At 69.7% G+C, this 47,868-nt stretch carries 15 protein-coding genes and 1 pseudogene (1 of these 16 cut by a window edge); 5 read left to right on the forward strand and 11 right to left on the reverse strand.

Annotated features, from left to right (window positions below):
- Positions 1-583 carry the end of a TonB-dependent siderophore receptor gene (locus SM757_RS12375; RefSeq protein ID WP_322465688.1) on the forward strand. Its footprint begins 1,637 nt before the window's first position, so only the last 583 of its 2,220 coding nucleotides appear in the window; its start codon lies beyond the left edge, outside the window; its stop codon occupies positions 581-583.
- Positions 584-800: 217 nt separating this feature from the next.
- Here the strand turns inward: SM757_RS12375 and SM757_RS12380 are convergent, their stop codons facing one another.
- From SM757_RS12380 to SM757_RS12405, 6 genes are all read right to left on the reverse strand, one after another.
- Positions 801-14,666, reverse strand: coding sequence for a non-ribosomal peptide synthetase (locus SM757_RS12380; RefSeq protein WP_322465689.1), 13,866 nt, complete (start codon positions 14,664-14,666; stop codon positions 801-803).
- On the reverse strand, positions 14,666-27,604 hold the full coding sequence (locus tag SM757_RS12385) for a non-ribosomal peptide synthetase (RefSeq protein WP_322465690.1): 12,939 nt from the start codon (positions 27,602-27,604) through the stop codon (positions 14,666-14,668). The genes SM757_RS12380 and SM757_RS12385 overlap by 1 nt, the downstream gene beginning before the upstream one ends.
- 82 nt (positions 27,605-27,686) lie before the next feature.
- Positions 27,687-32,237, reverse strand: a complete 4,551-nt coding sequence (locus tag SM757_RS12390; RefSeq protein WP_407655752.1) for a type I polyketide synthase — start codon at positions 32,235-32,237, stop codon at positions 27,687-27,689.
- The gene (locus SM757_RS12395) at positions 32,237-37,543 is read right to left on the reverse strand and encodes a non-ribosomal peptide synthetase (protein WP_322465692.1); all 5,307 of its coding nucleotides are present in this window, start codon (positions 37,541-37,543) and stop codon (positions 32,237-32,239) included. Before SM757_RS12395 ends, SM757_RS12390 begins: the two co-directional genes overlap by 1 nt.
- A 172-nt stretch (positions 37,544-37,715) precedes the next feature.
- Positions 37,716-38,456: a thioesterase II family protein gene (locus SM757_RS12400; RefSeq protein ID WP_322465693.1), complete on the reverse strand. Its 741-nt coding sequence runs from the start codon at positions 38,454-38,456 to the stop codon at positions 37,716-37,718.
- A gap of 8 nt (positions 38,457-38,464) precedes the next feature.
- Positions 38,465-38,737 carry an MbtH family protein gene (locus tag SM757_RS12405; RefSeq protein ID WP_322465694.1) on the reverse strand — a complete coding sequence of 91 codons (273 nt, stop codon included), beginning with the start codon at positions 38,735-38,737 and terminating at the stop codon, positions 38,465-38,467.
- Positions 38,738-39,473: 736 nt separating this feature from the next.
- Here SM757_RS12405 and SM757_RS12410 point away from each other — a divergent pair.
- Positions 39,474-40,058 carry a sigma-70 family RNA polymerase sigma factor gene (locus SM757_RS12410; RefSeq protein WP_322465695.1) on the forward strand — a complete coding sequence of 195 codons (585 nt, stop codon included), beginning with the start codon at positions 39,474-39,476 and terminating at the stop codon, positions 40,056-40,058.
- A 155-nt stretch (positions 40,059-40,213) separates the two neighbouring features.
- Here the strand turns inward: SM757_RS12410 and SM757_RS12415 are convergent, their stop codons facing one another.
- Positions 40,214-40,798 carry an RES family NAD+ phosphorylase gene (locus tag SM757_RS12415; protein ID WP_322465696.1) on the reverse strand — a complete coding sequence of 195 codons (585 nt, stop codon included), beginning with the start codon at positions 40,796-40,798 and terminating at the stop codon, positions 40,214-40,216.
- Entirely contained in the window at positions 40,785-41,156 is a 372-nt protein-coding gene (locus SM757_RS12420; RefSeq protein ID WP_322465697.1) for a hypothetical protein, read from the reverse strand. Before SM757_RS12420 ends, SM757_RS12415 begins: the two co-directional genes overlap by 14 nt.
- Before the next feature lie 792 nt (positions 41,157-41,948).
- Here SM757_RS12420 and SM757_RS12425 point away from each other — a divergent pair.
- Complete coding sequence (locus SM757_RS12425) at positions 41,949-42,194, forward strand: VF530 family protein (protein WP_066341977.1); 246 nt, start codon at positions 41,949-41,951, stop codon at positions 42,192-42,194.
- Positions 42,195-42,568: 374 nt separating this feature from the next.
- Positions 42,569-42,866: pseudogene (locus SM757_RS12430) on the forward strand (hypothetical protein).
- A gap of 472 nt (positions 42,867-43,338) precedes the next feature.
- Here the strand turns inward: SM757_RS12430 and SM757_RS12435 are convergent.
- Both SM757_RS12435 and SM757_RS12440 read right to left on the reverse strand, forming a co-directional pair.
- Positions 43,339-44,364 carry a ParB/RepB/Spo0J family partition protein gene (locus SM757_RS12435; RefSeq protein ID WP_322465698.1) on the reverse strand — a complete coding sequence of 342 codons (1,026 nt, stop codon included), beginning with the start codon at positions 44,362-44,364 and terminating at the stop codon, positions 43,339-43,341.
- Positions 44,361-45,557, reverse strand: coding sequence for an AAA family ATPase (locus SM757_RS12440; protein ID WP_322465699.1), 1,197 nt, complete (start codon positions 45,555-45,557; stop codon positions 44,361-44,363). The genes SM757_RS12435 and SM757_RS12440 overlap by 4 nt, the downstream gene beginning before the upstream one ends.
- A gap of 538 nt (positions 45,558-46,095) precedes the next feature.
- Between SM757_RS12440 and SM757_RS12445 the strand changes: the two genes are divergently transcribed.
- Positions 46,096-47,385 carry a replication initiation protein gene (locus SM757_RS12445; RefSeq protein ID WP_322465700.1) on the forward strand — a complete coding sequence of 430 codons (1,290 nt, stop codon included), beginning with the start codon at positions 46,096-46,098 and terminating at the stop codon, positions 47,383-47,385.
- 53 nt (positions 47,386-47,438) lie between these two features.
- Here SM757_RS12445 and SM757_RS12450 read toward each other — a convergent pair.
- The coding region (locus SM757_RS12450; protein WP_322465701.1) for a helix-turn-helix domain-containing protein at positions 47,439-47,868 on the reverse strand (430 nt) is incomplete at its 5' end.

Here is a 47,868-nt window from a genome sequence, read left to right on the forward strand (position 1 = left end):
GCAGTACGAGATGGGCGTGAAGCACGCGTCCAGAGGCGTCGACTACACCGCGGCACTGTTCCGCGTGGAACGCGTCAACCAGATGGAGCAGTTGCGCGACGGCCTGCGCTATCTCACGCAGGACGGGATGACGGTCTACAACGGGATCGAGCTGTCTGGTGCCTGGCAGGCAACGCGCTCGCTCAACCTGGGCCTCGGCACGGTCTTCCTCGATGCCAGCATCGACAAGGTCTCGGAAGACAACGCTGCGCTGCGCGGCAACACGCCGTCGAATGCGGCGCGCTGGCAAACGGTGGCCAACGCGCAATACCGCGTGCCGGCCGTGCCGGGGCTCAAGCTGCACGGGAACGTGCGCTACTACGGCGGCATCTTCGCCAATGATGCCAACACGCTGAAAGTGCCCGCGTACACGCTGGTCAACGCCGGCTTCACGCACGAATTCACTTTCCAGGGCCGTGAGCTGACGCTGATCGGCAACGTCAACAACCTGTTCAACCGCAAGTACTGGGCGGGCGGCGGCTGGTCCAACCTCAACGTCGGCGAGGCGCGCAACGTTTCGCTGAACCTGAAGATGCAGTTCTGAGCCTGGCTTCGGCCATGGGGCGGCACCGCAAGCCGCCTCGTGCCGGCGGCGGACCACGCCGTGCGGCACCCCTTGCGCAAGCGGCCTGCCATTCCTGGCAGGCCGCTTGCGCTTGTCGCGGCGAATGCACGATGCAGGTTCGTACACCCGCAGCCGTGCGAAACGGGCTTGAAGCGGCCGCCGGACCACCCCTTTTGCCCGGCTTCCTTCAGCGGCATCAGCCCGCACGGCACAGCGGCAGCAGTGCAAGCCGCGCGTCCAGATCCGCCAGCAGCACCTCGCTGGCCACGATGCCGATGTGATCGGCGTCGACCGACACGTGTGACACCCGTTCGGCCCCCAACTGCGCCGCCAGGCCCTGCACCAGCGCGGGCGCGCGGTCGCGCACCCACCAGCAGTTCACGTCCGCGTCGACACGCGAAACCGGCCCGCGCGAGCGCAAGGTCACCTCGCTGAGGCCGCGGCTCACGACGAACAGGCGCACGAGCTCGCCGGCGCCCAGGTCGCCATGGCGATGATCCATTTGCAGCCCCCCCGCCGCGAGGGCCTGCTCGACCCAGTCCCGCAGCGGCGCCTCGTCTTGCATCGGGTCGGCGAGCGTCTCGGGCAACCGCAGCGCCGGCGCCAGGCGGATATCGAACGACGCCAGGAATTCGGCAAACCCCGTGCGCCAATCCTCCAGCGTGTAGGGCGCATCGTCGAGCGCAACGAAGGAGTCCACCAGGCCCAGGAAGCCGACCGCCTGGCCTTCGGCCTCTAGCCGCGCAGCCATCCGCGCGGCCAGGGTGCCGCCGAGCGACCAACCCAGCAGGTGGTAGGGCCCCGCCGGCTGAATCCCGCGGATCATGGCCACGTAGTCGTCGGCCATTCGGTCGAGCGACTCGTCGCGGTACGAGGGGTCCGTCAACGTCCGGCAGGCCACGCCGTACACCGCGCGCCGCCCATTGAGGTGCTGGGCCATCGGCAGGTAGCCCAGCACGGTGCCCAGCCCGGAATGGATGCAGAACAGCGGCGCAACGGTATCGACGGCCTGGTTCAGCCGCGTCAGCGTCGACGCTGACGCACCGCCGGGCCGCGAGGCCTCGACGAGGCCCGCAAGGGTCGGATGCATCATCAACGTCTGCAGGCTCAACGCCAGCCCAGGCAGCTCGCGCAAGCGTGCATGGGTCGTCACCCGCAGCGCCAGCAGCGAGTGCCCGCCGAGCTCGAAGAAGTTGTCGTGCCGGCCGACCCTGGCAACCCCCAGCACCTCGGCCCAGACCTCGGCCAGCGCCGCCTCCAGCGCGCCTTGCGGCGCCTCGTAGGCCCGCTCGCTCGTGAACGCCGCCTGCGGCAGCGCCTTGCGGTCCACCTTGCCGTTGGCGTTCAGCGGCAGCGCCTGCAGCACCACCAGCGCCCCGGGCACCATGTAGTCGGGCAACGCCGCACCCAGCCGCTCGCGCAGCGCCGCGCCATCTATGGTTTGATCCGGCTGCGCCGACACGTAGCCCACCAGCCTCGTGCCGCCCGCGCCCTCGCTGGCCACCACCACCGCCTCCCTCACCTCAGGTTGCGCCAGCAACTGCGCCTCGATTTCCCCCAGCTCTATGCGCAGCCCCCGCACCTTCACCTGGTGGTCGATGCGCCCCAGGTACTCCAGCTGCCCTTCGGCACTCCAGCGCACCAGGTCGCCCGTGCGGTACAGCCGCTGCCCGCCCGCCGTGGCCACGAAGCGTTCCGCCGTCAGCCCCGGACGGTGCAGGTAGCCCCGCGCCAGGTTCACCCCGCCCAGGTACAGCTCACCGGCCACGCCCATCGGCACCTCGTTCAGTCGCCCATCCAGCACCCGCGTTTGCGTCTCGCTGATGGGCCGCCCAATCGGCACCTGGCTGCGCCCGTCGTCCCCGCAGGTCCACTGCGTGACGTCGATGGCCGCCTCGGTCGGGCCATAGAGGTTGTACAGGCCCACACCGGGCAGCCGCCTGAACACATCGTTTTGCATCTGGGCCGCCAGCGCCTCCCCGCTGCACACGATGCGCCGCAGGCTCGTGCAGGCCTCGATGCCCTCGTGCGCCAGGAACGCCTGCAGCATCGACGGCACGAAGTGCAGCGTGCTCACCCGCTGCTGCACGATCAGCGCCAGCAGCCGTGCCGGGTCGCGGTGGTCTCCCGGCCGGGCCACCACCAGGCGCGCGCCGGCCATCAGCGGCCACAGGAATTCCCACACCGACACGTCGAAGCTGAACGGGGTCTTCTGCAGCACCGTGTCTTCGACACCCAGTGCATAAGCCTGCTGCATCCATGCCAGGCGGTTGTGCAGCGCGCGGTGGCGGTTGGCGGCGCCCTTGGGCCGCCCGGTGGAGCCGGAGGTGTAGATCACGTAGGCCAGCTGCTCGCCGTGCACCGGCACCTGCGGGTCCGTGACCGGCTCGGCCGCGGTGTCCAGGGTGTCCAGCGCCAGTACGGCCAGCGCCTCGGTACCCGGCACCTGCAGGTGGCTTTGCGTCAGCAACAACCTGATGCCGCTGTCGGCCACCATGTAGGCCAGGCGGTCGGCCGGATACTCCGGGTCCAGCGGCACGTAGGCGCCGCCGGCCTTGAGGATCGCCAGGATGCCCACCACCATCTCGATGGAGCGCTCCACCGCGATGCCCACCCGCTCCTCGGCCCGCACGCCCAGGCCAATGAGCCGGTGCGCCAGCCGGTTCGCCCGCGCGTTCAGCTCGCCGTAGCTCAGCGTCGCCTCGCCGAAGCTCAGTGCCGGTGCGCCCGGGTCGCGTCGCACCTGCTGCTCGATCAACCGGTGCACGGCTTGCGCGTCGGCGTGGCGCTGCGCGTTCCAGCCCCACGCCGCCAGGTCGGCCAGCTCCTGTGCGGGCAACGACGCCACCTCGCACACCGGCTGTGTCCCCGCCCCGGCCAGCGCCCGCACGATGCCCTCCAGCGCCGCCTGCATGAACCCGCAAACGCGCCGCGCCGCCACCGCCTCGTGGACCTGCGCCACCAGCTCGAAGCCCTCCCCCTGGTCGTCCACCGACAGCGTCACCGGGTAGTTCGTGCGCTCCGCGCCGCCCAGCACCTGCAGCCCCGCCCAGGCCGACGGCTTGTCTTCGTCCGCGGTCTCCTGCGGCCGCTGGGTGTAGCGGTAGTTCAGCAAGGCCGAGAACAGCGGCACGCCGCCCGGCAGCGCACTGCAGCGCTGCGCCAGCGACAGGTTGGCATGCTCGTGGTGCAGCAGTTGCGTCAGCGCCGCATGGGTCTGTGCCAGGCATTGCGCCACACCGCGTGCGCCAAGGCGCACCCGCAGCGGCAGCGTGTTGATGAACAGGCCCAGCGCCCGCCCGGCGCCCTCGCCGGCCTGCATGCGGCCGAACAGCACCGTGCCGAACACCACGTCGTCCCGGCCCGTCGCCTGGCCCAGCGCCAGCGCCCAGGCCAGGTGGAACAGGCTCGCCGCGCTCACGCCATGGCGCTGCGCCTGCTGGCGGATCTGCGCCGCCAGCGCCGCCTGCAGCGGCAGGCGTGCCTCCTCGATGCGGGTGCCGTCGCCCTGCACGTCCAGCAGGCCGAACGGCGCCGTCGGCTCGTCCACGTCGCCCAGCATCTGGCGGAAGAACGCCTCGTGCTCGGCCTGGCTCATCCCCAGCCGCGCCTGTGCCACGTAGCGGCGGAACGGCACCGGCGCGGGCAGCTCGCTGTCTCGGCCCTGCTGAATCAGGGCAATCTCCTCGACCAGCAACGCCAGCGTGGTGTGGTCCAGCACCATGTGGTGGTTGGGCAACTGCAGCAGCCAGCGCCCGCGGCGCGCGTCATGGGCCGCCAGCGCGCGCACCATGGGCGCCTGGCGGACGTCGATGCGGAAGCGGGCCGGATCGACCTGCGCATTCAGGTGCTGCTCGACATCCTCCTGCGCGTCCACCTGCAGCCATTGCAGCGGCAGCGCCGCGTGGCGCTGCACCACCTGCACCGGCTCCGGCAACCCTTCCCACAGCACCGCGGTGCGCAGGATGTCGTGGCGCTCGATGACCTTGTTGAAGCTGTCAATGAAGCGCTCCAGCCGCTCGCGGCTGTCGAAGCCCAGCAACTGCGGGGTGACGTATGCATCGCCCTCGCGCTGCAGCAGGTGGTGGAACAGCATGCCCTCCTGCAGCGGGGCCAGCGGATAGATGTCCTGGATGTTGGCCGCCCCGCCCGGCACCGCCGCCTCGATGCGCGCGATCTGCGCCGCATCCAGCTCGACCAGCGTAAGCATCCGCGGCTTTATCGCGCCGCAGCCGGCCGGGATCAGGTTCGGCGGCACCACCACTTCGCGCTGCCCGTCCGTGCGCTGCTGCGCCAGCGCCTGCGCGAACGCGGCCAACTGCGGGTGCTCGAACAGCGTGCGCACCTGCGCCGGCCAGCCCAGCGCGCGCACCGCTTCGAGCAGCTTGAGCGCCAGCAGCGAGTGCCCCCCCAGCTCGAAGAAGTTGTCCTGCCGGCCCACGCGCGCCACCCCCAGCACCTCGGCCCAAATCGCCGCGAGCCGCTGCTCCACTTCCCCTTCAGGCGCCTCGTAGGCCCGCTCGCTCGTGAATTCCGCCTGCGGCAGCGCCTTGCGGTCCACCTTGCCGTTGGCGTTCAGCGGCAGCGCCTGCAGCACCACCAGCGCCCCGGGCACCATGTAGTCGGGCAACGCCGCGCCCAGCCGCTCGCGCAGCGCAGCGCCGTCAACAGCCTGGCCCGGCTGCGCCGACACGTAGCCCACCAGCCTCGTGCCGCCAGGGCCCTCGCTGGCCACCACCACCGCCTCCCGCAGCTCGGGCTGCGCCAGCAACTGCGCCTCGATCTCCCCCAGCTCGATGCGGAAGCCCCGCACCTTCACCTGGTGGTCGATGCGCCCCAGGTACTCCAGCTGTCCCTCGCCACTCCAGCGCACCAGGTCGCCCGTGCGGTACAGCCGTTCCCCGCCCTCAGTAGCGATGAAGCGCTCCGCCGTCAGCCCCGGACGGTGCAGGTAGCCCCGCGCCAGCCCTGCGCCGGACACGTGCAGCTCCCCGGCCACGCCTATGGGCACCGGGTTCAATTGCGCATCCAGGACCTGCAGCCCCAGGTCCGGGATCGCCACGCCGACGGGGCTGCGCCGCTGCGGCCCCAGGTCCTCCCACCGGATGCGCCGGTGCGTCACGTGCACCGTCGTTTCCGTGATGCCGTACATGTTGACCAACTGCGGCCGCTCGTCCCCGAACCGCTCCAGCCAGGGTCGCAGGGTGCCCGGCTCCAGCGCCTCGCCGCCGAAGATCACCGTGCGCAGCGCCAGGTCCTCCACCCCGGCCAGCCCGGGCGTGTGGACCAGCTGGCCGAAAGCCGATGGCGTCTGGTTCAACACCGTCACCCGCTGCGTGCGCAGGAGCTGCAGGAAGTCCTCCGGCGAGCGGCTGACCCAGAACGGCACCACCACCAGGCGCCCGCCGGTGCACAGCGCACCGAACAGCTCCCACACCGAGAAGTCGAAGGCATACGAGTGGAACAGCGTCCACACGTCCTGCGGTCCGAACGCGAACCACGGCTCGGTCGCCTCCAGCAGCCGAGTCACGTTGCGGTGGCACAGTTGTGCCCCCTTGGGCCGCCCGGTGGAGCCGGAGGTGTAGATCACGTAGGCCAGCTGCTCACCATGCACCGGCATCTGCGGGTCCGTGGCCGGCTCGGCCGCGGTGTCCAGGGTGTCCAGCGCCAGCACGGCCAGTGCCTCGGTACCCGGCACCTGCAGGTGGCTTTGCGTCAGCATCAACCTGATGCCGCTGTCAGCCACCATGTAGGCCAGGCGGTCGGCCGGGTAGGCCGGGTCCAGCGGCACGTAGGCGCCGCCGGCCTTCAGGATCGCCAGGATGCCCACCACCATCTCGATGGAGCGCTCCACCGCGATGCCCACCCGCACCTCGGGCCGCACCCCCAGGCCGATGAGGCGGTGCGCCAGCCGGTTCGCCCGCACGTTCAGCTCGCCGTAGCTCAGCGTCGCCTCGCCGAAGCTCAGTGCCGGTGCGCCCGGGTCGCGCCGCACCTGCTGCTCGATCAGCCGGTGCACCGGCACCGTGGTGTCGAAGCAGGCCCGGCGCGCTCCCCACGCCTGCAACGCCTGACGTTCGGCCGGGCCCAGCAGGCCGAGCTCGCAGACGGGCTGTGCAGGCTGCGTGTCCAGTGCCTCGGCCAGACCCGCAAGCGCGGCCAGCATCAGCCCGCAGATGCGCTGGGCGTCCACCGACTCGTGGATCTGCGCCACCAGCTCGAAGCCCTCGCCCAGGTCATCCACCGACAAGCCGAACGGGTAGTTGGTGCGCTCCTCGCCGCCCAGCGATTCCATGCCTGCCCAGGCCGCGGCCGCCGCGGTGTCTTCCGGCGCGTCGGCCGCGGGGCTGTAGCGGTAGTTCAGCAAGGCCGAGAACAGCGGTACGCCGCCGGGCTGCGCACTGCAGCGCTGGGCCAGCGACAGCTTCGCATGCTCGTGGTGCAGCAGGCCCGTCAGGGCCGCCTGGGTGTCGCGCACGCAGGCGGCTACGCTGCGCCCGCCCAGGCGCACCCGCAGCGGCAGCGTGTTGATGAACAGGCCCAGCGCCCGCCCGGCCTCCTCGCCGCCTTGCATGCGGCCGAACAGCACCGTGCCGAACACAACGTCGTCCTTGCCGGTCGTCTTGCCGAGCACCAGCGCCCAGGCCAAATGGAACAGGCTCGCCGCACTCACGCCATGGCGTTGCGCCTGCCGGCGCAGCCGCTGTGCCAGCGGCAGGTTCAGCCGCCGGCGTGCTTCCTGCACGCGCGTGCCGTTGCCCTGCACGTCCAGCAGGCCGAACGGCGCCGTCGGCTCGTCCACGTCGCCCAGCATCCGGCGGAAGAACGCCTCGTGTTCGGCCTGGCTCACACCCAGCCGGGCCTGGGCCACGTAGCGGCGGAACGGCACCGGGGCGGGCAGCTCGGCTTGGCGCCCCTGCTGGATCAGCGTGATCTCCTCGATCAGCAACGCCAGCGTGGTGTGGTCCAGCACCAGGTGGTGGCTCGGCAGTTGCAGCAGCCAGCGCTGCCGCGCCGCGTCATGCACCGCCACCGCGCGGATCAGCGGCGCCCGGCGAAGGTCGATGCGGTAATGCGCCGGGTCCACGGCAGCAGCCAGGCGGGCCGCCAGGTCCGGCGTGGACGTGTCGCCGGCACCGGTCTCGTACAGCCACTCCAGCGCCAGCACGGCCTGGCGCTGCACCACCTGCACCGGCTCCGGCAGCCCTTCCCACAGCACCGCGGTGCGCAGGATGTCGTGGCGTGCGATCACTTGGTTGAAGCTGTCGACGAAGCGCTCCAGCCGCTCGCGGCTGTCGAAGCCCAGGGCGTGCGAGGTGATGTACGCATCGCCCTCGCGCTGCAACAGGTGGTGGAACAGCATGCCCTCCTGCAGCGGGGCCAGCGGATAGATGTCCTGGATGTTGGCCGCCCCGCCCGGCACCGCCGCCTCGATGCGCGCGATCTGCGCCGCATCCAGCTCGACCAGCGTGAGCATCCGCGGCTCTATCGCGCCGCAGCCGGCCGGGATCAGGTTCGGCGGCACCGCCACGTCGCGCTGCCCGTCCGTGCGCTGCTGCGCCAGCGCCTGTGCGAACGCGGCCAACTGCGGGTGCTCGAACAGCGTGCGCACCTGCGCCGGCCAGCCCAGCGCGCGCACCGCTTCGAGCAGCTTGAGCGCCAGCAGCGAGTGCCCCCCCAGCTCGAAGAAATTGTCCTGCCGGCCCACGCGCGCCACGCCCAACACTTCAGCCCAGATCGCCGCGAGCCGCTGCTCCACCTCCCCTTCAGGCGCCTCGTAGGTCCGCTCGCTCGTGAATTCCGCCTGCGGCAGCGCCTTGCGGTCCACCTTGCCGTTGGCGTTCAGCGGCAGCGCCTGCAGCACCACCAACGCCCCGGGCACCATGTAGTCGGGCAACGCCGCGCCCAGCCGCTCGCGCAGCGCCGCACTGTCGATGACCTGGCCCGGCTGCGCCGACACGTGGCCCACCAGCCTCGTGCCGCCAGGGCCCTCGCTGGCCACCACCACCGCCTCCCGCACTTCGGGTTGCGCCAGCAACTGCGCCTCGATCTCTCCCAACTCGATGCGCAGGCCCCGCACCTTCACCTGGTGGTCGATGCGCCCCAGGTACTCCAACTGACCCTCAGCACTCCAGCGCACCAGGTCGCCCGTGCGGTACAGCCGCTGCCCGCCCTCCGTGGCCACGAAGCGCTCCGCCGTCAGCCCTGGACGGTGCAGGTAGCCCCGCGCAAGCTGTATCCCGCCCAGGTACAGCTCGCCCGCCACGCCCAGCGGCACCGCGTTGAGCTGCGCGTCCAGCACCCACGCGCTCGTGTCGCTGATGGGCCGCCCAATGGGCACCTGGCTGCTGCCGTCGTCGCGGCAGCTCCACTGCGTGACGTGGATCGTCGCCTCGGTGGGCCCGTACAGGTTCTGCAGCGACGCGCCTTCGAGCCGCCGCAGCGCCTCGCGCTGCGTGGCTGCGGGCATCGCCTCCCCGCCGCAGATGATGTAGCGCAGCCGCGTGCGCCCCTCTATCCCTTCGTGCGCCAGGAACGCCTGCAGCATCGAGGGCACGAAGTTCAGCGTCGTGACCTCGTGGCGCTGGATCAGCTGCACCAGCCGCTCGGGGTCGCGCTGGTCGCCGGGCTGCGCCATCACGAGCTTCACCCCCGTCGTCAGCGGCCAGAACATCTCCCACACCGACACGTCGAAGCCGAACGGCGCCTTGTGCAGCACCGTGTCGGCTTCGGTCAGCCCGTAGCGCTCCTGCATCCACGCCATGCAGCTCGACAGCGCCGCGTGGCGCACCGCCGCCCCCTTGGGCCGCCCCGTGGAGCCCGAGGTGTAGATCACGTAGGCCAACTGCTCGCCGTGCACCGGCATGTCCGGGTCGCGGGCCGGCTGCGCACTGACGTCCTCGGTGTCGAGCTCCAGCACGGGCAGCCCCGGCGCCACGGGCACGCGCTCGCGCAGGGCGCTGTCCACCAGCAGCAGCGCGATGCCGCTGTCCTGCACCATGTAGCCCAGCCGCTCGGCCGGGTACTCCGGGTCCAGCGGCACGTACGCGCCCCCGGCCTTGAGCACCGCCAGGATGCCCACCAGCATCTCCACCGAGCGCTGTGCCGCGATGCCCACGCGCTGCTCAGGCCTCACGCCCAGCGCGATGAGCCGGTGCGCCAGCCGGTTGGCCCGCGCGTTGAGCTCGCCGTAGCCCAGCGTCGCCTCGCCGAAGACCAGCGCCGGCGCCGCGGGCGCGCGCCGCGCATGGCCCTCGATCTGCCGGTGCACCGCCGCCGCCCCGGCATGGCGCCGCGTGTTGGCGCTCCATGACGAGATGCGCACTTGCTCCTCCCCCGGCAAGACGTCGAGCTCGGACACCATCCGGCCCGCATCGTTGGCGAGCGCATCCACCACGCCGCGCACAGCCGCCACCAGGTAGCCGCACACGCGCGCCGCCTCGATGCGCTCGTCGACCTGCGCCACCAGCTCGAAGCCCTCGCCCAGGTCGTCCACCGACATGCCCAGCGGATAGTTGGTCCGCTCCTCGCCGCCCAGCACCTCCATGCCCTCCCAGGTCACGTCGGCGCCGTCCGGCGCCGCCTGCGGGCTGTAGCGGTAGTTGAACAGCGCCGAGAACAGCGGCGTGCCGCCCGGCAGCGCGCTGCAGCGCTGTGCCAGCGACAGGCTGGCGTGCTCGTGGTGCAGCAGCCCGGCCAGGGCGGCATGCGTCTCGCGCACGCACTGCACCACGCCGCGGGCGCCCAGCCGCACGCGCAGCGGCAGCGTGTTGATGAACAGGCCCAGCGCCCGCTCACCGCCTTCACCGCCGTCCATGCGTCCGAACAGCACCGTGCCGAACACCACGTCGTCCTTGCCGGTCGTCTTGCCCAGCACCAGCGCCCATGCCAAATGGAACAGCGTCGCGGCCGTCACGCCGTGGCGCTGCGCCTGCCGGCGGATCTGCGCGGACAAGGGCGCGTCCAGCACCTGGCGGCCCTCGACCACGCGGGTGCCGTCGCCTTGCACGTCGAGCAGTCCGAACGGGGCGGTCGGCTCGTCCACGCCTGCGAGCATGCGGGTGAAGTAAGCCTCGTGCTCGGCGCGGCTCACGCCCAGGCGCGTCTGCGCCACGTAGCGCCGGAACGGCGCCTGCTCGGCCAGCTCGTGCAGCCGCCCCTGCTGCACCAGCGCGATCTCCTCGACCAGCAGGTCCAGCGTGGCATGGTCCAGCACGAGGTGGTGGCTGGGCAGTTGCAGCAGCCAGCGCCGGCCGGCGCGGTCGTGCGCGGCGAGGGCCTGGATCATCGGTGCGCGGCGCACGTCGATGCGGTAGCGGCCCGGGTCCACGAGCGCGTCCAGTTGCTGCGCCACCGGGGGCGCGCCGGCCGCCTCGTCCACCGCCACCCATTGCAGTTGCACGCTCGCGTGCCGCTGCACCACCTGCACCGCCTCGGGCAGGCCTTCCCACAGCACCGCGGTGCGCAGAATGTCGTGGCGCTCGATCACGCGATTGAAGCTGTCGATGAAGCGCTCCAGCCGCTCCCGGCTGTCGAAGCTCAGCGCCAGCGGGGTGACGTAGGTGTCGCCCCGGGTCTGGAGCAGGTGGTGGAAGAGCATGCCTTCCTGCAGCGGCGCCAGCGGGTAGATGTCCTGGATGTTGGCCGCACCGCCCGGCACCGCCGCCTCGACGCGCGCGATCTGCCCGGCATCGAGCGAGACCAGCGTGAGCATCGCCGGCTCGATCGCCGTGCATCCCGCGGGAATGAGGTTGGGCGGCACGGCGATGCCGCGGCGCCCCTCCTCCTGCAGCAGCGCCTGCGCGAAGCCGGCGAGCTGCGGCTGCTGGAACAGCGTGCGCACCTGCACCGGCCAGCCCTGGCTGCGCACGCGCTCCAGCAGGCGCAGCGCCAGCAGCGAGTGGCCGCCAAGCTCGAAGAAGTTGTCGTTGCGGCCTACCCGCGCCACGCCCAGCACCTCGGCCCAGATCGCGGCAAGCCGCCGTTCCGTCTCGCCGGCGGGCGCCTCGTAGCGCTTCTCGTCGACGAATGCCGGCGCCGGCAAGGCCTTGCGGTCGATCTTGCCGTTGGCGTTCAGCGGCAGAGCTTCGAGCACCACCAGCGCCGCGGGCACCATGTAGTCCGGCAGCACGTCGCCAAGCGACCGCCGAAGCTGCGCGGTATCGATCTCCTGCCCCGAGACGTAGCCCACCAGTTGCAGGCCCGCGGGGCTCTCGTTGGCCACGACGACGGCCTCGCGCACCGCCGGATGCGCCAGCAGGCTGGCCTCGATTTCGGCCAGCTCGACGCGGAAGCCGCGGATCTTCACCTGGTGGTCCATGCGGCCCAGGTATTCGAGCTCGCCCTGCGTGTTCCAGCGCACGAGGTCGCCGGTGCGGTAGAGCCGGCCGCCCGGGACGCCACCGAAGGGGTCCGCCACGAAGCGCTCGGCGCTCAGGCCGCCGCGGCCAAGGTAGCCGCGCGCCAGCAGCGCGCCGCCGATGCACAGCTCGCCCGCCACGCCTTGCGGCACCAGGCTGAAGTCCGGACCGACCACGTGCAGCGCCCGCCCGGCCAGCGGCACGCCGATGGGCATGCGCGGCGGCAGCTCGCGCGCCTGCTGGAGGTACGGCGAGCAGTCCAGCACCGAGGCTGTGACGGTCGCCTCGGTGGGGCCGTAGGTGTTGAGCAGCCGGACATGTCCGAGCCCCGCTTCGCGCCAGGCGTTGAGCCCCTCGGGCGGCATCGCCTCCCCACCCGCATGCACCTGCCGCAAGGCGCCGTAGCTGCGCCGGCCCCGGCGCGCGAAGTCCTGCGCGAGCAGCAGCCAGTAGGCGGTCGTAAGGTCGGCCACCGTGATGCGCTGGCCGATGAGCTCGCGGTAGAAGGTCTCGCTGTCCCACAGCACCGGCCCGCGCAGCACCATGGCCGCACCCGCCACCAGCGGCGCGAAGGTCTGCTCGATGAAGCCGTCGAAGTTCAGCGTCGAGAACTGCAGCATGCGGTCTGCCGGCGTCAGGCCGAAGAACCGGACGGATTCCTGCGCGTGCTGCACCAGGGCGCGGTGCGAGATGCCCACGCCCTTGGGCCGGCCGGTGGAGCCGGAGGTGTAGATCAGGTAGGCCAGGCTGTCGGGGTGCACCGCGATCCGCGGATCGGTGTCGGGTTCGCCGCCGGCATCGAGCGTGTCCAGCGCCAGCAGCTTCAGCGCGCCGATGCCGGGCACGCTCAGGTGGCTCTGCGTCAGCGCCAGCGCGATGCCGCTGTCGGCCACCATGTACGCAAGCCGCTCCGCCGGATAGCCGGGGTCCAGCGGCACATAGGCGCCACCGGCCTTCAGGATGGCCAGGATGCCCACCACCATGTCGATGGAACGCTCCACCGCAATGCCCACCCGCGTCTCCGGGCCCACGCCCAGCGCCATCAGGCGGTGCGCCAGCCGGTTGGCGCGCGCGTTGAGCTCGCCATAGCTCAGCGCAACGGCCTCGAACACCAGCGCGGTCGCCGCGGGCGTGCCGCGAGCCCGGCGTTCGAACCAGCGGTGCACGGGCTGCGCGTCCTCGTAGCGCTGCGGGTTCACGCCCCACGCCGCCAGTTGCGCACGCTCGGCGTCGCCCGGCAGCGCCACGTCGCCCACAGCCTGCCACGGTCGTTCGGCCAGCGCCTTCAGCACCGACAGGTAATGCCCCGCCATGCGCTCCATCGTCTGCGGCTCGAACAGCTCCGCCGCATAGCTCAGCGTCGCCTGCACCCGCCCGTCCGCGCCTTCATGGGTGTCCAGCGTCAGCTCGAACTGCGCGGCCTGGACGCCCAGCTCATGCTCCGTCAGCGCCAGTGCGGGCAGGTTCTCCAGCGCGCGGAAGTCGGCGCGCTGGTGGTTGAACATGACCTGGAACAACGGGCTGGCGCTCAGGCTGCGCGCGGGCTGCAGGGCTTCCACCAGTTGCTCGAACGGAAGGTCCTGGTGCGCCTGCGCGCCCAGGGCCGCGTCGCGCGCCTGCCGCAACGCCTGCGACAGGCTGGTGCGCCCGTCCACCACGTTGCGCAGCACCTGCGTGTTCACGAAGAAGCCGATGACGCCCTCGGTTTCCACGCGGTGGCGGTTGGCAATCGGCACGCCGACGCGTATGTCCCGCTGGCCGGTGTAGCCGCTCAGCAGCACCTGGAAGCCCGCCAGGAGCGCCATGAACAGCGTCGCGCCCTCGCCCTGCGCACGCTGGTGGAGACCCGCCACCAGCTCGCGCGGCAGCTCGAAGTGCTTCAGCGCCGCGCGGTAGCTGCCGTCGGCCCGGCGCGCATGGTCGGCCGGCAACTGCAGCACCGGGCAGTCGTCCCCCAGCTGCTGCGTCCAGTAGGCGAGCTGGCTGCGCTTTTCCCCGGCTTCGAGCCAGTTGCGCTGCCACACGGCGTAGTCGGCGTACTGGATGGGCAGCGGCTGCAGGTCGCAGGCCTCGGCGCGGGCATGCGAGCGGTACTGGGTCACGAACTCATCGACCACCAGTTGCATCGACCAGCCGTCCGACACGATGTGGTGCATGACCACCACCAGCAGGTGCTCGTCGGCCGCCATGCGGATCAGGCCCACGCGCAGCAGCGGGCCGGTGCCCAGATCGAACGGCACGTCGTTCAGGCGGCGGGCGGCCGCATCGGCCTGCGCCTGGCGCTGCGGCGCCTCCACGTCGCCAAGGTCCACCAGGCGCAGCTCGAAGCCGCCGTCCTCCAAGATCACCTGCTCGGCCAGGCCCTGCGCATCGGCGCGGAACACCGTGCGCAGCGATTCGTGGCGCGCCACGATGGCCGCGAAGCTCGCCCGCACGGCCTGCGCGTCCAGCGCGCCCCGCAGATGCAGCGCACCGCTGATGTGGTACGCCGTGCTCTGCGGATCGAGCTGCCAGAGGAACCACTGGCGCGCCTGCGCATAGGAGAGGTGGCAGCGTCCGCGGGCCGAGGCCTCCCGGGCCAGGATGGGGAACTGGCCTATCGTCAGGCCCTCGGCGCGGATCTTGTCGTAGACGGCGCAACGCTGCGCCGAGGTCAGTCGAGAAAAGCGTTCCGCGATGCGGCGCGTCGACGTGCTTTCCATCAAACTGTCTCCATGCTGTCGATGAACGAGTCGATGTCCAGAAGCGACTCGTCGGTGGGTTTGCTCCGGCCGGCTTGCTTGATCAGCGCAGCCATGCCGGACAGGGTCGGGTTGGGGAAGATGTCCTGGATGCGCAGATCGGACTGCAGCGTCGCCTGCACGCGCGACACGATCTGCACGGCCAGCAGCGAATGGCCGCCCAGCTCGAAGAAGTTGTCGCTGCGGCCCACGCGCGGCGCGCCGAGCAGCTCGCACCAGATGGCGGCCAGGGCCTCTTCCACGGCGCCGGCGGGTGCCTCGAAGGGCTTGTCGCTCGCGGCCTGTGCTGCGGGCAGCGCCTTGCGGTCCACCTTGCCGCTGCCGTTGAGCGGCAGCCGCTCCAGCACCACGATGACCGCCGGCACCATGTAGTCGGGCAGCTTCGCCGCAACGCGTGCGCGCAGCGCGGCGGTGTCCACCGGCTGGTCGCCCTGCGGCGCGACGTAGGCGACGAGCCGCGCGCCACCGGCGCCCTCGCTCGCCACGACCACCGCCTCGCGCACCTGCGGCTGCGCCAGCAACTGCGCCTCGATCTCGCCAAGCTCGATGCGGTAGCCCCGCACCTTCACCTGGTGGTCGAGACGGCCCAGGTAGTCGAGCTGGCCCTGCGCGTTCCAGCGCACCAGGTCGCCGGTGCGGTAGAGCCGGCTGCCATCGGCCGCGGCCACGAAGCGCTCGGCGGTCAGTCCCGCGCGGCCGTTGTAGCCGCGCGCCAGGCCGACACCCCCCAGGAACAGTTCGCCGGCCACGCCCGCGGGTACCGGGTTCAGCGCGGCATCCAGCACCAGCATCTGCGTCGCCGCAATCGGTCCGCCGACACGCGGCGGGCCCTCGACCCGCACGGCCGCCGACCAGACCGTGGTCTCGGTGGGACCGTACAGGTTCCACAGCTCGACACCGTGCGCCCGCAACTGCTCCGCAAGGTCCGCCTGCATTGCCTCGCCGCCGCACAGGCCCTTGAAGCCCGGCTGCGGGCGGCCTCTCCAGCCGGCGGCCAGCAGCAGCCGCCAGCCCGCGGGCGTGGACTGCAGCACCGAGGCCCCGCTGCGCTCCACCAGCTCGGCCAGCGCGCTGCCGCTTCTCGCCACCTCCCGCGGCGCCAGGACGAGCCGGGCGCCGCACAGCAGCGGCAGGTACAGCTCCAGCGCCGCGATGTCGAAGGACAGCGAGGTCACGGACACCAGCACGTCGTCCGCCGCCATGCCCGGCGCATCCTTCATGCCCAGCAGGAAGTGGGCGAGCGCGCGGTGCCGCACCATCACGCCCTTGGGCCAGCCGGTGGAGCCGGAGGTGTAGATGACGTAGGCGAGGTGCTCGCCGTTCACGGCCACCTGCGGGTCGGTGTCGGCCTCGCCCGCCAGGTCCAGCATGTCCAGCGCCAGCCGCCTCGGTGCGTCCGCAACGCCCAGACGGCTCTGCGTGAGCAGCAGCGCGATGCCGCTGTCCTGCACCATGTAGGCCAGGCGGTCCGCCGGGTAATCCGGGTCCAGCGGCACGTAGGCGCCGCCGGCCTTCAGGATGGCCAGGACCCCGACCACCATCTCGATGGAGCGCTCCACCGCGAGGCCGACCCTCGTCTCCGGGCGCACGCCCAGCGCGATCAGGCGGTGCGCCAGGCGATTGGCCCTCGCATTGAGATCGCCATAGCTCAGCGCCTCCTGGCCGAACACCAGTGCCGTCGCCCGCGGCGTGAGGCGCACCTGCCGCTCCATCAACCGGTGCACCGGCAACGCATCGTCGTGGCAGCGGGCATTCATGCCCCAAGCCGCCACTTCGTCGCGCTCGGCGGCGGGCAGCCGCGCCAGCTCGCAAAGCCGCTGCGCGGGAGCCCCGGCGTCCTGCGCCAGTGCGGCCACGATCCCTTCCAGCGCCGACAGCACGTAGCCGCACACCCGCTGCGCGCTGACCGCCTCGTGGATCTGCGCCGCCATCTCGAAGCCCTCGCCCAGGTCGTCCACCGACAGCGTCACCGGGTAGTTCGTGCGCTCCTGGCTCGCGAGCACCTGCACGCCGTCCCAGACCTGGACGTCCCGCACATCGGCCTTCGGCGCGTAGCGGTAGTTCAGCATCGCCGAGAACAGCGGCGTGCCGCCCGGCAACCCACTGCAGCGCTGCGCCAGCGACAGCCTGGCGTGCTCGTGGTGCAGCAACTGCGTGAGCAGCCCGTGCATCCGGGCCAGGCCCTCGCGCGCATCCAGCCCGCCGAGCTTCATCCGCACGGGCAGCGTGTTGACGAACAGGCCCAGCGCGCGGTGCGCGTCCTCGCCGCCCTGCATGCGGCCGAACAGCACCGTGCCGAACACCACGTCGTCCTTGCCCGTGGCCTGGCCCAGCACCAGCGCCCACGCCAGGTGGAACAGCGTGGCCGGGCTCACGCCGTGGCGCTGCGCCTGCTGGCGGATGCGGCGGGCCAGCTGCTCGTCCAGCGCCTGGCGCGCCTCGGCGATGCGCGTGCCGTCGCCCTGCACGTCCAGCAGGCCGAACGGCGCCGTGGGCTCGTCCACGTCGCCCAGCAACCGGCGGAAGAAGGCCTCATGCTCGGCCTGGCTCATGCCCAGGCGGGCCTGCGCCACGTAGCGGCGGAAAGGCACCGGCGCGGGCAGCTCGGCCTGGCGGCCCTGCTGGAGCAGCGCGATCTCGCGCACCAGCAGCTCCAGGGTGGTGTGGTCCACCACCATGTGATGGCACGGCAACTGCAGCAGCCAGCGCGCCCGCGCGGGATCGTGCGCCGCGACGGCGCGGATCATCGGTGCTTGGCGCACGTCGATGCGGTAACGCGCGGGGTTCACGTGCGCGGCCAGGCGCTGCTCGACGTCCGCAGCGGCCTCGGCATCGCCCTGAACCTGGCCCTGCTCCTCGTGCAGCCACTGCAGCCGCAGCGGGGCCTCGCGCAGCACGACCTGCACCGCCTCCGCCAGCCCCTCCCACAGCACCACGGTGCGCAGGATGTCGTGGCGTGCGATCACCTGGTTGAAGCTGGCGACGAACTGCTCCAGGCGGCCTCGGCTGTCGAAGCTCAGCAGGTGCGGCGTGACATAGGCGTCGCCCTCGGCCTGCAGCAGGTGGTGGAACAGGATGCCCTCCTGCAGCGGGGCGAGCGGATAGATGTCCTGGATATTGGCCGCGCCTCCCGCCACCGCCGCCTCTATGGTGCAGATCTGCTCGCGGTCCAGATCGGCCAGCGTGAGCATGTGCGGCTCGATGGCCCGGCACCCTTCGGGAATGCCGTTGACCGGCACGGCCACCTCGGCGCGGGCCGCGTCCTGCGACTGCACCAGCGCCCGGGCAAAGGCCTGCAGTTGCGGATGCTCGAACAGCGTGCGCACCTGCACCGACCAGCCCTGGCCGCGCAGCCGCTCCAGCAGGTTCAGCGCCAGCAGCGAGTGGCCGCCGAGCTCGAAGAAGTTGTCGTGGCGGCCGACGCGCTCCACGCCGAGCAGCTCGGACCACAGGGCCGCCACCTGCTGCGCCACCTCGCCCTCGGGGGCTTCATGGGCCCGGTCGCCCAAGGGCGCCGGTGCGGGCAGCGCGTCGCGGTCCACCTTGCCGTTGCCATTGAGCGGCAGCGCGTCCAGCACCATGAACGCACCGGGCACCATGTAGTCCGGCAGCGAGGCGCCCAAGCGCTCGCGCAGGGCGGCGGCGTCCATCGAATGGCCCGCGTGCGCGCTGACGTAAGCCACCAGCCGCGTGCCGGTGCCGCCCTCCCTGGCGACCACCACCGCTTCCCGGACCTCGGGTTGCGCCAGCAGCTTTGCCTCGATCTCGCCCAGCTCGATGCGGAAGCCCCGCACCTTCACCTGGTGGTCGATGCGCCCCAGGTATTCCAGCTGGCCTTCACGGTTCCAGCGCACGAGGTCCCCGGTGCGGTACAGCCGCTGGCCCTTGTCCGCGGCGACGAAGCGCTCCGCCGTCAGCCCCGCGCGGTCGAGGTAGCCGCGCGCCAGGCCCATGCCGCCCAGGTACAGCTCTCCGGGCACGCCCACCGGCACGGCGTTGAGCGCCGCATCCAGCACCAGCGCGCAACGGTCGCCGGCCGGGCGGCCAATCGGCGCGTAATGGCTGCGGCTGTGCGTGACCCGCCATGTCGTGGGGCCGACCACCGCTTCCGTCGGCCCATAGGCGTTCACCAGGATCTGGGCGCGCAGCCGCTCGCGGGCGAGGGCGATGGTCTCCCTGGGCCACCCTTCGCCGCCGACCATGCACAGGCGAAGCGCCAGGCTCTCGTTCGTGGCCGCCAGGCTCTGCACGACGGCGCCCATGTAGGCCGTCGGCATGATGACGGAGCTGACCCGCTGCGCCCGCATCTCCTGCAGCACCTCGGCCACGGTCCTGCGGCTGGCATCGCACAGCACCATGGCGGCACCCGTGGCCAGCGGCGCCAGGAAGCGCTCCTGGGCCGCATCGAAGGCGATCGAGAACAGCGCCATCTCGCGGTCGCTGGCGTCCATCGCGGTGGCCTCGGTGACGGCGCGGATCTGCATGGCAATCGGTCCGTGCGCCACCGCCACGCCCTTGGGCTGGCCGGTGGAGCCCGACGTGTAGATCACGTAGGCGATGTTCCCCGCGTGCAGCGCGGGCTGGGGATCGTGCGCCGGCCCGGCGTCAAGCGGCAGCGTGTCCAGCGCCATCACCCGCAGCGGCCCGCCGGCCGGCAGCGCCGACGCCAGGTGGCTTTGCGTCAGCAGCAGCTCGATGCCGCTGTCGCGCAGCATGTGGGCCAGCCGCTGCGCCGGGTAGTCCGGGTCCATCGGTACGTAGGCACCGCCGGCCTTGAGCACGCCCAGCAGTGCCACCACCACGTCCACGGAGCGCTCCATCGCGATCCCGACGCGCTTCTCCGGGCCCACGCCCAGCTTCGCGAGGCGGTGCGCCAGGCGGTTGGCCCGGCGGTTGAGCTCGCCATAGCTCAGCGTGCTATCGCCCGCGATCACCGCGGGCGCGGCGGGCCGCGCCCGCGCGTGGTGCTCGAACCGCCGGTGGACGAAGTCCTGTGCGCCCGGGTCCCACGGCGTATTCACGCCCCAGTGGGCCAGTTGCTGCGCTTCCTGCTCGCTCAGCAGCCCAACCTCGTCGATATGCCGTGCAGGCGCTTCGGCCAGCGCCCGCAGCACGGCGACGTAGTGGCCGGCCATCCGCTCGATGGTCTGCGCATCGAACAGCTCCTGCGCATAGACGAACGCCACGCCGAGCCGGCCCTGCGCATCTTCCGTCGTGTGCAGCGTCAGCTCGAACTGCGCCGCCTGGCCGCCGAGCGGGAAATCCTCCAGCGTCAGCCCCGGCAACCGCGCCAGCGGCTCGGTGCTGCTGCGCAGGTGGTTCATGAGCACCTGGAACAGCGGCGCATGGCGCAGGCTGCGCTCCGGCTGCAGCGCTTCCACCAGTTGCTCGAAAGGCAAGTCCTGGTGCGCCTGCGCCTGCAGCGCGGCCTCGCGCGCTTGGTCGAGCACAGCGCCCAGGGTTTGGCGGCCCTGGAGCCGGCCGCGCAGCACTTGGGTGTTCACGAAGAAGCCGACCAGCCCCGCCGTCTCGGCCCGGTCGCGGTTGGCCACCGGCACGCCCACGCGGATGTCCTCCTGCCCCGTGTAGCGGTGCAGCAGCACCTGGAAGCCCGCGAGCAGCGCCATGAACAGCGTGCAGCCCCGCGCCTGCGCGCAGCGCCGCAGGGCCTGGGCCAGTTGCGGTTCGAGCACGGCGGCATGGCGTGCCGTGGTGTAGGCGGGCACGGCCGGGCGCGGGTGGTCCGTGGACAGTTGCAGCACCGGGTGCTGGTCGCCGAGCTGGCCCTTCCAGTAGGCCAGTTGGCGCTCCCGTTCGCCGGCTTCGAGCCAGCGGCGCTGCCAGGCGGCGTAGTCGGCGTACTGGACGGGAAGCGGCGGCATGCGGCGGGATTCGCCGAGCGTGTGCTGGCGGTAGTGCGCCACGAACTCGTCGATGAGGACCTTCATCGACCAGTCGTCGGAAACGATGTGGTGCATGACGAGCACGAGCACGTGCACCTGCGGCTCGTGCTCCCCGCTCAGGCGGATCAGGCCCACGCGCAACAGGGGGCCGGCCGCCAGGTCGAAGGGCGCCTGCACGAGCTCGCGCGCGATGGCCTGGGCCGCCTGCTCGCGAAGGGCCGGTGCTGTCGTGCCAAGGTCGAACAGGGGCATGTCCAGCGCCATGCGGAGCAGGACGTGCTGCTCGCCCTGTCCGGCGGCATGGCCTCGGAACACGGTGCGCAGGGATTCGTGGCGTTCCACGAGCGCCTCGAAGCTTGCGTGCACGGCCGCGCCGTCGAGCGCGCCATGCAGGCGCAGCGCACCGGGCACGTGATGGGCGGAGCTGCCGGGGTCGAGCTGCCACAGGAACCACAGGCGCTGCTGGGCGTGCGACAGCGGGAAGACGGAAGCGGCGGTGCCGGCCTCGCGCGGCAGGGCCGCCATGGGCGCCTGCTGCTGCCCGGCAAGCCGTGCAGGGTCGGCCGCATGGGCCGCCAGGGCCTGCAGCGTCTGGTGCTGGAACAGCTCCCTGGGGCTGAAATGCAGTCCGGCCCGGCCCGCCTGTGCCACCACTTTCAGGCTCAGGATGGAGTCCCCGCCAAGCTCGAAGAAGTTGTCGTTGCGCCCCACGCGCGCCACGTCGAGCACCTCGGCCCAAACGGCTGCCAGTTGCCGCTCGGCCTCGCCCGCGGGCGCCTCGTAGGCCCGCTCGCTCGTGAATTCCGCCTGCGGCAGCGCCTTGCGGTCCACCTTGCCGTTGGCGTTCAGCGGCAGCGCCTCCAGCACCACCAGCACGCCGGGCACCATGTAGTCGGGCAAGGCCGCGCCCAGCCGCTCGCGCAGCGCAGCGCCGTCGATGGCCCGGCCCGGCTGGGGCGACACGTAGCCCACCAGCCGCGTGCCGCCCGGCCCCTCGCCGGCCACCACCACCGCCTCCCGCAACTCGGGCTGCGACAGCAACTGCGCCTCGATCTCCCCCAGCTCGATACGGAAACCCCGCACCTTCACCTGGTGGTCGATGCGCCCCAGGTATTCCAACTGCCCTTCAGCACTCCAGCGCACCAGGTCGCCCGTGCGGTACAGCCGCTCCCCGCCCGCCGTGGCAATGAATCGTTCGGCCGTCAGGCCCGCGCGGCGGAGGTAGCCCCGCGCCAGCCCCTGCCCCGCGACGTACAGCTCCCCGGCCACGCCAATGGGCACCGGGCTCAACCGCGCATCGAGCACCTGCAGCCCCAGGTCCGGGATGGCCACGCCCACCGGGCTGCGCTGCTGCGCCAGGTCCGCCGCGGTGATGCGCCGGTAGGTCACGTGCACCGTGGTCTCGGTGATGCCGTACATGTTGACCAGTTGCGGACACGCCTCGCCGTGGTGCTCGATCCAGCGGCGCAGCCGCTGCGGCTCCAGCGCCTCGCCGCCGAAGATCACCAGGCGCAGCGCCAGCGGCTCGGCGGCGTCGTCGTACGCCTGCTCCAGGCTGGCGAGCTGTCCGAAGGCCGAGGGGGTCTGGTTGAGCACCGTCACCCGTTGCTCTCGCAGCAGCTGCAGGAAATCCGCGGGCGAGCGGCTCACCCAGAACGGCACGATCACCAGCCGGCCCCCGGTGCACAGCGCCCCGAAGATCTCCCACACCGAGAAGTCGAAGGCGTAGGAATGGAAAAGGGTCCACGTGTCCTGCGCGCCGAAGCCGAACCACGGCTCGGTCGCCTCCAGCAGCCGGGTGACGTTGCGGTGGCACAGCTGCGCGCCCTTGGGCAGGCCCGTGGAGCCGGAGGTGTAGATCACGTAGGCCAGATGCTCGGCATGCACCGGCACGCGGGGGTCGGCGTCGGGCTCGCTCGCCAGGTCCAGGGCGTCGAGCTCCAGCACCTGCAGCGGCGCCACCACCGGCACCTGCGCCCGCACCGGGCGCTGCGTCAGCAGCAGCGAGATGCCACTGTCGGCCACCATGTAGGCCAGGCGGTCGGCCGGGTAGGCCGGGTCCAGCGGCACATAGGCGCCACCGGCCTTCAGGATCGCCAGGATGCCCACCACCATCTCGATGGAGCGCTCCACGGCGAGGCCCACCTTCGTTTCCGGGCGCACGCCCAGCGCGATCAGGCGGTGCGCCAGCCGGTTGGCTCGCGCGTTGAGCTCGCCGTAGCGCAGGCACTGGTCGCCGAAGACCAGCGCCACGGCATCCGGGTTCGCGCCCGCATGCCGCTCGACCAGCGCGTGCACCGGCGCCTCGCCGCGGGCCATCGGCCGGCATCGGCTCCATGCCGCCAGTTGCGCCCGCTCGGCCTCGCCCGGCAGCACCACGTCGCCCACCGCCTGCGCGGGCTGCTCCGCCAGCGCGCGCAGCACCGCCACGTAATGCCCGGCCATGCGCGCAATGGTCGAGGCGTCGAACAGCTCCGCCGCGTAGGCGAAGCTGCACGCCAGCCGCCCGTCCAGGCTTTCGCTCGTGTCCAGCGTCAGCTCGAACTGCGCCGCCTGCGCGCCGAGGTCGACCTCGCGCAGCGTCAGGCCGGGCAGTTGCTCCAGCGCCTTCAGGTCGCCACGCTGGTGGTTGAACGCGACCTGGAACAACGGATGGGTGCCCAGGCTGCGCGCGGGCTGCAGGGCGTCGACGAGCTGTTCGAACGGCAAGTCCTGGTACGCCTGCGCATCACGCGCCGCGTCCTGCGTGCGCCGCAGCACCTGCTCCAGGGTGTCGCTGTTGCCCACCACGGCGCGAAGCACCTGCGTGTTCACGAAGAAGCCCACCACGCCCTCGGTTTCCACGCGATGGCGGTTGGCGATGGGCACGCCCACGCGGATGTCCTGCTGCCCCGTGTACCGGCCCAGCAGCACCTGGAAGCCGGCGAGCAATGCCGTGAACAGCGTGGCGCCCTGGCCCTGCACCCGGCGGCGCAGGCGCCCGGCCAGCTCGGCCGGCAGCTCGAAGCCATGCCGCGCGGCGCTGTAGCGCCCGTCGGCACGCCTGGCATGGTCGGTGGGCAGTTGCAGCACCGGGTGCTCGGCGCCCAGGTGCGCCGTCCAGTACGCGAGCTGCCGCTGCGCCTCCCCGGCCTCCAACCAGCGGCGCTGCCACACCGCATAGTCCGCGTACTGGACCGGCAGCGGCTGCAACGGCGCGGCCTCGCCCCGTCCATGCGCCCGGTACTGCGCCACGAACTCCTGCACGAGGATCTGCATCGACCACCCGTCCGAGACGATGTGGTGCATCACCACCACCAGCAGGTGCTCCCGCGGCGACAGCCGGATCAGCCCCACGCGCAGCAGCGGACCTTCGCCCAGGTCGAACGCCGTGCCGCTCACGCCCTGCGCCGCTTCCCGCGCCCGCAATTCGCGCTCGCCCGCGGCGAAGCGCTCCAGGTCGACCAGGCGGAAGTCGAGGTCGGCGCTCTCGCGAATGACCTGCCGGGCCAACCCGTCCGCGTCGGCACGGAACACCGTGCGCAGCGACTCGTGGCGCCGCACCAGCGCCACGAAGCCGGCCTGCACGGCCGCCACGTCCAGCTCGCCGTGCAGCATGAGAGCGCCGCTGATGTGGTACGCCGTGCTCTGCGGGTCCATCTGCCACAGGAACCACTGGCGCAACTGGGCATGCGAAAGGGCCAGCCCGCCCGCGCGCTGTGCGGGCGTGAGCACGGAGATGGCCGGCGCCTGCGGCGCGTCGCCCAACGTCACGGCCCGCGCCAACCGGGAGAGGGTCTGGTATTCCAGCATCTGGCGGGCGCTGGCGCGCAAGCCTGCCTTGTGGGCGCGCGCCACCACCTTCAGGCTCAGGATGGAGTCGCCGCCCAGCTCGAAGAAGTTGTCCTGCCGGCCCACGCGCGCCACGCCCAGCACCTCGACCCAGATCGCCGCAAGCCGCTGCTCCACTTCCCCTTCAGGCGCCTCGTAGGCCCGCTCGCTCGTGAACGCCGCCTGCGGCAGCGCCTTGCGGTCCACCTTGCCGTTGGCGTTCAGCGGCAGCGCCTCCAGCACCACCAGCGCCCCGGGCACCATGTAGTCGGGCAACGTCGCGCCCAGCCGCTCGCGCAGCGCCGCACTGTCGATGACCTGGCCCGGCTGCGCCGACACGTGGCCCACCAGCCTCGTGCCGCCAGGGCCCTCGCTGGCCACCACCACCGCCTCCCTCACCTCGGGTTGCGCCAGCAACTGCGCCTCGATCTCCCCCAACTCGATGCGCAGGCCCCGCACCTTCACCTGGTGGTCGATGCGCCCCAGGTACTCCAACTGACCCTCAGCACTCCAGCGCACCAGGTCGCCCGTGCGGTACAGCCGCTGCCCGCCCGCCGTGGCCACGAAGCGCTCTGCCGTCAGCCCTGGACGGTGCAGGTAGCCCCGCGCCAGCTGTATCCCGCCCAGGTACAGCTCGCCCGCCACGCCCAGCGGCACCGCGTTGAGCTGCGCGTCCAGCACCCACGCGCTCGTGTCGCTGATGGGCCGCCCAATGGGCACCTGGCTGCTGCCGTCGTCGCGGCAGCTCCACTGCGTGACGTGGATCGTCGCCTCGGTGGGCCCGTACAGGTTCTGCAGCGACGCGCCTTCGAGCCGCCGCAGCGCCTCGCGCTGCGTGGCTGCGGGCATCGCCTCCCCGCCGCAGATGATGTAGCGCAGCCGCGTGCGCCCCTCTATCCCCTCGTGCGCCAGGAACGCCTGCAGCATCGAGGGCACGAAGTTCAGCGTCGTGACCTCGTGGCGCTGGATCAGCTGCACCAGCCGCTCGGGGTCGCGCTGGTCGCCGGGCTGCGCCATCACGAGCTTCACCCCCGTCGTCAGCGGCCAGAACATCTCCCACACCGACACGTCGAAGCCGAACGGCGCCTTGTGCAGCACCGTGTCGGCTTCGGTCAGCCCGTAGCGCTCCTGCATCCACGCCATGCAGCTCGACAGCGCCGCGTGGCGCACCGCCGCCCCCTTGGGCCGCCCCGTGGAGCCCGAGGTGTAGATCACGTAGGCCAACTGCTCGCCGTGCACCGGCACGTCCGGGTCGCGGGCCGGCTGCGCACTGACGTCCTCGGTGTCGAGCTCCAGCACGGGCAGCCCCGGCGCCACGGGCACGCGCTCGCGCAGGGCGCTGTCCACCAGCAGCAGCGCGATGCCGCTGTCCTGCACCATGTAGCCCAGCCGCTCGCGCGGGTACTCCGGGTCCAGCGGCACGTAGGCGCCCCCGGCCTTGAGCACCGCCAGGATGCCCACCAGCATCTCCACCGAGCGCTGCGCCGCGATGCCCACGCGCTGCTCAGGCCTCACGCCCAGCGCCATGAGCCGGTGCGCCAGCCGGTTGGCCCGCGCGTTGAGCTCGCCGTAGCCCAGCGTCGCCTCGCCGAAGACCAGCGCCGGCGCCGCGGGCGTGCGCCGCGCATGGCCCTCGATCTGCCGGTGCACCGCCGCCGCCCCGGCATGGCGCCGCGTGTTGGCGCTCAACGCGGCCAGCCGCGCGCGCTCGTCGGCGCCGATCAGCTCGATGTCGCCGACCGCCTGGCCGGGCTGGTCCGCCAGGGCCCGCAGCACCGCCACGTAATGCCCCGCCATGCGCTCGATGGCTTGCGCATCGAACAGCTCCACCGCATGCAGCAGCGTGGCCTGGACGCTGCCGTCTTCCATCTCCAGCGTCTGCAGCGTCATCTCGAATTGCGCGTCGTCCTCCTGGAAGTCCAGGCGCTCGACCGCCACGCCCGGCCACTGGGCAAGCGAGCGGTGGTCGCGCCGCACGTGGTTGAACATCACCTGGAACAGCGGCGTGGCGCTCAGGCTGCGCTCAGGCCGCAGGGCGCTCACGAGCCGCTCGAACGGCAAGTCCTGGTGCGTCTGCGCGTCGATGGCGGTGTCCCGTGTCCGCTCCAGCAGTTCGCCCAAGGTCATGCGCGCATCGATCCGCGTGCGCAGCACCTGCGTGTTGACGAAGAAGCCGACGATGCCCACGGTTTCCGCGCGGTGGCGGTTGGCGATGGGCACGCCCACGCGCAGATCCGTCTGCGCCGAGTGGCGGAACAGCAGCGCGTTGAAGGCGGCCAGCAGCGCCATGAACAGGGTCGCCCCGCCGGCTTGCGCCTGCTGGCGCAGCCGCCGCACCACGTCGCCCGGCAACATGAAGGCGTGATGCCCGGCGCGATAGCGCCCGCTGGCACTGCGGGGATGATCCGTCTGCAGCGCGACCACGGGGTGCTCGGTGCCGAGTTGCGCGCACCACCATTCGAGCTGGCGCCGGCCCTCGCCGTCCTCGTCGAGCCAGCGGTTCTGCCAGAGCGCGTAGTCCGCATACTGGACCGGCAGCTCGGGATGGGCCGGCAACAGCCCCCTGACGCGTGCCGCGTATTGCAGCGCGAGCTCGTCGAGGATGAGCTGCACCGACCACCCGTCCGACACGATGTGGTGCATCACCACCAGCAGCAGGTGCTGCTGCTCGCCGGTGCGCAGCAGCACCATGCGCATCAGCGGACCACGCAGCAGGTCGAAGGGCTCGGTGCGCAGCTTCAGCACCTGCGCCCGCACGGCCTCGTCGCGCGCCGCCTGGTCGAGGCGGCCCAGATCGACAACGGGCAGGGCGAACTCGCCGGCCGCCATCACGAGCTGCTGGACCTCGCCGTCACCTTCCTCGCGAAAGACCGTGCGCAGCGCTTCATGCCGTTCGACCAGCGCCTGCACGCCGGCGCGCAGCGCCTTGGTGTCGAGCTGACCGGTGAGCGTGAGGCCGCCGCTCAGGTGGTAGGCGGTGCGCGACGGATCGAGTTTCCACAGGAACCACTGCCGCTGCTGCGCGGACGACAGCGGAGCCCGATCGCTCGCGGGCCGTGGCGCCATCGCACCTTGGGCCGGTGCCTGGCGCGTGGCCGGCGCGCCGCGCAGGCGTGCCTTCAGCGCCGCGCGCTGCTCCTGCGTGAGGTTGGCACGGCGCGCGGAGAGGTCTTGGAGGTTGGACATGCTTTTCGGACAGTGGCGTGCAGGGGAGCGCCGCAGCGGGCGCGCCGCAATGCGGAAGCGGAGGCGGACGGAGTGGCTGGGCCTAGGCGGCGTTCTCGATCTCTTCGATCAGCCGCGTCTCCACCAGCAGCGCGAGGCCGCGGAGGGTGGGCGCCTTGAAGAAGGCGGCCGGATGCAGCTCGACCTCGTATGCCTTGCGGGCGCGGGCGAGGATCTGGATGGCGAGCAGCGAATCGCCGCCGAGCTCGAACAGGTTGTCGTCGACGCCCACGGTGGCGATGCCGAGCATGTCCTGCCAGAGGTCGGCCAGCCCGCTTTCCAGGTCGCCCGCGGGCGCGACGTAGGCGCTCGACAGCGCGGGCCGCGGATGGTTGCGGCGCTTGCCCTGGACGGACGGGCCGCCGGTTTCGACCAGGGCCAGCATGCCGTTGTCGAGCTCGCCCAGGCGCTGCTCCAGGTCGGTGGTCGAGATCACGACCTGCGCGAACGCCGGCCCGTTGACGATGCGCTCCAGTGCGCGCGCGCCTTGCGGGCCGTCCATGCCTATGCCCTCGGGCAGCACCCGGCCGGCGGCCATGCCCAGATCGCGCCAGGCGTCCCAGTTGACCGACATGACGGGATACCGCGCGCTGCGTTGCCAGAGCGCGGCCACCACATCGAGATAGGCATTGGCAGCGGCGTAGTCGCTCATGCCCAGGCCGCCGGCCATGCTGGAGATGGACGAGCACAGCAGCACGAAATCGAGCGGCTCGTCGCGCAGCACGTCGAGCAGGACCCGCGTGCCTTGCAGCTTGGGCGCGAACACCGCGTCGACCATGGCGCGGGTGCGCTGACCGATCATGCCGCTGTGGGCGTGGCCGGCCGCATGGATCACGCCCTGCACCGCACCGAAGCGCGCACGCGCCTGCGCGGCCACGGCATGCATTTGCGCCGCATCGGCCACGTCGGCCGACAGCGCCAGCACCTCGCCGCCCAGGGTTTCGATTTCGAGCAACTGCTGCAGCTTGCGGCGCAGCGCCTGCGGCTGGTGCGCATCGGCGGCCAGGCGTTCCCAGTCGCTGCGTGCGGGCAGCGCCGAGCGGCCGAGCAGCACCAACCGGGCTTGCCACGCTTGGGCCAGATGGCGCGCGACCGCCAACCCCACGCCGCCGAGGCCGCCGGTGATGAGGTAGACGCCCTGCCGGCGAAGCCGCTGCCGCGCGCCGTTCGCCCCGGCACCGGATGCGGCCAGCGCTTCGTAGCCGCGCGTCCAGCGATGCGGGCCGCGGTAGGCGATGCGCATTTCGCCGCGGCCGCCAGGCATGCCCGCAGCCAGTTGCTCCAGCAACCACGACTGTGCATCATCACCGGCGGCGGGCAGCACCACGTCGGCCATGCGGCAATCGAGGTGCGGATATTCCTGGCCGATGACCTTGCACAGGCTGAACACCGTGGCCTTCTCGGGACACAGCGCCTCGGTGCCGCAAACGTCCTCCGCCTGGTTGACCACCACCTGCATCGGCAGCTTGCGCTCGCCGCCCAGCCCGGTGGCTTCCAGCGCCTGCGCCAGCGCCAGCAGGCTGAAGAAGCTGCGCTCCAGCACGGCGTCCCGGTCAGCCGGCAGCTCGGCATCGACGCCGCCGAGATGGTGGATGCCGGCAATGGGTCCGAAGTCGGCCTGCACCTGGCGCAGCACCGCTTCATGGTCGGCACGCGCCCCGGCCTGTACCGCGTAATGGCAAGGGCCGAGCTGCGCGAAGGCCTGGGCAAGATCGACGCGCACCACCGGATGGCGGGGCCACTGCCGCTGCAGGTGGTCGGCCAGCGCGATGGCGAAATCGTCCGCGTTGCCTATCACCAGCGTGCAGCCGCTTGCGGGCGCAATGGCCCCTACCGTCTCGACCGGACAGGCGCGCTTCCACACGGGCACGTAGAACGGGCCGTCCGCCCCGCCGGTGCCTGGCGCAGGCACGGCGTCCTTCCAATAGGACTGGCGCTGGAAGGGGTAGCTCGGCAGCGGCACGCGGCGCGCCTTGCGGCCGAGGTGGCAGGCGTCCCAGTCCACCGCCACGCCCGCGCACCACAGTGCGCCCAGCGTGGCGGCCATGTGGCGCTCGTTGTGCATGCGCTGCTGTGGATGCGCCTGGCTCGACAAGATGCCCACGGCGGATGCGGCCAGCGGGTGCTGGCGCGCCAGGCCGGCCAGCGTCTCGCCCGGCCCCACTTCGAGCAGCACGCGGCCCGCCGTGTCCAGCAGATGGGCGAGGCCGTCCGCAAAGCGCACCGTGCCGCGAAGGTGGCGGCCCCAGTAGGCCGGATCGGTGGCCTCCTGCGCGGTGATCGGCCGCCCGGTCACGTTGGAGATGAACGGCATCCGCGGCGCCTGGCGCGGCACGCTCGCCACCACCTTCTGCAGCTCGGCGACGATCTCGTCGGTCATGGCCGAGTGCGAAGCTATCGACACCAGCAGCCTGCGCGGCAGAAGCCCCTGGTCGCCCAGTTGCCGCTCGGCGGCCTCGATGGCGGCCGTCGGCCCAGCCAGCACGCACAGCCGCTCGCCGTTGACGGCGGCGATGTCGCAGCCCGTGGTGGCCAGCAGGGGCTGCAGCTCGGTTTCGGACAGCGTGACCGCGGTCATGGCGCCGGACTGCATCGATTGCATCAGGCGGCCACGCTCGGCCACGATGCGCAGCGCGTCCTCAAGACGGAATACGCCCGCGAGGCAGGCCGCGACGTACTCGCCCAGGCTGTGGCCCAGCATCATCGCGGGCCGGATGCCGCGCGACATCCACAGCCGCGCCATCGCGTATTCGACGATGAACAGCAGGGGCTGCGTGTACTCGATGCGCGCCAGCCGCGCGTCGGCCTCGGCCTCCCCTTGCGACGCGGGATACAGCAGCGCGCGCAGGTCCATGCCCATGGTGCCGGCCAGTGCCTCGCAGCAGCGGTCGACTTCCTCGCGGAAGACGGGATGGTCGCGGTACAGCGCCAGGCCCATGTTGGCGTGCTGCGTGCCGCCGCCCGGAAACAGGAAGGCGACCTCTGGTGCGCTGGCCGGCACGCGCAGCGCCGCGCCGAAGCCGCTGCCGTGCGCGCGCAGCGCCTGCACGGCCAGTGCCACGTCGTCGGCCACCACCACGCCGCGCACCGGAAACGCGCGCCGCCCGTTCTGCAGGGTCTGCGCGACGTCGGCCAGCGCGGCGTCGGTCCCGGCTTCGAGGTGATCGGCCAACTGCGCCGCGGCCTGCTGCAGCGCGCAGGCGTTCTGCGCCGAAAGGGGCAGCACCTGCCATCCCCTGCCGCCCTCGCCGCGGCGTGCCGCCGGCGCCTCTTCGAGCACGACGTGCACGTTGGTACCACCTATGCCGAACGAGCTCACGCCCGCACGGCGCGGCACCGCATCAGCGGGCCAGGGCTTGGACACGGTGTTGACGTAGAAGGGACTGCCCGCGAAATCGATCTGCGGGTTGGGCCGGCGGAAATGCAGGCTCGCGGGCAGCACGCGATGCTTGAGCGCCATGGCGGCCTTGATCAGGCCGGCCACGCCGGCCGCGGCATCGAGGTGGCCGACATTGGTCTTCACCGAGCCGACGGCGCAGTAGCCGCGTCGCGCGGTGTCGCCCCGGAAGGCCTGCGTCAGCGCGGCGATCTCGATCGGGTCGCCGAGCGTGGTGCCGGTGCCATGGGCCTCGACGTAGCCGATGGTGTCGGCCGAGATCCCCGCGACCTGCAGCGCGGCGCGGATCACTTCGGCCTGCCCGTCCACGCTGGGAGCGGTGAAACCGACCTTGGCCGCGCCGTCGTTGTTGGCCGCGCTGCCCTTGATCACGGCGTGCACCGTGTCGCCATCGCGCAGCGCCTCGTCGAGCCGCTTGAGCACCACCACGCCGGCACCGCTGCCGATCACCGTGCCGGTCGCATCGGCGTCGAACGCCCGGCAATGCCCGTCGGCCGACAGGATCGCTCCGGCCTGGTGGCGGTAGCCGCCGTCCTGCAGCAGGTTGAGCCACACACCGCCGGCCAGCGCCATGTCGCAATCGTGGGACAGCAAGGCCTGGCAGGCCGTGTGCACCGCGGTGAGCGACGTGGAGCAGGCCGTCTGCACGCTCACCGCGGGGCCGCGCAGGTTGAGCTTGTAGGCCACGCGGGTGCACAGCGAGCCGCCGGCGTTGCCGCTCATCAGGGCCAGCAGCTCGGCGATGCCGCTGTGGGCGCCGAGATCGAACGCCGGCAACAGGTGGCACAGCAGGTAGAGGTTGGCCCCCTCGCCGGCATAGACGCCTATCCTGCCCGGCCAGCGCGCGGGATCGCAGCCGGCATCCTCCAGCGACGCCCAGGCGCACTCAAGGAACACGCGCTGCTGCGGATCGAGCGTCTCGGCCTCGCGCGGCGTGTAGCCGAAGAAGGCGGCATCGAAGCCATCGACGCCCTGCAAGGGCGCGCCGGCCTTGACGTAGTCGGGATCGCCCAGCACCGCCGCCGGGACGCCCCGCGCCTGCAGCGCCGCGTCGTCGTAGTGCTGGATCGACTCGACGCCGTCGCGGATGTGGCGCCAGAAGGTATCGACGTCGTCGGCACCGGGAAAGCGGCCGGCCATGCCGACGATGGCGATTTCGAGGCCGGTGAAGGCGGGGTTCGTTTCGGCCATGGACATCAGTCAACCCTCTCTGCCGCCTTGCGGCGTTGGAGCATCGCGGTTCGTTTGCGCAGCGCCTGCGCATCGACGGCGGCTGTGCCGCCAGCGTCGGCCGGGCTGCCGCCCTGCTCTATCGCCTGCGCCAGCGATCCGACGGTGGGATGCTTGAAGAGCTGCAGCAGCGGCACCACGATCCGCAGCCGCTCTTCCAGCAGCCGGTGAACGCGGATCAGCAGCAGCGAGTGGCCGCCGAGATCGAAGAAGTTGTCGTGCAGGCCGACATCGGCCACTTGCAGCACCTCGGACCAAAGGGCCGCCAGCGCCTGCGCCACACCGCCCTGCGCCACCTCGTGGCGTTGCGCCCGCACAGGCGCCGCGGCCGCGGGCAGCGCCGCGCGGTCGACCTTGCCGTTGGCGCTGAGCGGCAGCGCATCGAGCACGACCACCGCGCGCGGCACCATGAAGTCGGGCAGCACCGGGCCCAGGCGCTCACGCAGCACGGCAGGGTCGGGCAAGTGGCCGGGGTGGGCCGCCACATAAGCCACCAGCGTGGGACCGCCGGGTCCGTCCTGCGCGACAACGACCGCTTCCCGGATCGCGGGCTGCGCCAGCAGCGCGGCCTCGATTTCGCCCAATTCGATACGCAGGCCGCGAAGCTTCACCTGGTGGTCGATACGACCCAGGTACTCGATCTGACCCTCGGTGTTCCACCGCACCAGATCGCCGGTGCGGTAGAGCCGCCCGCCCTGGCCGAAGGGATCGGCAATGAAACGTCCGGCCGTGAGGGCGGCCCGGCTCAAGTAGCCGCGGGCCAGGCTCACCCCGCCGAGATAAAGCTCGCCGGCGACGCCGCGTGGCACCTGGTTGAGCTCGGCATCGAGCACCCAGGCCTGGGTGTCGCTGATGGGGCGTCCGATGGGCACCAGGCTGTGGCCGTCGTCGCGGCAGGTCCACTGCGTGACGTGAATGGTGGTTTCGGTAGGACCGTACAGGTTCTGCAGCGACGCACCGCGCAGGCGCTGCAGCGCCTCGGCCTGCACCGGCGCCGGCATCGCCTCGCCGCCGCAAATCACGTAGCGCAGCCGCGTGCGGGTCTCTATGCCCGGATGGGCCAGGAAGGCCTGCAGCATCGACGGGACGAAGTTGAGCGTGGTGACCTGGTGCCGCTCGATCAGCTGCACCAGCCGCTGCGGGTCACGGTGGTCGCCCGGCTGCGCCACCAGCAGCCGCGCACCGGCAGTCAGCGGCCAGAACATCTCCCACACCGAGACGTCGAAGCCGAAAGGCGCTTTGTGCAGCACCGTGTCGTCCTGCGTCAGGCGGTAGGCCCGCTGCATCCAGGCCATGCAGCTGCGCAGGGCCTCATGCCGCACGGCCACGCCCTTGGGCAACCCAGTGGAGCCGGAGGTGTAGATCACGTAGGCGAGCTGGTCGCCGTGCAGCGGCACACCGGGATCGGAAGCGGGCCCGGCCTCCAGGTCGATCGCGTCGACCTCCAGCACGGCGAGCCCGTCACGCGCGGCGATGCAGCCGCGCGCAGGCCCGTGGGTGAGCAGCAGGCGGATGCCGCTGTCGTCCACCATGTGCGCCAGGCGAGCCGCCGGATACTCCGGGTCCAGCGGCAGGTAGGCGGCGCCGGCCTTGAGAATGGCCAGCACACTCACGACCAGCTCGACGCTGCGCACCATCGCCACGCCCACGCGATCCTCAGGGCGCACGCCGAGCGACAGGAGGCGATGCGCCAGCCGGTTGGCACGGCGGTCCAGTTGCGCGTAGCTCAGCACCTCGTCGCCGAACAACAGGGCCACGGCGTCGGGCCGCTGAAGGGCTTGCCGCGCGATGCCGTGGTGCACCGGCGCATCGCCGGGTTCGCGGTGGCCGTTGACGCTCCAGCGCAGCAGCTCGGCCCGCTCCGGTGCGCCAAGCAAGGCCACGTCGCCGACGGCACGGTTCGTGTCGGCTGCCATCGCTTCGAGAACCGCGAGGTAGTGGCCGGCAGTACGGGCCATCGTCTCGGCCTCGAAGAGCTCGGCCGCATAGACCAGGTCCAGCGCCAGCGGCGCGCCCACGCGCTCGCGGGCTTCGAGCACGATCTCGAACTGGGCCTCCGGGCCCGGCATGCCGACGTCGTCGACGTGCAGGCCGGCCACGCGCTCGAAAGCGCCGAAGTCCTGCACGAGGTGATTGAACACCGCCTGGAACATCGGACTGACGCTCAGGCTGCGGGCGGGCTGCAGCGCCTCGACGAGCTGGTCGAAAGGCAAGGCCTGATGCGCTTGGGCGCCGAACGCGGCCTGCGCGGCCCGGGCCAGCACCTGCGCCAGCGGCATGCGCCCGTCGATCACGTTGCGCAGCACCACCGTGTTGACGAAAAGGCCGACCACGCGCTGGTTTTCTGGCCGGTCACGATTGGCCACCGGCACCCCGATCCGGATGTCGCACTGCCCGGTGCCGCGGTGCAGCAGCACCTGGAATGCGGCCAGCAGCACGGCGAAGAGCGTCACTCCCTGCCGCCGGGCCTGCTGCCGCAGCCTAGCCTCCAGTCCGGCGGACACCTCCAGGCGATGACGCGCCGCCCGATAGCGCGCCACGGCCCGCCGCGGGTGATCCGTCGGCAGGTCCAGCACCGGCTGCGCCTCACCCGGCGCGGCGCCCAGTTGCTCGCGCCAGTAGGCCAACTGCTGCTCGCGCGCGTCCGTCTGCGGATGCTCGTGCTGCCACGCGGCACAGTCCGCGTACTGCAGCGTTAGCGGCAGCGTTGCCGCCTCGCCGGCCAGGGCGGCGGCATACAAAGCCGGCAGCTCGTCGACGATGACCTGCATCGAGGCGCCGTCGGCCACGATGTGATGCGTCACCAGCGCCAGGACGTGCACCTCGTCGGCCACGCGCACGAGGGTGGCCCGCACCGGCGGCCCGCGTGTCAGGTCGAAGGGCTGCGCCAGCAACGACCGCACGACCTCCATGGCCTGCGGTTCGCGCTCGCCGCCGGCCAGCTCGCGCAGGTCGACCCATTGCAGGTCGAGCGCGCCTTGCGGCAGCACGAGTTGCTCGACCTCGCCGTCGGGGCGCGCATGAAAGACCGTCCGCAACGACTCATGCCGCTGCGCCAGGCCTTGCACCGCAAGTTGCATGGCCGCCGCGTCAAGCGCCCCGGCCAGGCGCAAGGCGCCGTGCACGTGGTAGGCCGTGCCCTGCGGATCGAGCTGCCACAGGAACCATTGGCGCCGCTGTGCGGCCGACAGCGGCAACGGGCCGGCGCGGCGCCCGGCCGGCAGCACGGCAATGGTGGGCACCAAGGGCCGTGCACCCAGGGCCACGCCGCGCCGGATCACCTCCGCCTGCTCTTGCAGCCGCGGATGGTCGAACACCATGCGCACGGGAAACTCGATGGACCAGCGCTGCGACACGTGCGCGGCCAGCTGGACGGCGGCCAGCGAATTGCCGCCCGCTGCGAAGAAGTGGGCATCGCCGGCGTAGGGACGCGCTGCGCCAGGGCTCAGCCCCTCGCACCACAGCGCGGCCAGGGCCTGTGCAGTGTCATCCTGCACGGCATCCATCACGGCCTGCGTTGCGCCGCCGCTCACGAAGCGGCCGTTCTCGAAGATCGCATAGGCGTCCAGCGAGCGCCTGGCCCAGCCCTGGCGGCAGGCCGCGCGCTGCAGCTTGCCGCTCGAAGTCTTGGGCAGCGCCCCCGGATTCAGCAGCAGCACCGCGCGAGGAGCTTCGCCACACTGCGCGCTCACCGCCGCGCTGATCGCATCGACCAAGGCCTGGGGCACGACGAGCTTCTGCAGCCCGCGGGAAATCTCGGCGGCCACGCCTATGCCCTCGCCACCGTCGCCCGCCACCGAGAAGGCCGTGACCCGCCCCTTGCGCACCGCCTCGACCTCGTCCTCGACGACGCGCTCGATGTCCTGCGGGTACAGGTTGTGCCCGCGCACGATGATCATGTCCTTGAGCCGGCCGGTCACGAAGAGCTGGCCGCCGTGCACGAAGCCGAGGTCGCCGGTGCGCAGCCAACGCTGTGCGTCGCGCTCGACGAAGGTCTGTGCCGTCTGCTCCGGCTGGTTCCAGTAGCCGGCCGCCATGCTGGGGCCGGCCGCCCAGATCTCGCCGATGGCCTGCGGCGTGGCGGGCACACCGGTTTCGGGATCGGCGATACGCACGTCGTGCCCCGAGGGCACGCGGCCACAACCGACCAGCGCAGCGCCTTCGGCGGCGCAGGCCACTTGCCGTGCGGCCAGCGCGTCGCCATCGAAGCGGCTCACCACCATGCCGCTGCCGCGGCGCCCGCCGGTGACGAACAGCGTGGCTTCCGCCAAGCCGTAGCAGGGGTAGACCGCGGCGGCGTCGAACCCGACGCTGGCATAGCGCGCGATGAACGCGTCCATCGTGTCGTGCCGCACCGGCTCGGCGCCGGTGTAGGCCACGCGCCAGCTCGACAGGTCCAGCCCTTCGAGCTGCGCGTCCTTCACGCGGTCCACGCACAGCCGGTAGGCAAAGTCCGGCCCGCCGCTGATGGTGACGCGGTAGCGCGAGATCATCTCCAGCCAGCGCACCGGGCGTTCGAGGAAGTAGCGTGGCGAAGCCAGCACGCACGGAATACCGCTGTAGAAGGGCTGCAGCAGGCCGCCGATCAGGCCCATGTCGTGGAACAGCGGCGACCACACGCCGAACCTGTCCGCCGACCCGATGCCCAGCCCTTCGTGAATGGCCCGCTCGTTGGCCATCAGGTTGCCGTGCGTCACCATCACGCCCTTGGGGGCCGAGGTGGAACCGGAGGTGTACTGCAGGAAGGCCACGTCCGACGCTGCGGGCTCGTGCGCGTGCCAGCCGGCCGCAGCAAGCGGATCGACGTCGTCCACGGCGATGACCAAGGCATTCCCGAACTGGCGCGCGGCTTCACCAACCAGGGCCTGCGGCGAACGGGCCGTGAGAACGCCCCGCGCCTGCGCGTCGGCGGCGATGCCGGCCAGCCGTGCCAAGTGCTGCGGCCGGGCCGACTCCGGCGGGAACACCGGTACCGCGACCACGCCGGCATGGAAGCAGGCAAACATGCTGACCGCGTAGTGCTCGTCGTTGTCGAGCAGGATTAGCACGCGGGCGCCCTTCTCGAACCGCTGCTGCAGCACGGCCGCCAACGCCCGCACCCGCAGGCCGAAGTCGCGATAGCACAGCACCGTTTCGACGGATTCGCCTCCTTGATCAGCCACGACGATCAGCGCCGTGTCGTCGGGGCAGGTGGCCATCAGGTCCCCGAGCCGCTCGACAAAGTGGCTGGGGTGAACAAAGGAGGGTTGGCTGGAGGTGGTGTGTGTTGTCATCGGATTTCCTGGCTGGCCGGGCTATGCCGGCATGCGCCACACAAGGCAGGCCATCGGTTCACTCGTGGCGGGGCTTCATGCCGTCCCGCCGAGCACGACCCCATCGGCGGGCGCCAGTGGCGCCGCCAGGGCCAGCTCGAACAGGAACACGGTGATGCCGGCCGGCAACGTGTCAGGCAGCCACTGCAATGGCATGCCCTGCCCCCGACAGCTGCCGCGTCAGCTCGCGCACCACGACGGCCAGCACCTGCTGCTCGTGCTGGCGAATGAAGAAGTGGCCGCCATCGAACCAGTCGAGCGTGAATGCGCCGTCCGTCTCATGCCGCCAGGCCTCCATGCGTTCGGCCGCGATATCGTCATGCCGCCCGGCCAGCACATGCAGGGACAGCGGCAAGGGCGCGTTCGCCCCATACGCAAAGCTTTCGCACACGCGATAGTCCGCTCCCAGCGTGTCCAGCGTGAGGCGCAGCAGTTCGTTGCTGTTGAACACTTCCTCGGGCGTGCCGCCCTGCTTGCGCAGATCGGCGATCAGCGCGGCGTCGTTGTCTTTTCCGACGAAGCGATCCGGATCACGGCGCGACGGCGCCGAACTGGCCGATACGAACATGGCCTGCGGCAAAGGCCGGGACAGCGCGCGCTGTCGCTGCGCGATCCCATAGGCCAACAGGCCTCCCATACTGTGGCCGAACAGGACATAGCGGCCTTGCAGGGCCTGCGCCTGCTCGTCGCAGAGTTGATCGACCAGCCTGGAGAAGTTTTCGGCATGGGGCTCACCCATGCGCCCGCCGCGCCCGGGCAGCTCCACGGGCACCAGGCGGATCCACTGCGGCAGCAGGCGTCGCCAGCGCAGGTACATCGTGGCGCTCGCACCCGCGCAGGGCAGCATCAGCAGGTCGAAAAGCGGCAGCCGCATGGGTCGAATCACTGGGCAGCGACAGCCGAATGGTTGGCAGCAAGCGGCTGCGCGGCCTCAGCGGCCTGCGCATCCATCCACTTGCGCAGCGTCAGCGGGCGCATGTCGGTCCACGCCTTCTCGACGTATTCGAGCACCGTCTTCTTGTCGCCCTTCACGCCATCGACGGCACGCCAGCCACTCGGTACGGCCTTCCAGTGCGGCCAGATGGAGTACTGCTCTTCGTCGTTGACGAGAACGATGAAGGTCTCGTCTTCGCGATCAAAACAACTGGTGGACATGCGGCTTCCTCGTGCGGTTGGGTGGAACGAAGGACACGCCACGCGGAGCCCGCTGGGCTCGTGACGCGCCTTCTGCTCCCATTGACGAGTCAGCCCGCGATTTGTTTAGGGCCGTCGGGCCTGCAAAAGGCAGCATTCAAGCTGGCGGGCGGCGTTGCGCACCTGAAGATGCCGGAGAGGCTGAATTCGTTGCTCGCGTGACGGAAGAAGCCGGGGCCACCGGCGCTTGTGCTTGATGCCCGGCTGGACAGTCCGCAACCGCCATGGCGCCAGAGAAGCCTGGCATCCGAGGCCAGTGGTTGCGCCATGGAGTCGGCCACTGCCTTGCAGGCGTGCCTTTGCGCGTGATGGCACATCAGCATTGGCTGCGCGTGCCAGGTGAAAGCGTTCCGTATGGGCCAGGGCAATTCGGCGCGCTTGTCCTGGCCCCGTTGCGCGCCCTGTGAGGCCACGAGGATCGCCCGCGTCGTCCAGCGTTCCTCAGTGCAGCAAAGCCGCGTTGGCCTGGCGCATCGGAGGCGCGACAACTTGCCGTGCTCATGGCGCACGCCTGCCTTGATGGCGGCATGCGAGCCCTTCTCGGCGGACAACGGTGGCGGTGTGCCCTGGCTCACAAGCCAGCGTCACCAAAACATCAAAAAAGTTCTCATCAATCGAAATGTTGATGATAATCATTCGTATTCAAGAAGCACGCTTGGACTTTTCTGATCCGGCAAACATCTGGAGGCCCTGTGGCATGTCCGTCGAACAACGATGTCAGACGCTTGTGGAGGTGTTCATCGCCCACCGTACGCAGCTTCGCAGTCTTGCCAGGAAGGTGGTAGGGACGGCAGACCTTGCGGACGAAGTCGTGCAGGATGCCTACGTGCGGCTGGCTGAACGCGAGAGCGTGAAAACTGACGTGGAACGCCCGTTCTGCTACTGCTGCCAGGTGGTGCGCAACGTCGCGCTGGACCACTGCCGCCGCAGGAGTCTGGAAGCCAAGCTCCAGGTCCAGACCGAAGATGGGCAAATACCTGAAATACCCATCAATTGCGTCATGGGCGAACGCGTCGACGGCTGGCGCCTGATACAGGCCATCGATCAGGTACTCAACACTTTGCCGCCTCGCACCCGTCAAGCCTTCGAGCTTTTCAGGCTGGGGGAACTGACGCAAAGGGAAATCGCCGCGCGCCTAGGTTGTTCTGCGACATTGGTCAACTTCATGGTGCGCGATGCCCGACAGGCCCTTGAGTCGTTGAAGGGGCACCGAGAGATCTTCGCGGCTCGATCTATGAGTAAACCTGCATGTACGCAAACCTGCTCAATTTATCCCAGATAAGCATTCATAATCTTTTATAAAAAAAATAACCGCAAGTTGGCTTCGCCACGGCAGCTGGCTGCTAATCTAAAGCTCGACAAGCACTTAGGGCGGCGAACGATTCATAGCCAAGCTGGCCGACCCGAGGCTCACGGGTCCAAGGAGATTGCTGCTACTCAGAGAGCGATCACTTGGAAGTCATTGCACAGCCGCTCCAGCAATGCCCCCTCGAGCTTGGCGGCGCCGGCTTTCACCACCCCGGCGCGCTCGAAGACGGCGTAGCGGTAGGCCGTGTTGTTCTGGTGGGAGACATACCGAATGCCGTCCCAGCTTGGGCTGGCATCGTGGATGGCACGCGCCCAATGCTGCGACAAGGTGTAGTCGCCACCGCTGCACAGGTCGTTGTTGAGGCCCAGGGCCTTGAGAGCCGTGCCAGTTAGATCGGCCATCAGCAGTTGCGGGCGCGCAGGCCGCTGCAGCGACACCATCCACCGGCCGGTCAGCTCCGCCGTGGCCACCAGCCACGCACCATGGCGCCAGGCCGACGACTCGTGGATCACGGTTTCGGCAAAGGCCGTGGCGACCTGGTCAGCGGCATAGCAGACACCGAACTGCTGCAGCGGTTCATCAAAGCGCCCAGCAGCCGCCCTACCCCACCACGGCTCGGTGGCCGGGTACCGCGACAGGCGCACCAGGCGATCAACGGGAACTTCGACGGGCTGCAGCAGGTGCTCGAAGGTGCCGGGCTCAGGTGCGCGCATCGTTCCCGGAATCGGCATCAGGATGCGTGCGCTCGCGAGCCCAGGCCTGTGCCAGCTGCACCGCGCGTGCGAGTTGCCCGGCCTGTATCGCCACCACGGGCGTCCTGCCCTGCAGTCCGCCATGCGCGTGTAGCCAGAACATAAGCTTTTCACTGGGCGACAGCATGCCCAGCGCGCAGCAGACCTGGGCAGCCTGCTCACGCGTGATGTCGCGCAGTTCGGCCAGGTAATACCGTCGTCCCGCAATCTTCAGCGAGAACAGTTCGCCGCGCTCTACGGCTTGGTCCAGCGCCTGGCGCGTGATGCCCCAGCTGGAGCCCAGCGCCGCAGTAGGTACAGGGTGCCATCCTGGACCCACCCCTTCAGCAGCTTCTCGCCACGGGCCACGGCGCCCGTTACGCCACCCGATGCCTGTGGACTGGCGGCAGCTGGCGATGTTGGACTCCGAGCGCGATCATGATCATGTGCAGGTCTTTCATTAGCAGCCTCGGCCAACGCTGCCTCAACCTCGCTGACGTCGGTTTCCAGCACGCGAATCAGCGCCTTGGCCTGGGCAAGTTCCTTGCGCATGCGCACGAGCCTTTGCTGCAACTGCTCCACGGGCAGAACTGCAGACAAGGTGACCAAGCGGCTGTTGGGGGATTGAACTCTGGCGGGCATGACCGCAGTAGATGTCTTACGCAAGCAGAGCAAGCAAAGCAAGAAGTGATGCCGGTTAGTACAAAGCGCTTTCAACGCTACCTGTGGTGTGTGCGATTACTGGGAAACGCTGTTGGCGTAGACAAAAAACAGCAATCGAAGGCGTGTTTTCCTCCGTCGATTTCTTGCTTTGGCGGCTCAAAGATAACTTCTCTCGGAGGCACAAGGAGTGCATGGAGTGTGTGCCCCAGCGTGATGCCGCCCTGCCCTGCCCGCCTAACCGTCTACCACTCCTGCAACTAAGTCTTGGCCAGCCAGACGGCCTGCCGCGCGACGGATGGCATCGTGAATCCACGCAGGCTCCGCCGCCAAGCCACGTGAGCAGCAAGCGCGACGAGGTGCCAAGGCAAGCGTTGAGCCCGCCAGCCAGCAACGTGGCCTTGTAAGCCGTGTCCAACGCCAGCCGTACCAACGGCTTCCAGGCTCAAACCAGTCAGCATCGAAAATCAGGATGGACAGCTGCACTCCCCAGCCGGCCCAGCCGTGCAACCCCTTGCACGGCATCACGCCGAAGATGATCGTCACGGCCCTGGCCGACCACTACAAATGGGCGGGATCGGCCGAGCGCTGCTTCAGCAGCCAGCCCAGCGTGGCGTCGAGCCTGAAATTCCTACGCAAGACGCCCTGGGCGCGGGACAAGGCCGAAAGCCTTTATCTCTTCATGCTGTGCGAGCAGCGGCGCGACGATCGGCGCTGATGCGCTACGCCGCCGCGAAAGGGAGCCTGCATTGAACGACACGTACGACCTGATCGTGATTGGCGCCAGCTCCGGCGGTGTAGCGGCTTCGCGCCGTTCCATGGCGCGCGCGTGCTCGTCGCCGAGACCCCAACCGCGTGGGCGGCCCAACACCGCTGGCCTGGGCTTGTCGAAAGCGAGCGTGCAACTCTCCGCACACGGTGCCATTGCCGTGGACCTGGGCAGCGGCACCACGGCCCAGGGCATTTGGGCGATGGCGACGTCACCGACCGCGTCGACCTCACCCGGTGGCCATTACTGCAGGCCGGCCCTTCACCGATAGCAAGTTCGGTTGCTATCCCGTGCGCGTGGACCACCGCACGGCAGCCAGCGCGGTGTTCACCAAGACTCCCATAGCTACGTCGGGCCTGACGGAAACCGATGCGGCCCGGCAGGGTTCAGCGGACGTGTGCGAGTCCGACTTCAGACCAATAAACACTGTCTTCATGGGCACCCAGGCTCGCAGTTGCCTGAAGCTCGTCGTGGACGGCCTGAGCGACGCGGAGCTGGGCATACACAGTCGGCACCGACGCGCCGGGGATTGTGCAGACCCTGGCCGTGGCCATAACCTGTGGCGCCACCAAGCGCTACTTCGACCGTGTGCTGGCTGTGCATCCAACGGCCACAAAGTAGCTTGGGCTAATACGCGAGCCGACACACCGCTGCGGTAGGCCCCCATAGGGGGGCTCCCATGGTCTTGCACTGCTGTTTTTCTGCGCGGCCTCTTCGAGCGAACTCAAACGCAAACTACCCGGATCGCGCCACCGTGTGGCGTCATGTACCTCGGCTACTCAATGCGGCCGAGGGTGAGGACAACCCGGCCGTAACTTGCAGCCGGATCGACTTTCCAAACTTGGACCGGGTATCAAACAGCCTCCAACGCCTTGCTGCAGACAATCTTCAGGTTGCGATTCCGCATGGCTGCAAGAAGACCGCCTGACCGACGGCCCTACGCTGTATTGCAATAGCTATTCGGCCGGCAGACGACACTTCACTTTGCCAGGACGGCGCAAGACCGTCTTGCACCGTTGCTGCACTTCTACGCGTCGTGGATGTTGATACCCATGTCCGCTTTCACAAGCGGCTCCGCTGCTGTAGAAAAAGATTAACCCACGAATCTCAGCAGCATTTCCTCGAACGCTTCCCACCGTTCGGAGGGCAACAGCGAGGGGTCCAGTTCGACTACGACCCGCTTGCCATCATTGCGAATTACCGCATGCCGCCCGTCACCTAATGTGAGCTGCCGTTCTTGGGTGAAAGACCGTCTTGCACCCCGCCTGTCCTGTACACCAGTGAGTGCCTTAAACACTGCAGCAGCCGGCAGACGTTCGGCTCGCAGCTCGTGGGCCCTGGCCTTTACGCCCACGGCATCACGCTGGCATGCGTCGGCTAAGGCCTTCGCCCAACGGAACTGGATTTCGTTAGGCGAAGGAAACGCGTCGAGCACAGGCTGGGGCAGCTCCGCTATCCGGATGGCCTCGCTCACATCCGTAGAGCCACGGCCAATGTCCGCAGCCAACGCCCGCATCGAGGGAAACAAGCCTTCGTCGAGTGCGCGACGGTACATCTTGCCCTGTTCGAACGGTGAGAGATTCTTGCGGTTGCGGTTCTCGCGCTCCATGTGCGCGAAGAGCTCCCGGTCGTCCAACGGCTTGATGACCGAGAGCACCGGCAGTCCAAGATCCAGGCAAGCGCGGTGGCGACGGTGGCCAAAAACCAGCTCGAAACGATTGCCCTCGCCTTCAATGGGCCGAACCATGATCGGCTGCACATTCCCGCCCGCGTCTTGGATTTCAGCCTTGAGAGCCAGGAACTCCTGATCTGAGAAGGACGCATCTGCCCGGTTGGCCCAGCGGCTTGGCACGATCTGCGCAGCGTCAAGCAGCTGAGCGCCGCGGTCGCTCTCCAGCTCCTGAGTGCGAGCTTTAAGACCATCCACCTCGCGCTGCAACTCCTCGGTCTTACCTCGCAACGCGTTAGTGTTGAAGATGGCCGCCGTGGTGTAGCCCACCCCCGTCTTGGCTGCAGGTTGAGGCGCCGGCGAGGGAACTGCATCGGGCGTTCTTGGCCTCGCTGGCGGAATGACGAACTCGATGTTGTCGCCGACCTTCTCACGCTTCTTAGTGCTCATTGCGCGCTCCCCAGCCGCTCGGTCTGGTTGGACCAGAACATCTGGGCCTGATCCTCTATGAGGTCCACCAGGCGGTCGAAAGCGTCGGTAGCGCGTTTGAGCGTGCGCGCCGAAGGCGCATTCTTGAGCTGGTCATAGACCGTGCCGAATTCGGCCGATCCCGCAATGGCTGCAGCGGTCTTGGGGATTTCAATCTGCAGGAGCTTGTCGGCATACGCCGCGCTGAGCCACTTCTTGACCAAGATGGCGCTGGCGTCGGTGGTCTCGACCTTGGTCAGCAATACGTCTACGAAGGCGAAGCGTTTGGAGCCGCCGCGGGCGCGCACCAGCGTACTGGTGAGGTCGCTGAAGAGATTCCAAAACTGCGCCGAGCTGGCAAAGTCCAGCGCAGATGGCGGCAGGGGCATCACGATGCCGTCGGCAGCCATGAGAGCGTTGATCGTGACGTAGGACAGCGAGGGCGGTGTATCGATGACGATGAAGTCGTAAGCATCTCGCGCGTTGTCCAGGGCCAGGTCCATCACGCGCCAGAACTCGAAGGCTTGGTCGTTCATCTGCCGCGCCGGCAGCGCGAACTCCGCGCCGAAAAGCACAGGCGCCGCGGCGATCAGGTGGATACCGTCCCAGTAAGTCGGCCGGATCGCATATCCCACGTCATCCTGGTCGCCGTTGAAAAGCGGCAGCAGCGTGTCCTCAGGTGCCACCTCGGAGTCGGGCAGGATGCCAAAGAGAGTCGTCAGGCTGCCTTGGGGATCACAGTCGATCAGCAGCACCCGGTGGCCCGCGAGCGTAAGACCTTGAGCCAGTGTGGCGGCAGTGGTTGTTTTACTAACGCCGCCTTTGAAATTGCCGATGCACAGCGTGCAGGCCGTGGCCATCTGCGGGCGCATGTCACCCGCACGAGTGGCACGCACCCACTCGCGGGCTTCAGCTAGTGAAAACTCTCGCCGAGCCCCGCTGGGCGACAAGGTTCCTCCAGGCAGATCGCCTTTCTTGATCCTGGCATCGAAACGGTTGCGGCCAAGTCCAGTCAGTTCAGCAAGCTGCGATGCAGTGAACCGAGGCGCTTCCTTACGGGAGGTAGGCGACAGCATCGTGCTGCGTACCTGCGACAAGACGGCTTGCACACGCTCTGCTTGAGCGTCGATATCTTCTAGGCTGAGCCCGGGTTGCTCAAGCAGCGTAGCGTCCAAGCTGGACCTCCTCGGGAATTAGTGATGGTTCCGACGATTGTAGGCGCTGACGTGAATTTTCAGGACTTGCTTTGATTTCTACGTCTGTAAACCGCTGATCGGCCTGCGGCCGATGAATTTGGTATTGAAAAGTGAACCTTTCACGCTTTCTCTTTAGCACTGTTTAAGACTGATTCAATATCTTTAGGCCTGTGTATAAGTTGATTTTTTCCATTCACGACAACAACTTAGTTTCCATGACCGTCCGCAGTATTGACCGAAACCGTCCGCACAAATGACTCATGGCGTCCGAACTATTGACTTATCCCGTCCGTACTTGCGACTGCCACCATGCAGTTCCACAAAGGCCGCTGTGGACAAGTAATCCCGTGTTGCAAGCGCAGTTGCGGCTTCTGTCGCAAGCGTATCGGTCGGCCGGTGACTCTTGGACAAGCCAGTGGCGTCCGCACTTTTGACTATTGCGATTACGGACAATGTGGAAACGCTCAATGCCGTCCATTGTCCGGATGGGTCTGGACAGAAACATATACTGCGCGCCATGGACGAGCCGTTGCAGTTGCCCGAGGTACCGCAGGAGCGTGGAGACATCTACCGCAAACCTGTGGCGACGCTGGCCATGGTTCCCATCAACGGCCGGCTCACGGCTGGAGGACGCAAGCTCTACAACGTGATGGGCCGCGTGGCCCAGCGGCAGGGCGATGTGGGCAAGCGCGGTTATCAAGCCAAGCTCAAGGCGCTGCTGCGCGTGCTGGACAAGAGCAGTAACGAGGCCGGCATCATGCGCCGCTACCTCACCGAGATGATGTCCACGCGCTGTGAATGGCGCCCGCTCAAGCCAGGTGAAGGATTGCCGGGCGAAGATCCCAAGGACGCTTCGCTCAGCGAGGTCCGAATCTTCCCGCTGCTCGCCGAGGTCAGGTGCTACCAGCGGGGACGCGAGAACTGGGTGACGTGGTTCTACCCGCCCACGATCGAGGAGCAGATCCTCAACCCGCGGCTGTACGCGCAGATCAACCTCACCACCATGGCCCGGCTGGGCACGCATGCGGCCGTGGCCCTATACGAGCTTTGTGCCCGCTACCAGGGGTCAGGGCGCACGCCACGCAAGCCATGGAGTTGGTGGGTGCCGGTGCTGCGCGGGCACGAAGTGACGGGAGACCGCGAGTACCGCAAGTTCAAGAGCGAACTGCTGAAGCCGGCGCTTGCCCAGATCAACGAGCACACCGAGATCGAGATCGACCTTATCGAGCACCGGGAGGGTGGGGCGGTCGTGGACCTGCAGTTCACTGTCAAACCCAAGCCCGACTTCAAGCTGGATCAGGGCGAGGTCGAACCTGTGGATCTGACGCCCGTAGAACAGGCCCTGGCGCTGGGTATCCGCGAACTGGACTACGACGCGCTGGTGGATCGCTATGGCGAGGCGCCAGTGCTGCGCTCGCTGGATGTGGTGGCCAGGCAACTGCGCCAGGAACCTGGCTCCAATGCGGTGGCGCACTTGAAGTGGGTTTTGGAGGGTGTGGCAGGGGAGGGTGCCCGCAAGGCAGCCAAGAAGCGGGTATCAGCGCCAACCCCAGAACCTGCGGCGCCCGTACCTGTGCCAGCTGTGCCCGTGCCCGATCCGGCTCAGGAGTTGGAGCGTGAGCAACTGCGCATCGATTTCGAGGCGTTGCCCCCCGATCTGCAGCGCCAGTGGCTGCAGCGGCTGCGGGACGACGTGGTCGCCAATGGCGTGGCCACGCCCGCGCTGCTGCGCCGCATCGCGGACGGAGACTGGAAGTCTCCCGTGGTGTTGGCCAGACTGGAAAAGTTCTACGCCGTGTATCGCTGACCGGGCGCGGGGCTGACAAGGCTGGCTGACTTGTGTGCGGCGACCTGTAGTCGTCAGCTGCCGTTGGCCTGTTTGGGGTAAGCCTGGTTCAGGTGCAAATGCAACCGATTCACCTGCCGTGCGGGCAAGGTCAAGCCTTTGGCCGGGACGACAAGAAAGCTTCCCGGTACGCCGATGGCGAAAAACTCCACGTCCTCGAATGGTGGGCGCAAGGTCTCTCCCAGCATGACCTCGCACGGCACCTTCAAGTCGCCCAACATCAATACTGCAGGTTCCATACCATGAGCCAGGCAAGGCTCCAGCGCGTGCAGCAGCGTTTCCCCAAAGTGCTCCGCAATTCGGCTGATCTCGTCGAGCGTCATGGGCACAAGCCCGCGCAGCTTTCGGTTGCCATGGGAACGGCTCAGACCAAGGACGGGGGTCACTCTCCAGCCTGCTTGCGCCTTGGAATGCCGTGGCGGTCCATTAACTCCTGAAGGCATT

It is taken from the genome of Azohydromonas lata (genome assembly GCF_034427735.1).
Taxonomy (GTDB): Bacteria; Pseudomonadota; Gammaproteobacteria; order Burkholderiales; family Burkholderiaceae_C; genus Azohydromonas; species Azohydromonas lata.

Excerpts from the sequence above, each read along its gene's own strand:
- SM757_RS12385 (WP_322465690.1), bottom strand. The coding sequence starts at position 27,604 with ATGTCCAACCTCCAAGACCTCTCCGCGCGCCGTGCCAACCTCACGCAG.
- SM757_RS12410 (WP_322465695.1), top strand. The coding sequence starts at position 39,474 with ATGTCCGTCGAACAACGATGTCAGACGCTTGTGGAGGTGTTCATCGCC.
- SM757_RS12400 (WP_322465693.1), bottom strand. The coding sequence starts at position 38,456 with ATGCGGCTGCCGCTTTTCGACCTGCTGATGCTGCCCTGCGCGGGTGCG.
- SM757_RS12405 (WP_322465694.1), bottom strand. The coding sequence starts at position 38,737 with ATGTCCACCAGTTGTTTTGATCGCGAAGACGAGACCTTCATCGTTCTC.
- SM757_RS12435 (WP_322465698.1), bottom strand. The coding sequence starts at position 44,364 with ATGAGCACTAAGAAGCGTGAGAAGGTCGGCGACAACATCGAGTTCGTC.
- SM757_RS12415 (WP_322465696.1), bottom strand. The coding sequence starts at position 40,798 with ATGCGCGCACCTGAGCCCGGCACCTTCGAGCACCTGCTGCAGCCCGTC.
- SM757_RS12425 (WP_066341977.1), top strand. The coding sequence starts at position 41,949 with ATGGACAGCTGCACTCCCCAGCCGGCCCAGCCGTGCAACCCCTTGCAC.
- SM757_RS12380 (WP_322465689.1), bottom strand. The coding sequence starts at position 14,666 with ATGGAAAGCACGTCGACGCGCCGCATCGCGGAACGCTTTTCTCGACTG.
- SM757_RS12395 (WP_322465692.1), bottom strand. The coding sequence starts at position 37,543 with ATGACAACACACACCACCTCCAGCCAACCCTCCTTTGTTCACCCCAGC.
- SM757_RS12390 (WP_407655752.1), bottom strand. The coding sequence starts at position 32,237 with ATGTCCATGGCCGAAACGAACCCCGCCTTCACCGGCCTCGAAATCGCC.
- SM757_RS12445 (WP_322465700.1), top strand. The coding sequence starts at position 46,096 with ATGGACGAGCCGTTGCAGTTGCCCGAGGTACCGCAGGAGCGTGGAGAC.